This window comes from Candidatus Manganitrophaceae bacterium (assembly GCA_012960925.1).
Lineage (GTDB): Bacteria > Nitrospirota > Nitrospiria > SBBL01 > JAADHI01 > DUAG01.
The window spans coordinates 57,538-99,015 of sequence record DUAG01000043.1; the positions used below are offsets into that span (position 1 = coordinate 57,538).

At 49.9% G+C, this 41,478-nt stretch carries 42 protein-coding genes; 35 read left to right on the top strand and 7 right to left on the bottom strand.

Going from position 1 to position 41,478, the window contains the following annotated elements; genetic code table 11:
- Nucleotides 1-48 precede the first annotated feature (48 nt).
- The 8 genes from EYQ01_06495 to EYQ01_06530 all read left to right on the top strand — a co-directional run bounded on the left by EYQ01_06495 (nt 49) and on the right by EYQ01_06530 (nt 7,013).
- On the top strand, nt 49-1,725 hold the full coding sequence (locus tag EYQ01_06495; GenBank protein HIE65445.1) for a carbon starvation protein A: 1,677 nt from the start codon (nt 49-51) through the stop codon (nt 1,723-1,725).
- Nucleotides 1,726-1,983: 258 nt separating this feature from the next.
- Complete coding sequence (locus tag EYQ01_06500) at nt 1,984-2,574, top strand: CBS domain-containing protein (protein ID HIE65446.1); 591 nt, start codon at nt 1,984-1,986, stop codon at nt 2,572-2,574.
- Nucleotides 2,575-2,646: 72 nt separating this feature from the next.
- Complete coding sequence (locus EYQ01_06505) at nt 2,647-3,093, top strand: CBS domain-containing protein (GenBank protein HIE65447.1); 447 nt, start codon at nt 2,647-2,649, stop codon at nt 3,091-3,093.
- A 156-nt stretch (nt 3,094-3,249) separates the two neighbouring features.
- A complete protein-coding gene (locus EYQ01_06510) occupies nt 3,250-3,702 on the top strand; it encodes a universal stress protein (protein HIE65448.1) in 453 nt (150 codons plus the stop codon).
- Nucleotides 3,703-3,845: 143 nt separating this feature from the next.
- Entirely contained in the window at nt 3,846-4,256 is a 411-nt protein-coding gene (locus EYQ01_06515; protein HIE65449.1) for a hypothetical protein, read from the top strand.
- A gap of 27 nt (nt 4,257-4,283) precedes the next feature.
- Complete coding sequence (locus tag EYQ01_06520; protein HIE65450.1) at nt 4,284-4,811, top strand: cytochrome c; 528 nt, start codon at nt 4,284-4,286, stop codon at nt 4,809-4,811.
- Nucleotides 4,812-4,848: 37 nt separating this feature from the next.
- Entirely contained in the window at nt 4,849-5,454 is a 606-nt protein-coding gene (locus tag EYQ01_06525; GenBank protein ID HIE65451.1) for a molybdenum cofactor guanylyltransferase, read from the top strand.
- 179 nt (nt 5,455-5,633) lie between these two features.
- The gene (locus EYQ01_06530; protein HIE65452.1) at nt 5,634-7,013 is read left to right on the top strand and encodes an AAA family ATPase; all 1,380 of its coding nucleotides are present in this window, start codon (nt 5,634-5,636) and stop codon (nt 7,011-7,013) included.
- 144 nt (nt 7,014-7,157) lie between these two features.
- Here EYQ01_06530 and clpX read toward each other — a convergent pair whose 3' ends face one another.
- From clpX to tig, 3 genes are all read right to left on the bottom strand, one after another.
- Complete coding sequence (clpX, locus tag EYQ01_06535; GenBank protein HIE65453.1) at nt 7,158-8,411, bottom strand: ATP-dependent Clp protease ATP-binding subunit ClpX; 1,254 nt, start codon at nt 8,409-8,411, stop codon at nt 7,158-7,160.
- A gap of 66 nt (nt 8,412-8,477) precedes the next feature.
- Nucleotides 8,478-9,068, bottom strand: coding sequence for an ATP-dependent Clp endopeptidase proteolytic subunit ClpP (gene clpP, locus EYQ01_06540; protein HIE65454.1), 591 nt, complete (start codon nt 9,066-9,068; stop codon nt 8,478-8,480).
- Nucleotides 9,068-10,339, bottom strand: a complete 1,272-nt coding sequence (gene tig, locus EYQ01_06545) for a trigger factor (protein HIE65455.1) — start codon at nt 10,337-10,339, stop codon at nt 9,068-9,070. Before tig ends, clpP begins: the two co-directional genes overlap by 1 nt.
- A gap of 265 nt (nt 10,340-10,604) precedes the next feature.
- Between tig and EYQ01_06550 the strand changes: the two genes are divergently transcribed.
- A complete protein-coding gene (locus EYQ01_06550) occupies nt 10,605-11,639 on the top strand; it encodes a hypothetical protein (protein HIE65456.1) in 1,035 nt (344 codons plus the stop codon).
- Nucleotides 11,640-11,671: 32 nt separating this feature from the next.
- The gene (locus EYQ01_06555) at nt 11,672-12,352 is read left to right on the top strand and encodes a response regulator transcription factor (protein ID HIE65457.1); all 681 of its coding nucleotides are present in this window, start codon (nt 11,672-11,674) and stop codon (nt 12,350-12,352) included.
- An 86-nt stretch (nt 12,353-12,438) separates the two neighbouring features.
- Here the strand turns inward: EYQ01_06555 and EYQ01_06560 are convergent, their stop codons facing one another.
- On the bottom strand, nt 12,439-12,756 hold the full coding sequence (locus EYQ01_06560) for a hypothetical protein (GenBank protein HIE65458.1): 318 nt from the start codon (nt 12,754-12,756) through the stop codon (nt 12,439-12,441).
- Nucleotides 12,757-12,853: 97 nt separating this feature from the next.
- Nucleotides 12,854-13,231 carry a hypothetical protein gene (locus EYQ01_06565; GenBank protein ID HIE65459.1) on the bottom strand — a complete coding sequence of 126 codons (378 nt, stop codon included), beginning with the start codon at nt 13,229-13,231 and terminating at the stop codon, nt 12,854-12,856.
- A 123-nt stretch (nt 13,232-13,354) separates the two neighbouring features.
- Between EYQ01_06565 and EYQ01_06570 the strand changes: the two genes are divergently transcribed.
- The 22 genes from EYQ01_06570 (at nt 13,355) to EYQ01_06675 (ending at nt 36,541) form a co-directional block, all read left to right on the top strand.
- Nucleotides 13,355-14,488: an aminomethyl transferase family protein gene (locus EYQ01_06570; protein HIE65460.1), complete on the top strand. Its 1,134-nt coding sequence runs from the start codon at nt 13,355-13,357 to the stop codon at nt 14,486-14,488.
- 9 nt (nt 14,489-14,497) lie between these two features.
- Nucleotides 14,498-14,824, top strand: coding sequence for an MTH1187 family thiamine-binding protein (locus EYQ01_06575; GenBank protein ID HIE65461.1), 327 nt, complete (start codon nt 14,498-14,500; stop codon nt 14,822-14,824).
- 95 nt (nt 14,825-14,919) lie between these two features.
- On the top strand, nt 14,920-15,306 hold the full coding sequence (locus EYQ01_06580) for a hypothetical protein (GenBank protein HIE65462.1): 387 nt from the start codon (nt 14,920-14,922) through the stop codon (nt 15,304-15,306).
- Nucleotides 15,307-15,335: 29 nt separating this feature from the next.
- On the top strand, nt 15,336-15,908 hold the full coding sequence (locus EYQ01_06585; GenBank protein HIE65463.1) for a sel1 repeat family protein: 573 nt from the start codon (nt 15,336-15,338) through the stop codon (nt 15,906-15,908).
- A 434-nt stretch (nt 15,909-16,342) separates the two neighbouring features.
- A complete protein-coding gene (locus EYQ01_06590) occupies nt 16,343-17,365 on the top strand; it encodes a lytic murein transglycosylase (protein ID HIE65464.1) in 1,023 nt (340 codons plus the stop codon).
- A 222-nt stretch (nt 17,366-17,587) separates the two neighbouring features.
- Nucleotides 17,588-18,472, top strand: coding sequence for a hypothetical protein (locus EYQ01_06595; protein ID HIE65465.1), 885 nt, complete (start codon nt 17,588-17,590; stop codon nt 18,470-18,472).
- Between the two features lie 110 nt (nt 18,473-18,582).
- On the top strand, nt 18,583-19,521 hold the full coding sequence (gene mdh, locus EYQ01_06600; GenBank protein HIE65466.1) for a malate dehydrogenase: 939 nt from the start codon (nt 18,583-18,585) through the stop codon (nt 19,519-19,521).
- 270 nt (nt 19,522-19,791) lie between these two features.
- Complete coding sequence (locus EYQ01_06605; protein ID HIE65467.1) at nt 19,792-21,102, top strand: AAA family ATPase; 1,311 nt, start codon at nt 19,792-19,794, stop codon at nt 21,100-21,102.
- A gap of 248 nt (nt 21,103-21,350) precedes the next feature.
- On the top strand, nt 21,351-21,551 hold the full coding sequence (locus EYQ01_06610; protein ID HIE65468.1) for a hypothetical protein: 201 nt from the start codon (nt 21,351-21,353) through the stop codon (nt 21,549-21,551).
- Nucleotides 21,552-21,593: 42 nt separating this feature from the next.
- Entirely contained in the window at nt 21,594-22,901 is a 1,308-nt protein-coding gene (locus EYQ01_06615; protein HIE65469.1) for an NADH-quinone oxidoreductase subunit F, read from the top strand.
- Nucleotides 22,902-23,149: 248 nt separating this feature from the next.
- Entirely contained in the window at nt 23,150-23,470 is a 321-nt protein-coding gene (erpA, locus tag EYQ01_06620; GenBank protein ID HIE65470.1) for an iron-sulfur cluster insertion protein ErpA, read from the top strand.
- Nucleotides 23,471-23,606: 136 nt separating this feature from the next.
- The gene (gene thiS, locus EYQ01_06625) at nt 23,607-23,819 is read left to right on the top strand and encodes a sulfur carrier protein ThiS (GenBank protein ID HIE65471.1); all 213 of its coding nucleotides are present in this window, start codon (nt 23,607-23,609) and stop codon (nt 23,817-23,819) included.
- Nucleotides 23,809-24,588 carry a thiazole synthase gene (locus tag EYQ01_06630; protein ID HIE65472.1) on the top strand — a complete coding sequence of 260 codons (780 nt, stop codon included), beginning with the start codon at nt 23,809-23,811 and terminating at the stop codon, nt 24,586-24,588. The genes thiS and EYQ01_06630 overlap by 11 nt, the downstream gene beginning before the upstream one ends.
- A 70-nt stretch (nt 24,589-24,658) precedes the next feature.
- On the top strand, nt 24,659-25,297 hold the full coding sequence (gene thiE / locus EYQ01_06635) for a thiamine phosphate synthase (GenBank protein HIE65473.1): 639 nt from the start codon (nt 24,659-24,661) through the stop codon (nt 25,295-25,297).
- 76 nt (nt 25,298-25,373) lie between these two features.
- Nucleotides 25,374-25,901 (top strand): TlpA family protein disulfide reductase, encoded by a 528-nt coding sequence (locus EYQ01_06640; protein ID HIE65474.1) that lies wholly within the window; start codon nt 25,374-25,376, stop codon nt 25,899-25,901.
- Between the two features lie 196 nt (nt 25,902-26,097).
- The gene (locus EYQ01_06645) at nt 26,098-27,249 is read left to right on the top strand and encodes a ribonuclease D (GenBank protein HIE65475.1); all 1,152 of its coding nucleotides are present in this window, start codon (nt 26,098-26,100) and stop codon (nt 27,247-27,249) included.
- Nucleotides 27,250-27,828: 579 nt separating this feature from the next.
- A complete protein-coding gene (locus tag EYQ01_06650) occupies nt 27,829-32,775 on the top strand; it encodes a hypothetical protein (protein ID HIE65476.1) in 4,947 nt (1,648 codons plus the stop codon).
- Nucleotides 32,776-32,854: 79 nt separating this feature from the next.
- Nucleotides 32,855-33,793 (top strand): carboxypeptidase regulatory-like domain-containing protein, encoded by a 939-nt coding sequence (locus EYQ01_06655; protein HIE65477.1) that lies wholly within the window; start codon nt 32,855-32,857, stop codon nt 33,791-33,793.
- A gap of 57 nt (nt 33,794-33,850) precedes the next feature.
- Nucleotides 33,851-34,891: a carboxypeptidase regulatory-like domain-containing protein gene (locus EYQ01_06660; GenBank protein HIE65478.1), complete on the top strand. Its 1,041-nt coding sequence runs from the start codon at nt 33,851-33,853 to the stop codon at nt 34,889-34,891.
- Nucleotides 34,892-34,986: 95 nt separating this feature from the next.
- A complete protein-coding gene (locus EYQ01_06665) occupies nt 34,987-35,439 on the top strand; it encodes a hypothetical protein (GenBank protein ID HIE65479.1) in 453 nt (150 codons plus the stop codon).
- 97 nt (nt 35,440-35,536) lie between these two features.
- The gene (locus EYQ01_06670) at nt 35,537-36,109 is read left to right on the top strand and encodes a hypothetical protein (protein HIE65480.1); all 573 of its coding nucleotides are present in this window, start codon (nt 35,537-35,539) and stop codon (nt 36,107-36,109) included.
- A 231-nt stretch (nt 36,110-36,340) separates the two neighbouring features.
- Nucleotides 36,341-36,541 carry a hypothetical protein gene (locus tag EYQ01_06675; protein HIE65481.1) on the top strand — a complete coding sequence of 67 codons (201 nt, stop codon included), beginning with the start codon at nt 36,341-36,343 and terminating at the stop codon, nt 36,539-36,541.
- Nucleotides 36,542-36,560: 19 nt separating this feature from the next.
- Here the strand turns inward: EYQ01_06675 and EYQ01_06680 are convergent, their stop codons facing one another.
- Nucleotides 36,561-37,265, bottom strand: a complete 705-nt coding sequence (locus tag EYQ01_06680) for a response regulator transcription factor (protein HIE65482.1) — start codon at nt 37,263-37,265, stop codon at nt 36,561-36,563.
- Nucleotides 37,266-37,550: 285 nt separating this feature from the next.
- On the opposite strand from EYQ01_06680, the gene EYQ01_06685 reads away from it, so the two are divergent.
- A complete protein-coding gene (locus EYQ01_06685) occupies nt 37,551-38,795 on the top strand; it encodes a GHKL domain-containing protein (GenBank protein HIE65483.1) in 1,245 nt (414 codons plus the stop codon).
- Nucleotides 38,796-38,988: 193 nt separating this feature from the next.
- On the top strand, nt 38,989-39,453 hold the full coding sequence (locus EYQ01_06690) for a response regulator (protein ID HIE65484.1): 465 nt from the start codon (nt 38,989-38,991) through the stop codon (nt 39,451-39,453).
- A 137-nt stretch (nt 39,454-39,590) separates the two neighbouring features.
- Here EYQ01_06690 and EYQ01_06695 read toward each other — a convergent pair whose 3' ends face one another.
- Nucleotides 39,591-40,826, bottom strand: coding sequence for a PAS domain S-box protein (locus EYQ01_06695; protein HIE65485.1), 1,236 nt, complete (start codon nt 40,824-40,826; stop codon nt 39,591-39,593).
- A 121-nt stretch (nt 40,827-40,947) separates the two neighbouring features.
- Here EYQ01_06695 and EYQ01_06700 point away from each other — a divergent pair, with 121 nt between their 5' ends.
- Nucleotides 40,948-41,286 carry an IS30 family transposase gene (locus EYQ01_06700; protein HIE65486.1) on the top strand — a complete coding sequence of 113 codons (339 nt, stop codon included), beginning with the start codon at nt 40,948-40,950 and terminating at the stop codon, nt 41,284-41,286.
- Nucleotides 41,287-41,478: the final 192 nt, after the last annotated feature.

Here is a 41,478-nt window from a genome sequence, read left to right on the forward strand (position 1 = left end):
CGTGTGCCCTTTCTCCCCGCATCCCCAATGCAAACAGGTCGAATTTGAATGGCTGTTCTGATCGCTTTAACCGTACTGAGCCTTTTTTACTTTCTGGGTTACCGGGGCTACTCCCGTATTCTGGCAGAGAAGGTCTTCCACCTCTCAAATAAAGAGCAGACGCCGGCACACAACCCCGCCCTTCGGGATGACTACGACTACATCCCGACCAGCAAACACATCCTCTGGGGCCATCATTATACCTCGATTGCCGGAGCTGCCCCCATTATCGGGCCGGCGGTCGCCGTGATCTGGGGCTGGTTCCCCGCCCTCTTCTGGGTGGTATTTGGTACGATTTTCATCGGATCGGCACACGATTTTGGCGCCCTTGTTCTCTCGGCCCGAAATGATGGACGTACGATGGGAGACCTCGCCGCAACCATTGTCACACCGCGGGTTCGGATTCTTTTTCAGATCATTATCTATTTCCTGGTCTGGATTGTCCTGGCGGTCTTTGCCTTTGCCATCGGTGTTCTTTTCCACAAATACCAAGCCTCCGTCATCCCGGTTAATTTTGAAATTATTGTCGCCCTCATCATCGGGACTCTCTTTCACAAGAAAAAAGGCGGGATTTTTATCCCTTCTATTATTGCATTGATTTCCCTTTATGCCATGGTGGCCGTTGGGATCGCGGTCCCGGTTTCTCTGGAACCGCTTGTCGGTCCTGGAGAAAATCCGATCACCGCCTGGGCAATCATCCTCCTGATTTACGCAGCCATCGCGAGCCTCCTTCCGGTCTGGCTCCTTCTTCAGCCTCGTGATTATATCAATTCACATCAGTTGATTGTGGGGCTGGTTGCCCTAGTGCTGGGCTTGATTTTTTTAAACCCGGAAATGAATGCGCCTGCGTTCAACCTTCATCCGGTGGGAGCGCCACCCCTTTTCCCGGTCATCTTCGTCACGATTGCCTGTGGTGCGATCTCCGGATTTCACGGCCTGGTCGCAAGCGGAACAACCTCGAAACAGTTGGATAAGATGGAAGACGCCCGCTTCATCGGCTATGGTGGGATGTTGGGAGAGGGGGCGCTGGCACTCATTGCGACGCTGGCGGTCGCGGCCGGACTCCCCGACTGGTCGAGCCACTATGCCTCATGGAATGCCTCTGGGATCAATGCCATTGCCAACTTTGTGACGGGTGCGGGAACCTTTCTGGAGGCGCTGGCCCTCCCGACCGACTGGGCACAAGCGGTTGTTGCCGTCCTTGCCATTTCTTTTGCGGCAACCTCGATGGACACCGGCGCGCGGATTCAGCGGCTGGTTGTTTCCGAATTGGGAGCGGCCTTAAACATCCCGATTTTAAAAAACCGTTTTATCGCGACGCTGGTCGCGGTCGGCCCGGCAATTCCGCTTGTGATGGCCGGGCCGAAGGTCTGGGTTCCCCTCTGGCTCCTCTTCGGGACGACGAATCAACTCATCGGCGGTATGACCCTCCTGGTCCTTGTCGTCTACCTTTACCGGGCAAAGCGCCCAGTCCTCCATTTTGCCATCCCGATGGTTTTCCTGGTCACCATGACCACCGGCGCAATGGTTTACAATATTATCAGCTGGAGCAGACAACTCGGAGTGGAAGGCGCATCTTCCAATCTCCTGACGGTTTTGATTGGTTCGGCCATCCTGATCCTTGAAATCTGGATGATTGTTGAGACGGTTCTGATCCTCCGAAAACTCCGAGCTGATCGGAAATAAGACCCGCCTATATCTCGTGTGGCACACAAATACGGCATAATAAAGTGTATAAATGTGTCCACAAGGTTATACAGCTTTAGAGTGCAAATATACTCCAGGCTCAAGTCATCAAACCCCTCTCCCCGAGGGGAAGCAAAGAACAATTCCTTAATCTCTTCTTCTGAATGGTCGTACGAAGTGTCAAAAATAGTAGACAAATCCACACAATAGAACTGATTAAAGTTTTTATATTTCAATAGGTTAAGTTTGGCATGGAATATGCTCTGTTTATACCATGGTAGCGTAGACGCGGGAGATCGCTTCAAGAAGAAGCCTTGGGGCATTCAGGCGCTTGGGAACCATGGGGAACGGTGTGTCGGTGATCCGGCAAACCGGAAAGGAGAGAAATCCATGCAGAGATTGGCTTTTCGTGTCGGGGGTAAAAGCATGACGGATATGAATGCTGACCACACGATGGAAAGAAAGGTGATTTCCTACGGGAAGAATGCCTATTGCCACGAACTGGCAGAGATCTTGTTTAATAGAGGTTTTGGCAGTATCCCGATCGTTGATCATGAGCGGATCCTGATTGGGCTTGTGAGTGAATACGACATCTTGAATGCCTTGATGAAAGGGATGGATTTACGCGGGACGCTTGCGCAGGAGGTCATGACACAACCGGCAATATCGGTTCGAGAGGATACGCCGATTGCAGATGTGATCACCCTCCTTCAATCCCGACATCTCATTCGAGTCCCCGTTGTTGATCATGAAGGAAAGTTAAGCGGAATTATAGCACGTAGGGATATTCTCAAGTGCTATATCAAGTCAAGGTTTGGGCCGCTTCCCGGTTTCCGTCATAATGTTTGACCCCGGAGCGAAAGGGCTCTCCGTTCTTGTCGGGAGGTCTCAGGGAGAGATACAATTCAAAGGAGATGAGTGATGCGGCGAATAGATTTTCGTGTGGGTGGAAAAAGTATGACGGAGGTGACCGCCTCCCATGTCATGGAAAGAGATGTATTCTCCTGCGGGGGAGAGACCTCCTGTGATGACATGGCGGAAACGCTTGTTAAAGAGGGTTTCGGGAGTCTCCCGATTGTTGAGGATGATTCGACCTTGATCGGGCTTGTGAGCGAATACGACATTTTGGATGCCCTGATGAAGGGGAAATATCTACTCAAGACCCCTGCATCAGAGGTCATGACCCAACCTGTTGTATCTATTAATGAGTCAACCCCGATAAAAGAAGTGATCGCCCTCCTTCAGTCTCGTCACCTCATCCGTGTGCCCGTGGTCGACCATGAAGGGAGACTCATAGGACTTGTTGCTCGTAGGGATATTATTGGATGTTATCTAGAAACAAGCTTGGGTCCACAGCCGGTTTTTTAATAACATTTAATCGAGGAAGAAATTTGGAAAGTGGTCGCGTACCGCACAAAGGGTCACATGGGAAAAGGCCTGGAGTTCGTGATCATATAGGAAGTTGAGCGTTCACTTGAGAAGCGATAAACCTTCAGCCCGATCGAGGTTGGAGAGGAGGATCGTATGCCGATTCGAACGCTATTGGTCCCTACCGATTTTTCCGAGTTATCAAACGCGGCGGTCGACTTCGCATTTTTAATGTGCGAAGAGATGCGACCCAGTATAATCTTTCTATATATAGATGAATGGCCTGATCATTCGGACGTGGAGGCCCCCCTCCATAACGAGTATGGCATCTACAAAAAAGATGAGGCGAACGCGTTGTTAAATGACTTGGTTCAGAGGGCGGAAGATCAAGGTCTGAGGGGAAGCAAGGTCTTGGTCGACGGAATCCCGTCTGCCGAGATTATCCGAACGGCCATAGAACGAAAGGCTGACCTGATTGTGATCGGAACACATGGAAAAACCGGCCTCACGCATATCATGATTGGTCGTCAGGCCGGCCAGGTGGTCCGGGAATCCCCTTGCCCAGTCGTTACAGTGAAGAGTCCGAAGCACGAATATCCGCAGATCTGAGAAAAAAAACATCCTAGAAAAGGAGTATAATTATCTATGGAGAGCGGGGACAAGTCTCTGGAGTAAGGGGGAGCGCTATCATCAGAATGGTCCACAATCGGATTTGCTTAAGGGATTATTTAAAGATAGAGGACAAGATAAAGGTGAAAATTCGAAGAACTTTACTGGTCATGTTCATGGCAGCGGTGGTTTTTTTTACACTCCCATCTCCCTCAAGGGCAGAGGGGTCTCCGGTTGAGGTCATTATTCAAGTGGATGAAGAAGGCTTCCGCGATTCAGAGGGCAGGTCCTTCGGTAACCGCATAGAGGTTCCCGAGGGACGAGCAATAAAACTTATATTTGAACATGTGGGAAAACCGGGCGTCGAACATGCCTTTGTCCTCCTATTTGATTCTGATGAAGAAATTGAAAGTGGAACGATCTCTACTGTACATAAACGGACGCACATTGAATTTAAGACGGGCGACGCAGGTGAAACATATGACGTCTTTTGCGTTATCGTCGATTGTGATGGAATGGAACACCTTACGGATCTTGTGATCGTGGCAACCTAAGCGCCTTTTACCCCTACGAAGAGAATCATGTCAGGAAAAAATACACTCCTTGTGCTTGTCATTGCGGCAATGACATTCGTGTTAAATTCGGAGCAGATTTTTGCTGCAGGTGAGAAGGTAAAACCTTTGAAGCCGGTCCCGAAGTCCTACGCAGAAAAACACATGCCCAGGGGCTGGTGGACAGACTCGAAGATCATCAAAGAAGGGAAGGTGATCTTTGAGACGACCGTTTTGGAGTATGAGTTTAAGAGAAAGACGAGAACGGCAAAAGAGGGTTGTGCAACCTGCCACGGGATTGATCCAAAAAAAGACCGCCCGAAGAAACGGGGTTCGCCTGATTTTCGTGTCCGTGAACGGGTCAACCGCCTCTCAGACAGTTACTGGTTCTGGAGGGTTTCTGAAGGGGTGGCGAAAACCCGTATGCCGTCCTGGAAGGAGAAGCTTTCTGAAGAAGAGATCTGGAAAGTGATCGCATATCAGCACACATGGTCGCATGGAAATAAACCGGCAGTTCATGATCATGGGGAAATTGAGCATTCCGTTGAAGAAGGATAAGCTTGCAGCCCTCTAAGGGTGGGCGCGCGTGGGGGAGATGCGACAAGAGGGAACGACGGGCGTCGTGTTGGCCGGGGGGAAAGGACGCCGGATCGGGGGAGAGAAGGCCTTTGTTCGACTGGCAGGGAAGACCCTTATCCAGCGTGTTATCGATATCCTCTCCGGGGTTTTTTCCGAGGTGGTCGTCGTGGTCGATCACCTTGAGCGCTTTCGAGATCTTCCCTGCCCCTACCTGCGAGACCGACTTCCTGGCTTGGGATCGATCGGCGGAATTGAGACTGCCCTCCGGGCCACGTCGAGGGAGGCCATTTTTGTGGTGGCCTGCGACATGCCTTTTGTCAACCCCGACATCATTCGATTAATGCTCAATCACTCGGAGGGGGTTGACCTTGTGATTCCTTCCCTTTCAGATGGACTCCATCCTCTCCATGCCGTCTATGCACAAACCTGTCTACCGGCCATTGACGCACAAATCAAGTCGGGCGATTTTGGTCCGCATTCCCTCACGAAATCTGTCAGGACCGTCCTTTTTCAGAAAGAATCGTTTCTTGGACAAGATCCGCTTTTCCGCTCGGTGGTGAATATCAACACCCCCGCAGACCTTGAGTCGGCCCATCGTATTCTGAAAGAAGGACAAGGGTAAGACGGGCGCGATTGCCTCCACATCTTGATGGTTTCTGGGCGTATTTACGGGTGCCTCGGGGTTGGGTTATTGAGCTTGTGGTTGATTTTTATCAGGATTTATAATAAGATGCATCGTAGTGTGGAAAGGTAATATCTTATTAAGTTGGTTGTCCTCATGCGACTTGGAGATGTAGCACTGTGGAAGCTCCGATAGATCAACAATCCAATGCCCTTTGCGAAGCGGTTCTGAATGGGATCTCTGATCCAGTTATAGTGATCAGAGAAGACTATAGCCTTGCGTATGCAAACAAGGCGGCCCGCGATAAGCACGGGGGCGATAAGTCCGTTGATCAGAAATGTTATTCCCTTCTGCACGGGTTGAAAACTCCCTGTGATCCATGCGCATGTCTGGAGGTTTTTAAAGCAGGGAAACCCTACCGCGTGATCAGCAAAATTGCAACGGCAGATGGGCGGACCCAGGCAAAAGAGTACAGCGCCTATCCCATTTTAGGGGAAAATGGGAAGGTGTGCCGGGTGATAGAATTCGTTCACGATCTCCCCCTGATCGAGAGTCCGCCTGTTTCTGGAAATGGCACCTCTACTGTTGTGGGTGAGGAGGCGACATCATTTTGTGGGATGATTGGAAACAGCAAGAAGATGCGAGCCCTTTTTCAGTTGATTCGTCTCGTCTCTCCCAGTAATGCAACGATCCTGATCTATGGAGAAAGCGGTACGGGTAAGGAAAGGGTCGCGCGCGCTCTCCATTGGAATAGCCCGCGTCGATACCGCCCTTTTGTCGCAATCGATTGCGGTGCCCTCCCTGAAACATTGTTGGAAAGTGAACTATTTGGTCATGTCAGGGGGGCCTTCACCGGGGCGATACAGAATAAGAAAGGCCTTTTTGCAGAGGCAGAAGGCGGGACACTCTTCCTGGATGAAATAGGCGACACCAGCCTGGTTTTCCAATCAAAGCTCCTTCGTGCCTTGCAAGAAGGTGAATCGCGTCCTGTTGGCGGAAATCGAAGTTCAAAAATAAATGTCCGGATGGTGGCTGCGACAAATAAGTCGCTAAAAGAGGCGATCGCGAAAAAAACATTTCGGGAAGATCTTTACTACCGCCTGGCCGTTATGCCCATCGTGATTCCACCGCTCCGTGATCGTCTGGATGATATCCCTCTTCTTGTCGAGCATTTTATTAAAAAATATACGGAACAAAATAGGAAAGGCCCGATGTCTCTTTCCGCGGAGGCAGTCGGTCTCTTGCAGGGTATGCCATGGACAGGAAATGTCCGGGAACTGGAGAATATTATCGAGCGAGGGGTTCTTGTTTCCCCGACTTCTGAGATTACACCAGAATCACTCCTGATCGAAGAGGATGGGGGGCCTTCCCCCTATGCCCCCTCGTCCTCTCTATTTAGTTCGACCCGAGAGATGCTTTCCAAGGTCGAGAGAGAGCGGATTATTGATTCTCTTCAAAGATGTAAAGGGAATAAATCCTTGGCCGCCCGGTCCTTGGGTATTTCCCGCGCAAGTTTGTACAACAAATTGAAACGGTATCAAATCCCGGCTTCGATTTAAAGAAAAGTCATCCTGCCTGGTCCCTCCTGACGGCGTCCGTCATAAACAGATAAATAAAACATCAGATGTGCTACTTGACGAGTCTTCCTGTCCGATCCGTTTTGGGTTTTCTTTTCTTGAAGGACGTGGCGGGATTGAAGAAAGTTACGCGGATTTTATTCCTTTATCACGCTCATAGAGGAAAACCGGGTCTCCTGAACCGCTGATCACTTCCTCTGTGATAATGCATTCCTTGAGGTTTTTTATGGAAGGGAGCTCATACATGAGTTCGAGCATGACTTCTTCCAGGATAGAGCGGAGGCCTCGGGCGCCTGTTTTTTGTACGAGGGATTTTTTTGCAACGGCCGCAAGGGCGCTGTCTGTAAATTTCAACTTGACCTTCTCCAGGGAAAAAAGCTTCTCATACTGCTTGGCCAAGGCACTCTTCGGTTCCGTTAAGATACGGACCAAGGCTTTTTCATCCAGGTCTTCCAGGGTAGCTGTGACAGGGAGACGCCCAACAAATTCCGGAATCAGACCATGTTTAATCAGATCCTCCCCCTGAACCTTCCGTAAGAGTTCTCCAAGTTTACGGTCGCTTTTCAGTCTGATGTCGGCACCAAATCCCATCGTCCTCTTGTTGACGCGATGTTCTATCTGATCCTCAAGCCCGATAAAGGCTCCACCACAGATGAAAAGAATATTGGTGGTATCGACTTGAATGAATTCCTGGTGCGGATGTTTTCGGCCACCCTGTGGTGGAACATTTGCGACCGTCCCTTCAATCAGCTTGAGAAGGGCCTGTTGGACCCCCTCACCGGACACATCACGTGTAATGGAAGGCGACTCACTTTTTCGAGAGATCTTGTCAATCTCGTCAATGTAGACGATCCCCCGCTCGGCCTTATCGACATCATAATCCGCAGCCTGTAGCAATTTGAGAACGATATTTTCGACATCTTCACCGACATACCCGGCTTCTGTAAGGGTTGTGGCATCTGCGATTGTAAATGGAACATCAAGAATGCGAGCCAGGGTTTGTGCGAGGAGGGTCTTGCCGGTACCAGTCGGGCCGATAAGCAGGATGTTTCCCTTCTGGAGTTCGATATCGTCATTTCGTGCGTTGCTTGCGACACGTTTATAGTGATTATGGACTGCAACCGCGAGAATTTTTTTTGCCCGATGCTGTCCGACAACAAACTGGTCCAGGGTTTTTTTGATATCCGCCGGTTTGGGAAGGGCGGAGGAGGCTTCTTCTTTTTCTTCGTCCCACTCTTCGGCAATAATATCATTGCAAAGATCAACGCACTCGTCACAGATGTAGACCGTTGGACCGGCGATGAGCTTCTTAACCTCATCACGATTCTTACCGCAGAAGGAACAACGCAGGAGGGACTCTATCTTTTCCTTTTTTACCATTCTAAATCTTCCCCTTTATGACCCATCCAGGTTCGTGCCTGAAGCAACCGTGCTCCCCGATATTTCTCACTTACGTGCCGGAGCGCTCTCAATCACCTCATCAACGATATGATAAGTCTTCGCCTCTTCACCGGACATAAAATAATCACGTTCGGTATCTTTACGGATTTTTTCGATATCCTGACCGGAATGTTTTGCCAGGATCGCATTTAAACGCTCTCGCATCTTCAAAATTTCGCGGGCATGGATATCGATGTCCGTTGCTTGGCCCTGGAAGCCTCCCATCGGTTGATGAATCATGACACGTGCATTCGGAAGGGAATACCGCTTGCCGGTTGTCCCGGCGGCCAAGAGGAGCGCTCCCATACTTGCGGCCTGTCCGATGCAGATTGTCGACACAGGCGATTTTATATATTGTATTGTATCATAAATCGCCAGACCCGAGGTTACCATTCCCCCGGGGGAGTTAATGTAAATATTAATATCCTTCTCAGGATCTTCCGCCTCGAGAAAGAGGAGCTGCGCGATGATAAGATTGGAGACATTATCATCGATGCCTGTGCCCAGAAAAATAATCCGATCTTTGAGAAGGCGAGAGTAGATGTCATAGGCCCGCTCGCCTCGGCTAGATTGTTCGATCACCATTGGTACCAGCATTACGATTTTTCTCCTTCATCTTTAAATTGGGCAAGGGAGTAGACCTGTTTGAGCGCCTTGTCTTGTCTGATTCTTGATTTTAATCCCTCCAGGGATCCATCCTGATGAGAGATCATTTCTCTTGCTTTCTCTGGTGAGATCCTGGACGCCGTGGCGATGGACTTGATTTCGTCATCGACCTCCTGGTCCGTGACCGAGATATTTTCTTTTTCTGCGATAGCGCTCAGAATGAACTGCCCCTGAATCCGTTCCCGTGCAATGGGCTCATATTCCTTGTGGAACATTGAAACGTCCACTTTTTGCGGACCTGCCTTCTGAAGGTTTGCCAAGCTGTTGTGTATTTCTCGATCGACCATGGATGGGGGAACATCAATAGGGTGCAATTCCACCAGCTTTTTAATCAAAATACTGTTTTGATCATGTTTCTGTTGAGAGGTTTTTTGGTCCATCAATGTTTGATGGACCTTTTCCTTCAGGGTGTCAAGCGAGGAGAGCCCGACGTCTTTTGCCAGGTCATCATCTATTTTTGGGAGAACTTTCTTCTTGATCTCTTTCACCTCAATCTTGAAAGAGACGGTCTTTCCGGCAATTTCTTTTTCCTGATAATTTTCAGGAAATGGAACCGCGGCTTCAAAGCTTTTCCCCCTTTTTTTACTGAGGAGTGCGTCTTCGAATTCCGGAAGAAATGTATTTGAGCCAACCCGGAGTGTATACCCTTGAGCACTGCCGCGTGCCATCAGTTTTCCATCAACCGAACCGGCAAAATCAATCGTCACATAGTCATCTGAAACGATGGCATGGCCGTCAGAACAGGCCTCCTGATGCCCCTGTTCCTCCTGGATTCTCTCCAGGGTTTTCATGACATCCTCATCGGCTACATTTATTTTCTTTCGCGGGAGAATCAGTCCCTTGTAGTCTGACAGGTGAACGACAGGTCTGACCTCAACGGTCGCGGTAAAATGCAGGGGGGCGTTCTTCTTGGCCTCAATCTTGTCAAATGAGGGGAATTCAACCGGAGAGATGTCCAGTTCCTTGATCGCTTTCTGGTAGTAATCCGGCACCAGCTTCCGGAGAACATCTTCTTCGACCGCTGCCCCAAATTTTTTTTCGACGAGGGCCAAGGGGACCTTTCCGGGACGAAACCCCGGAATCTTCACGGTCTTTTTGAGCTTGGAATAGGCCTGTGCAAATTCACTGGCGACCACCTCTTGCGGGATCTCTATTTTAAGTATTTTTTTGACAGAAGTAATTTCCTCAACTTCAACCTTCATGAGACTCCTTATTAGAAAAATCTCCCCATTCTATATCTGGACACCCCCCTTGTCAACCATGTGGAGCCCTGAGAATGGAGCCAGGCCGAAACTTCATCCAGGAAAGTCCTCCGGCCTGATCGGTTTCACCCGAATAACGCCCTGCGCACTCCGACCGGTTGTCACGGCAGGGATTTGCGGCCCTTAATTTTTTTATTCGTAAATCTGAAATTTCTGCTATTATTTTGTCAGGTTTGGGGTCTTCTCAAAGTGGCTTGGAGGAACAATGTTGACAAAGGTGGCCATCATCGGTGCCGGGAAAGGGGGGTTATCGCTTATAGAGATTCTTTACGATGATCCGCTTGTTCAGATTGTCGGTGTTGCTGATGTGGATAAACATGCGGCCGGGATCAAACTTGCCAAAAAATTAAAGATCCCTGTCACGCAGAATTATAAAAAACTACTCCAGTCAAAAAAAGCCGATCTGGTCATCGATGTGAGTGGGAACCAGTTCGTAGAAGAAACCCTTCATGTGACCATGCCTCCCGGGACAGCCATTATCGGGGGACCTTCGGCTAAATTTATGTGGCAATTGATCGAAGAGCGCATCAAGAGCAAAGAAAAGATAGAACAACATCTTCTGGAATATCAATCGCTTTATCGTCTCTATGTGAAAGAGGTTGAGTTGGCCATCGCTGAAGAGCGCACCCGAATTGCCTGCGACATCCATGACGGCCTGGTGCAGACCCTGGTTGGACTCAGTTATCGGCTTGATTATTGCTCCGACCAAATGGAGAAGAACCGCGCGCGATCCATTGCGTCTCTTCAGGAGACAAAAAAACTGTTAAAAGAAGGTATCTCCGAGGCACGGGAAGTTATATTTAATCTGCGCCCGATCTCCATTGAACAATCCGGTCTCGTCCGTTCTTTGGAAAATTATCTAAAAACGTATCACCGGCAATATCAGATTAAGACCACCTTGAAGACGGCAGTCAACGAACGTCTGATCGCCTCCCAGACAAAAATATTTGTTTTCCGAATCATCCAGGAAGCCCTTGCGAACGTGCAAAAACATGCGCGCGCCAAGCGGGTCGATGTTAAAGTCAGTATAAAAAGTAAAACGATGCATGTTTCCATCATTGATAACGGCGTCGGGTTTGATCAGGAGAAGGTAAAACGGGATCAAAACGGACAACGCTCATTCGGCCTTCAAGCCATTACGGAACGGGCCCGGTTGTTGGGAGGCCAGGCAAAGATAACAACACGACTGGGAAAAGGGACGCGTGTTGTTATTCAGATACCTTTAGGGAAATCTGATTAGGTCGGGTAGATGTTTCAGGAGATGACCCTTCATTGAAGAAAATCAAGGTTCTCATTGCAGACGACCATCGTGTAGTTCGTGAAGGACTGGGCGCTATTCTCAAGACTAAGCGGGATATGAATGTTGTGGGAGAAGCCAAAAACGGGCTTGAAGCGGTTCAGATGGCCAAAAAACTGAAACCGGAAGTTATTCTCATGGATATCTCCATGCCCGAAATGAACGGGGTTGAGGCCACCCGCTTAATCAAGAAAGACTTTCCTCACATCGGGATTGTCGCGCTGACCATGCACGACGATGACCAGACCATATTTGAACTGGTGCGTTCCGGCATTAATGGATATCTCTTGAAAGACTCGGAGTCTGCCGATATTGTAAAGGCCATCCGTTCAATATATAAAGGAGAATCGGTTCTCCATCCGATTATCGCAAAAAAAATCCTCGAAGAGTTCACCCGGGAAAAAAGCGAGCAGAAAGAAAAGAAAATCGGCAACCGTTATAACTTGACTGAAAGAGAGATAGGCGTCTTGCAGCGGGTCTCGAGAGGGAAGACGAACAAAGAAATTGCGGTGGACCTGGGCCTAAGTGATAAAACAATCAAGAATCATGTTCGAAAAATATTTTATAAAATGAAAGTCGACGACCGAACCAAGGCGGCCATTCAGGGGATTAAGGACGGGATTATAGACCTGGATCAGGACACGGAGAGCCCCTAATGTAACACCTTGTCCTCCTGCCGCGATTGCGTAATGAGGAAGCGCCGATTCTCCTAAAAACCCTGGAAGTTTAGATCTTGAACTTGTCAGGACATCGGGTTCCTTTTGGCAAGATGGACGACGATCTCCTTTGCAATGAGCTGATCTTCGTGGGTCGTAAACGTTACAATCACGGTATCGTCCGCATGGACCTTTCTGAGTAGTTCACCCGAAGTCAAAAAATGAATCGGATGCTGGCTTTCCGCATCGATAATCACCAGAACCCCTTTGAGCGGATCGCTTGTCCTGACCACACCCATATGCTTTCCGGGACCCATACTGGAACAGGTCCAGGCACTTGGCGCCGCCGCCAATAACCCGAATACGAACACGAGCGTCCAAATCATTGCTCTCACTTTAAGCATATCCCTTCCCTCCTCGCACTATATAGGCCAGAATAAGTGATTTAAGTCCTGTGAGTCAATCCCCAGCCGATAATCACTTGTTTATGATAATGATGTCTCACTCGCCCGAAGGGGTCTGGCCCCCCTTCTTAAAGAGAGAGGCAACATAAGCACCTGTCAGTTGAAGGCTCCCCATCGCGGCCAAATACATTCCCGGTCCCAACACATATTCATTCCGGGAATAATCATAAAAAAGCATGGAAATAATTATAAAGACAATAAAACCAGTGACGTTGGTAAGCCAGGCAAAGCGGCCCCCTTTTATGATGAGATCGCCTGAAGCCGCCAGGAAGCCAATGACCCCCAGACCGAAAACCAGTTTTCCGTCAAAGGTTTCGATTCCACTTATATTCGTAACAAAAATCTTTGGCTGGATCCATTGCAGGAAACAGCTCAAGATCACAAGGACAGTATTATACCATCTGAAAAACTTCACCGCCTCCTCCTTCGATCGACGGTACGATATACCAAAAACCCAGACAAATTGCAAAACCCATTTTCCCACCAGAGTTCAGAATTCTAGATTGAGGCCCTCGAGTTTGACCCTAAAGAAATAGCCATGATATACATTGTAGCTGAATCCACTTCCAAGACGGAGCCACGCGTGATGAAAAAGTTAGGACTTTATGATGACCATCGACGGGCTGGAGCACACTTCTCCCCTTATGGCGAGTGGGAACTTCCAGAACATTATGGCGATGTAGGCAGAGAATATCGTGCTGTTCGAAATCGGGTTGGACTTACAGACCTTTCCTCCCAAGGGCACTTCCTGGTGACCGGATCGGACCGAGATTCCTTTATGCAAAACCTCATCAGTAACGACATGCTCCTCCTTTCAAAAGAACGGGGGATATATACCACCCTGTTGACGGCCAAAGGAAAGGTTTTGTCCGAGTTCCATCTGTATCCCGTATCCGATGGCTTGTTTATGGAGGTCGAATCGTCGAATTCTGAGAAGACGAAGGAGAATTTGCTGCGCTTCAAGCTGCGTTCTCAAGTCAAGATAGAAGCGCTTTCCTGGGGGAGGCTCATGGTTTCAGGCCCGCGTGCGAGGCCGCTACTCGAAACATTTTTTGGAGAGACGCTTCCATTTATGGAAGAACGATCTTTTTTTGAGAGGGCATGGGAAGGGCACTCTCTTCTCTGCATCAAGCGATCCGTCACAGGAGAAGAAGATTACCACCTTTATCTCCCTGAAGAAGGATGTGCCCTCTTATGGAAAAAACTCCTGGTTGTTGGACAGGATCTTGATGCGCTGCCCATTGGTCAGACGGCTCTGGAAATCCTTCGTATCGAAGCCGGTTTGCCTCGTTATGGTGATGAAATCGATGAAGATATACTCCCTATCGAGGCGGGTCTTCAGGAAGATGCAATCAGTTACACGAAGGGATGCTATCCCGGACAGGAGGTCGTTGCTCGGATAAAGACCTATGGTCATGTGAACAAAAACCTTTATGGACTGGTTTTGGAAGGGTCTGAGCTTCCGGAACGCAAAGGACAGATCTTCATAGGGGATAAAAAGGTGGGATGGATCACAAGCGTAACCCGGTCGCCCCTGATGGGAAAAATCATTGCCCTGTGTTATTTGCGTCAAAAGTTTGCCGTTCCGGGAACCGATCTTGAGGTGGAAGTGGGCAGTGCCCGGACAGCCGCCCAGGCGGCGCCCCTTCCTTTTAAAGGAAGCTCTGCGTAAGGAGAAACAATGACCGATCAGAAAAAAGACGATACCGTTATACTCTTGGAGTTTTCGATGTCTCCCATGACAGAGGGGGAGAGTGTGAGCAAGTACGTCTCACGGTCGCTCGAGATCATTGATCAGAGCGGTCTTGAATACCGCCTCAATCCGATGGGCACTGTTATTGAAGGACCATGGGACGAGGTGATGGGTGTTGTGAAGGCCTGTTGGGAACGGATGAAAGAAGATTGTGACCGGGTGTCCACCGTGGTGAAGATCGATTATCGGAAAGGAAAAACAGGGAGACTCGCCAGCAAGATCAAAAGTGTGGAAAAAAACTGGGGCGGAGGTTAGAGACTTAATCAGAGCTTCCTTAAAATGGGGAAGGCCTGCATTATAGCATATTTCAAGAAATGGAAGACGCCTCCGGGAGGCTTGTGGAAAAACAAATGTCGATTTTGAATGCGGGTGAAAAACCTGTCATGGCAATCTACTTAAAGATACTCGCCGTTGTCTTTCTTGCGTTGTCTGGGCTCAATTTTGCCTACTTGCTCGGGTTTGGAGATATAAGCCTAGAGAAGATGACGGTTTACTGGTTTCTGGCGAATAATGTGTATGCCCTACTCTTTGCTGTTACCGCGATTGGTCTTTGGACCTTGCGCCCCTGGGGGGTCGCTTGTTTTCTTATGGTTGTATCCTCTCAGCTTGTTTTATATTCTGTATTTCCTGAATATTTTTCAGGGCCTGGGGAAGAACAGCAATCTTTCCGAGGGATTATCAACTTCCATATCTCTATCCTGGGTATCTTTTTTGTGATCCGGATCAAGGGAAAGTAGGAACTTTTCCCTCACAAAATGGAAGGTCTATGCAAAACCTCGCCTTTTTAATATTTTTACTTTCGTTTGGCTCCTTATTTTCCTGCACTGTTCACCCTGAAATCAGAAATGGACCCCTTCTTCTTCGACTTCAAGCTGCAGAAAATGGAGATGCCGAGGCACAATATCGGCTTGGATTGATGTATTTAAATGGTGAAGGCGTCTCTCAAGATCTCAGGCAGGCGGCCAAGTGGTACCGAAAGTCGGCGGAAAATGGAAATCCTGATGCTCAGTTTGGCCTGGGTGTATTGTATTTTCACGGTCAGGGTGTGCCCAGGGATACCCGGGAGACGGCCAAGTGGTACCGCAGAGCTGCAGAACAAGGAAGTACTGATGGACAGCTTGGGCTGGGTCTGTTGTATTTTTTGGGCAAAGGCGTCCAACAAAATGATAAGGACGCGTACATCTGGTTGGATGTTGCAGCTGCGCAAGGGCACACGCAGGCCGCAGTTGTTAGAGAGATGATCGAAAAAAACCTTGATCCTGAAACGTTATCCCAAGCAAAAATCCTTTCAAAGGAATACCATATCAAGTATGTTGCACCTTTCAATGATCCATCTTGAGACCGGACTCGCAAAGGGGAATGGTCTTTCTCCGACATAAAAAGAAGAAGAAATAGACAACATATTTATGGTAGCCAGATTTAAGGAAGATCTGAATAAGTCATGACTCGCTTTTTCAGAGCCAAAATGTCCCGTTTTTGCGTTGTAAATCTTGAACACGCATAGCAAGCCTACGGAGTTAGTGGGCTACTCTCTGCAATTCGTGTCTTGAATCGGAATATTTTATCTCCTGAAAAACGTAACCCGGACTTATTAAGAGGTTCCTTAAGGACAGGTTCTTTTGACGGGTGAGATCATTGACAAAATGAGGGCCTTCCTCTAGTGTTGGAGGGTTGGGTAAATCCGACCCCGAGAGCTTGTAATTATTGCGAAGGGGGAGGGTGTGAGATCATTTTGGGATCTGTTGGAGGGGTGAGAACTTGGAAGACCGGAGGATGTTTCTCAAGCTTTTCTTACCGCGGTTTGTTGGGGTCATCGGGGCGCTTTCTCTGAGTCCCTGGTCGGCATCCTCTGTTTTTGCCGCAACGGGCGGTCGTGTCTCTTTGCAAGACCCGAAATATAAGGCGCTGATGCGCGAGCTTGCTCGCTCACACCGCTTTGATCCGGCTGACCTGGATGCTATTTTTAAGAAGGTTGTTTTTCAACATGAAATCATTAAAAAATTCAAACGGCCCGCCGAGAGGCTTCCCTATTATAAATATCAGGGCCGGTTTATTAATGACCCCCTTATTTTAAAGGGGCAGGTTTATCTTCAAAAGAATGGTCCACTCCTGCAGGCTGTCGAAGAAAAATTTCAGGTTGAGAAGGAGGTTATCTCAAGTATTCTTGGGATTGAGACAAAATTCGGACAACCGGGGATTGAACGGTACCGCGCCTTTGATATCCTGAATACCGCCTTTGCCCTTTATACAAGAAGAGAGACCTTCTACCGAAATGAGCTGATCGCGTTTCTTCTCCTTTGCAGGGAAGAGGGCATTGATCCATTTTCCGTGAAGAGTTCCTACGCCGGTGCCTTTGGTGTTCCGCAATTTATCCCCTCTAGCTTTCGGCGCTATGCCGTTGATTTTGATGGAGACGGGAAGCGGGATTTGTGGAAGTCCAAAGGGGACATCTTCGCGAGTGTGGCAAACTATTTGAAGAAATTTGGTTGGAGAAGGAATGAGCGGACGCATCTCCCTGTGCAGATCAAGGACGATTCAAAAGAGCTGCGTGCCATGGTCCGGAGGGGCATCAGAAAGACCGTTCTGGCAGGAAAGGCAAAACGGATGGGGATACGTTTTTCTGAACCCGTATCGGATGAAACAGAGGTCTCGTTTGCCTATTATGAGCCGGAGAAGGGGAAAAAGTCGCTGCTGGCCCTTCTTAATAATTTTCGGACCATCACACGGTATAATTTTTCTGTCAACTATGCCCTTGTTGTCATTCATCTCTCCAGGAGTATTTTGGGCAGGGGTTGATATGCTGCACCATGCCGGCTTGGCGATAAAGATACCGCTCTTGTCGGAGTTTGTCTTCGGGCCTATCCTCTATTATTTTCATGATCTTCCCTCCACGAAATTCCCCTTTGCGTTTTTAATTAAAGGTGGTATTGTCTCTTGATTATGGCTTCAAGCATTTGATTCGGGATGAAAACGCTTGGTGTGAGATCCCACGACGGTTCTGATGAATGAGGGTTCCACTTGAATAAGTTTTTACTGATCAGCCTGATTGGCGCTGTTTTGAGCATTCCCTCGATTGCCCGGCCTGCAACCATCGGGAACATCGCCGGGATGCAAGTCACATCGGGACGGTATTCTCTGGGGATAGAACATGACAGTGTTGCGAATCGGGATATGGCCTTTGATGAAGGGAGCGCATTCACGGTGGACTCATTTGGGATCCAACCTGCGCTCTTTCCCGACCCTCTTATCCCCGGGGGACGTATCTCTGATGTTGAGATAAAGTCGAACCGGGTTTTGTTAAGAGGAACGTGGAGTCCCATGTCGCGGCTTGATTTTTTTGTCAAGTTGGGGATTGCTGACGTTGAATTGAATTATACGATAAAAAGTCCGACCCAGACGGATAAGCATATTAAGTACGATGGCAGCATTGGAGTTGCCTATGGTGTGGGGCTCAAAGGGGAGATCACGAACTGGAGATCCTGGGCTGTTATCTCTGAGTTTCAATTCTTACGCTATGAGGTCGAGGGTGATTTTACGATTGACGGCCAGGACCTTGCGGCACTACTGTTGCCGAATCTCAACCCAATGCGGTCTGGTTCAAAAGCGGAGATCCAGGAACTCCAACTTGCGGTATATATCACAGGGAAGATTGGAATGATGACCCCCTATGGGGGCTTTAAAATTTCAGATCTCTCGATGGATGTGAATAGCGAGGTAACAGGGAGAGATGGCATTACTGGCTTCTCGACAACGGAGTCGCGCCGCGAAACGCATGAATCGCTTGATCGTGTGGGTGTTTTCCTCGGCACAGGGATTGAGATGAACGGCCCGTGGACTGCAAACATCGAATTCAGGTTCATCGATGAAACGGCGGTAAGCATTGGCATCAACCGCCGGTTTTAAGACACTTTTATCCCAAAATTAGATTAGCCTATCTTGAAACAGGGTCCTTTTTCAGGTAGAATGGGCCCTCCTGGAAATTTTATTCAACATTCAAACCCTGTTATTGAGCAATGATTAAAAAAAATAAGGTAACCATCATCGGGGCCGGACATGTTGGCGGGACAGCGGCGCAACGCTTGGCTGAGAAGGAAATGGCCGATATTGTTCTGGTGGATATTGAGTCGGATCTTCCGAAGGGGAAAATGCTTGACCTGTCGGAATCGGCCCCGATCTATGGTTATGATGTCCGCTTGGTCGGGACGGCGGGATATGAAGAGACGGCGCAATCCGACATTGTCGTAATTACCTCAGGCATTCCGAGAAAACCCGGGATGAGCCGGGATGATCTTCTGCGGGTCAATACCGGGATTGTCAAACAGGTGACGGAGGCGGTCATTCAAAAATCACCGGAGTCGATTCTCCTGGTAGTTTCTAATCCACTTGATGCGATGACTTATGCCGCTTATCGGGTGAGCGGTTTCCCACGGGAGAGGGTGATCGGCATGGCGGGGGTACTCGACTCTGCCCGGTTTCGTTCTTTTATTTCCGAGGAACTCGATGTCTCCATAGAGAATATCCAGACACTGGTTTTAGGAGGTCATGGCGACAGCATGGTCCCGCTTCCGCGTTATACCACGGTGGCAGGCATTCCCCTGGCCGAACTGATTTCTAAGGTGCGTCTTGAGGCCCTGATACAGAGAACGCGCGATGGTGGGGCTGAGATTGTGAAGCTGCTGAAGAAAGGGTCGGCCTATTATGCCCCCTCGGCGGCAATCGTCGAAATGGTGGAGTCGATCCTGAAAGACAAGAAAAAAATCCTCCCCTGCTCGGCCTTCTGTCAAGGGGAGTATAAAGTTGAGCAAGCGTTTATCGGTGTCCCGGTGAAACTGGGCCGTAAAGGGATCGAGAAGATTATTGAAATCAACTTGACGCCCGAAGAAGAAGTTTATCTGAAACAATCTGTAGAAGCAGTTCAGTCCCTCTGTAAGTTTGTCGACAAAGTCCTCTGATAAGCTCCCCGTTCGTAACTATTCAGCATGCGCATTTTTCTTCAGAGTAAAACACGAAGAGCGGCTTACCGGAGCGTATGTGTATACGCGAGGAAAGGAGCACCACAGCAACGCCTCCATGGAGGCTTAGATGGGTGTGCTGAATAGTTACGAGTTCTTCCCTTCCTCGCAAAGGGTGGCCCCAGGACATTCGTATTCTTGGTTTGGAGGGCTGTTTCCCCTTCCGCAATCTATGAGCTTAGGGATATTCGTGTAAAGGACAGGACCAGAATGAACAAGGTTGTCATTATCGGCGCAGGAAAAGGGGGAACGGCCCTGATCGAAATCCTTCACAAGGATCCCCTTGTGAAGATCATTGGCATTGCCGATACCCACCCTGAGGCTCCGGGTCTTGATCTGGCCCGCAGGCTAGGCATTCAAACTGTGACTGATTATCGTCTCCTTATGAAGAACAAGATTGATATTGTCATCGATGTGACCGGAAGCAGAGCGGTCCGGGATGCTTTGGAGGAAGAACCCAGTCATATCGAGGTCATCGGGGGGCTTTCGGCAAAATTTATGTGGCAGCTGATTGAGGAACGGATCAAGAGCAAGGTCATGAAGGAAGAGTTGCGGTCGCGGTATTCGTTCGAGAACATGGTGGGTAAGAATAGCAGTATGCTCGAGATCTATCGTCTTATTCCAAAGATTGCCAAGACCAATTCAACGGTTTTGATCGAGGGGGAAAGCGGGACAGGAAAAGAGCTGATCGCCCACTCGGTTCACCAATTCAGTTTAAGAGAGGATAAACCTTTTATCCGGGTGAACTGTGCCGCTCTGGCCGAAGGCCTTCTGGAGAGCGAACTTTTTGGCCATGTGAAGGGTGCATTTACCGGGGCCTTGACACATAAACTGGGGCGTTTCGAGTTGGCTGATGGGGGGACACTTTTTTTGGATGAGATCGGTGAGATCAGTCCTTCAACACAGGTCAAGCTTCTTCGGGTGGTCCAAGACGGAGAGATCGAAAAAGTGGGCGACTCCCGCAGGATCAAAGTCGATGTTCGCTTGATTGCCGCAACGAATAAGAACCTCCTGGAGGCGATCAAGACAAAAGAATTCCGGCAGGATCTTTATTACCGGCTCCGCGTTGTTCCGATTTCTCTTCCCCCTCTACGCGAGCGCAAGGATGATATTCCGCTGTTGGTAGACCACTTTATTCGTCGGTTCAATAAAGATATGGGAAGAAAGGTGAGCCAGATCTCACCGAAGGCAATGGTGATCCTGAAGGCCTATGATTTTCCTGGTAATATCCGTGAATTACAGAATATCATTGAGCATGCAATGGTCTTTTGCTCCGGCGATACGCTCGAGGCGGAGCATATTCAGAAAGATATTCAACCGACCGGGCGGGAGATCATCGGTCAGGTCATTGAGAAAGAAGACCCCTTGCAGGAGATGGAGCGGGAGTTGATCGTAAACGCACTGGGTCAGACGGGCTGGAACTATAAAAAAACGGCAGAGAAACTGAGGATGAGCCGAACCACTCTTTGGAGAAAGATGAAAGAGTATTCTCTGTCGAAGCCTAAAATAGTTTCAAATTAGAACATGTTTTATTTTGAAACGTTATCTATTTAACTCATTGTATTTACTTGACAATGTTTAGAAAGTAAACTAATTCGTTCCATATTGAAACAATAGGGTAAATGATACTTTTATAGTAACTCATTGATTTATTTGAATTACTATAAAATAATAAAAATGGCATTCATATTGCATCTCTTATTTAACCCTTGGTAAAATATGATCTACATCAATCTTTTTAGAGCCAGGGGTTACGAAGGAGGTTAGATATGAATTGCCCAAGATGTCACGGAAGAATGGCCCCGGAAACATTTCAGGATTTACATGATGATACCGGTCGTCTTTGCTTCTCCGGATATCGCTGTATGGCCTGTGGAGAAATTCTGGATCCGGTCATTATGTCGAACCGGGAGAATCGGCCACACATGCAGGCGAGAAACCGAAACCTGATGTCCGCTTCAAGACGATAATATTCTTTTTCGCCCGCCAATAAGCTGTGCCGAAGGGAGTTGATGATGAACGTCCAGCGTATTCTAACGGGGAAAGACATTCCCCTGGATCTTCTCTCAACGGTCAAACCGATACATTACGAAGCATACCGTGAAGAAGGGGGCTATGCCGCTTTGAAGAAGGCGGTCGAGGTCATCGGTCCGTCTGGAATTCTGGAGGAATTAAAAAAGTCGGGTTTGCGTGGTCGGGGTGGGGCGGGTTTTCCGACATGGAAGAAATGGGATCTGGTCCTTCACCATAAAGCGAAACAAAAATATTTATGTTGTAACGCGGCAGAGGACGAACCGGGTACACTGAAAGACCGTTATCTACTCAGGTCGAATCCACATCAACTGATTGAGGGCGTCATTCTCACCGCTTATGCCATCGGTGCAAATGTGGCTTATCTTTACATCAACGGTCGTTATGAAGAAGAACTCCAATTTATGGAAGCGGCTCTGGCGGAGGCAAAAGAGCACGGCCACTGGGGAAGGGCTTTTGAAAAGTCCGGGTTTTGTGTTCAGCTAAAGATATGTCAAAGTCCGGGCACGTATGTTGCGGGTGAAGAGACGGCGCTACTGGAGGTGATTGAAGGAAAAGTGGCAGCGCCCCGACAAAAACCACCTTATTATCCCACGATGCACGGACTGTTTGGGAAGCCGACCGTTGTCAATAACGCAGAGACTCTTTCAAATATCCCTCATATTGTTCTGAGGGGCGGAGACTGGTTTCAGGCCGTCGGCGCTCCGGCTTCTCCGGGGTCGATGATTTTTACCCTGACGGGTGAAGTGAACTGCCCCGGTCTGTATGAATTACCAATGGGGTCTTCGCTGATAGAACTCATTGAGGTGAAAGGGGGCGGCATCAAAGGCGGAAAAAGTCTCAAGGCGCTCTTTCCGGGAGGCCCCTCCAATACGATTATTTCTGCTGATCAAGTAGATGTGGCGCTTGATTTTGATTCACTGAAAGCGATTGGTTCCGGCCTGGGGACGGGAGCGGTCATCGTGATGTCGGAAGAGACCTGTATGGTGCGTTCCGCCTTGGAAGTGGCAAAGTTTTTTGCCGCAGAGAGTTGCGGCCAGTGTCCCCCCTGTATGCTTGGAACGGCACAACTTTCTGAAATCCTGGAGAGGATCGAATCTGGCCGGGGTGATGAAAGAGACCTCCAACAGGTAGAGCAGATCTGCGGGATGATTAAGGGAAGAGGGCAATGCTATCTTCTGACCGGGGCTTCAATCGCAGTCGAGAGTATTTTTGAGAAATTTCGACATGAATATGAGCTTCATGTTTCGGAATCGCGGTGTCCCGCTGCCTCGCAGGCCACGCTTTAGCCCAAATCCCGAAATTTCGGAATTTGAAACCGCCGATTCGCCTGAAATACTGCGTTATCGGCCAAGGGACTCCTCACCGTACGGGTGAGTACGCCTCGGTCGCCGCCGTTGGCCTCTGGCCTTGTCTTTCAGGCGACTTGACGGTTTACCCAAGATCAAACCGCTGATCTTGGGATTAGTACGTAGGGCGCATAAATTTGTTATACTGACCTAGTGACGGGTCAGAAAGAAAGAGGAGAAAATAAAAAATGATTCATCTCACTGAAAAAGCGAGCGAAAAAGTCAAAGAGTTGATGGCCTCTGAGAAGAAAGAAGGGTATGGATTAAGGGTTTATGTCGAGGGGGGCGGCTGTTCTGGCTTTCAGTATGGAATGGCCTTTGAAGAGAATTCGAGCGACGAAGATGATGTTCTGGAGATGTTTGGAGTTAAAATTATGATTGATCCCTACAGTGCGCCGATGTTAAACGGGACAGAGATTGATTACAATGACAGTTTGCAGGGGGCTGGATTTGACATCAAGAACCCTAATGCGAAGTCGACCTGTGGTTGTGGTCAGTCCTTCAGTTGATATAACCATTAGTACACCCATCTTTCTCTCCATATCTGCGTTACCGTGGTGCTCGACCTACATATGAGCATACAGCTCGGTTCTACGCTCCTCGTGCACTGCCCTGGAGGCTTATCTGGCCATGCTGAATAGTTACATCAAGGTCACGGTAAACGGTACAGACCGAGAGGTGCCCACCGATACCAATGTGACTCAATTACTGGCCTGCCTGAAGATCCTTCCTGAACGTATTACTGTTGAGATTAATCTTGATGTCATTCGCCGGGAGGCGTATGATCACTCCCACTTAGAGGATGGGGATCTGATAGAAATCATCAGTTTTTTTGGAGGAGGAGCAGATGTCGGCTGAAGGACCCTTAAAAGTGAGCGATATTACATTTCGCTCACGCTTGATCGTTGGAACAGGAAAATATGCCTCTTTTGAAGAGACTAAAAAAGCGGTAGAGGCCTCAGGCGCCGATTGTGTTACCGTCGCGGTTCGGAGGGTGAACATCCTGAACCGTACTGAGGAGAACCTGCTCGACTACATCGATCCAACGATTTACAAGATCCTTCCGAATACGGCCGGATGTTATACTGCCGAAGAGGCGATTCGAACGGCGCGTCTGGCTCGATCGTCCGGTATCTCAGATATGATCAAATTAGAGGTCATCGGCGATCAGAAGAACTTGTTCCCGGATAATGAGGCCCTTCTAGAGGCAACCCGCATCCTTGTAAAGGAAGGGTTTATCGTACTCCCTTATACCAATGATGATCCGATTATGGCCAAGAAACTTGAGGACGCGGGGGCAGCCGTCGTCATGCCGCTGGCCGCGCCAATCGGGTCCGGACTTGGAATTCGGAATCCATACAATCTCAGGATTATCATGGAGAATGCCTCCGTCCCGATCATTGTTGATGCCGGGGTTGGAACCGCATCAGACGCGGCCATTGCGATGGAATTAGGGTGTGACGGAATTCTCATGAATACGGCTATTGCAGGGGCAAAGAACCCGATTCAGATGGCGGAAGCCATGAACCTCAGTGTTCGTGCAGGGCGATTGGCCTATCTTGCCGGGCGGATCCCGAGAAAACTTTATGCCCAGGCAAGCAGCCCGATTGAAGGCATGATTGAGTAATAGTCGTTCGGTCTCCGGATAGAGCCGTCCTTTCCTGTTTTCTCTCACTCCTATCATCCAGTGAGAAGGTATGCCGCAGGTCGATTTCACTCTTTACCTCATTACAGATCAATCCCAAACGTGTGGGCGTTCTCTTTGCGAAGTAATCCGACAGGCGGGTCAAGGCGGGATTCAAACGGTACAGCTTCGCGAGAAGGATCTTCCTCTGCGTGCCCTGCTTCAACTCGCTTCCGAAATAATATCAATCACAAGAGAATTTGGCATGAAGTTGTTGATCAATGACAGGGTCGATGTCTGTCTAGCGATTGATGCGGATGGGGTTCACCTTCCCTCTTCCGGGTTTCCGATTGATGCGGCCAGAAAAATACTAGGGATGGATAAATGGATCGGTGTTTCCTGCCATTCCGTTGATGAGGTTCATCAGGCCGAAAAGGAGGGAGCTGATTTCGCGGTACTCGGACCGGTCTACGATACCCCCTCAAAACGCCCCTATGGGTCACCCTTTGGCTTGGAAGCTTTTCGGGAAGCGAAGAGAAGGGCTTCAATTCCTCTCTTTGCCATCGGTGGGGTCGATGCAGCGAGGTTGGAAGAGGTCTTTTCGGCGGGTGCCGATGGGGTCGCCATGATTTCCGGGATTGTTGCTGCTGAGGATATCTCCGAGAGATGCCGGGGGCTCTTAAATGAAATTAATCACCTTCGGAATCGTTAGCCGATTTGGGAGCAAGTCAACCCGAACGAATTTTCATCTGCGGTCTTAAAGAGAGTCTTGCGATGACGGGAACGGTATGATAAACAGGAGGAGGGGAACTATGAAAAAGGCATTGCTCATCACGATCTTACTTCTTTCCACTGTCGTCCCATTTGGTGCGATCCAGGCGGATGAAACCCGCCAGAAGGCCCCTCCCTTTGAACTCGTCTCACTGAAAGGGGAGACGATCACCCAGGAGAACCTGATCGGCAAAGCGACACTCGTTGTCTTTTGGGCCTCGTGGTGCGGTACTTGTCAGAATGAACTCCCAAAGATTGCCCGCCTTTTAAAGAAGCTTGGGGGTAAGCCCTTCCAGGTCTTTGCGATCGGATTTAAGGATACACGCAAGAATATCAGGGGCTACGTTGCATCGCACCAAGAGGCCTTTCCCTACTCAGTTTTTTATGATACGAGAAATCAGGTTTCAAGGCGGTTTGGCGCGCGTGTCACCCCGACCCTTTTCCTCTTTGACAAGAAAGGGGAACTGGTCGTCCCCTTCCAGGGAGGGGGATTGTTGGATCATCCTCAATTCGAAAAAGTACTCCAGGATATTCTAAAAGCATAGAAAAAGAGCCCAAGATCAGCGATTGATTTTGGGGCAAACAGTCAAGTCGCCTGAAAGACAAGGCCAGAGGCCATAAGGACGATCGAAGCGTACTCATCCGTACGGTGAGGGGTCCGTTGGCCGATAACGCAGTCATTTTAGGCGACTTGGCGGTTTCTAATTCCGCAATCAGGGAATTAGGGAAAGAGGGTGTCGCTTGGAATATATTACAAGCCCTGATGCGCGGGATACAGCCATAGCGGTCTTGAAGGGCTGTTCCGTGATTGGGGTGGACACGGAGGGAGATTCACTCTTCAGCTACCAGGAAAAGGTCAGCCTGATCCAGATTTCAGGTGGAGATCACCATTACGTTTTTGACCCGCTCCTCCTCGATTCCGTCCTCCCCCTGGCCTCTATTCTGGAAGATCGATCGATCCTGAAGATACTGCATGGGGCCGATTACGATCTGGTTTCGATGAAGCGTGATTTTCACTTTAAGATCGGACCGATCTTCGACACCACGCTTGCCGCACGTGCCGTTGGCATCGAGAAGTTTTCTCTGCAGGATCTGGTCATGCGGTATTTTCAGGAGACTCTTTCCAAAAAATACCAGAAGGCCGACTGGTCACATCGCCCCATTCCAAGAGAACAGTTGGATTACGCGTTCAGGGATACTCTTTTTCTGGTCCCCCTCTATCAGATTTTAAAAAAGGAAGTAGAAGAAAAAGGGAGAGAGGATCAAATTGCGGAAGAATGTCGGCTGTTGGAGGAGATTAAATGGAATGGAAAATCCTTTGAGCCCAACGATTATCTCCGGATCAAAGGCGCAAGGCCCCTTCCCCCACAATCGCAGCGGGTACTCAGGGAGCTGGTGGTTGTTCGGGACCGTCTGGCGAAGGAACGGAATCGTCCTCCCTTCAAGGTCATTGCAAACTGGGAGCTTTTGATGGTTGCGAAGAACCCTCCTCAGGACGAAGCCGCTCTGGATCGCTTGTTTCCAAGAGAAAGTGCGAGTATCCGAAGGAATAAATCACTTTGGTTGGAGGCGGTTACAAAAGGTCTGACGACGGAGATGCCTCTCCCTGGGAGAGAGAGACGCTCAGCGGGACAGCTCTCGTTGACGCGCGATGAGGAAAAACTCCTGGTTGGACTCAAGGCCTGGCGGAACAAACAGGCTGCAGTTGAAGGTGTAGAACCCTCAATGGTGATCTCCTCCAGTACCCTTAAGGTGATCGCAAGGGAAAAGCCGAGCACCACCGGAGCACTTGATCCCATTCTGCCGCTTCGGAAATGGCAGGCCCAGCGTTATGGGAGCTTGCTGATCCAGGAGATTTCCCGCCTCCTTCCCCCCTCGGCGATTTCAGAATGAGAAAGGACTGACTTTTTTTAGAAATTTTAAAACCATTTTTCTACTCCGTTCGCATTGGAACGATCCCCCTGGCGGACTCCTGAGCCAATCTCCGCAGGTAATCTGCCTGCCAGTCCCCTCATTCTCGATACTTGAGAAATCTTTCCCGCAACAAAGCGCCGTACGTCGGCTTGCTGACCTGTCTAAGCAATAGTGTCTATTGTCTGTCTAAGTGCTTAGACACGTAGACACTATTCTCCTTATTTTAAGGCAAGGAAATTCCCCTCCTTAATTAATGCAATAAAATAAATAAAAACAGGGTGTTATTAGTGCTTCATCTGAGCCCGAGAGATAGCTGAAACAGTCTGGCATGTCTTTTGCTTTATCGGATCTATGCGTACAACTCTTCAGGGTAACACCAGACTATTTTGAGGGCAGATTCAATCATACCTTTTATATCGAAAAGAGAAAGAGAGATTATTCCGAAATGACTGGACTTCGGCGGTTAAACTTTATCAACAAGAGTTCGCTCGGTAACGCCATGGTTCAGACTCATGTCACACAAATCTTGAAAACCACCGTAAAAAAGGGGAGATGTAAATGGACAGAGCAGGAAGAAAAATACTGAGAGGATTGTTTGCGCTCTTGCTGGTCTTTTCCACCCAGGGATTGGCTTCGGGCGGGAATGATCACGATCATTCAAAGGATTCAGAGCCACAGAAGGTCGCCTCTGCAGACTGGAAGGCGAAGCTCAAGGCGCAGCTTCTAAGGGAAGAGAAGGAGCAGGGGCAGGAAGGCCGGAAGTCGAAGGTGGATGCGGCGATGGGGACCCTGATGAACGAGATCATGGGACATCAAGAGAAAACGGGAAATACGGGTCCGTTTGGCGAGGTTACCGCAATGATGCAGATGGACCGGAGCTGGTTTCTCGGGCCCTCAGGTGCCTCAGAGACCGTTACCGGGGGAGGACATTGCCCGAGTAACGCCCCGGTGAAGAAGCTGGACATCACGGCGATCAATGTCGAAATCACACTGAATCAGTGGCTGGATTTTCACCCTGGTTATATGTATGTCCTGACTGAGAACGTGAAGGGTGTCCGTGAGGAAGAACGGACAAACAACAAGGCAAGAAAGGCCAAGGGCTATGATCCTGGCGCGGTGACACTGGGACTTCAGACCGACCTGATCCAACCGCTGGTCATTCGCGGAAATCAGGGAGACTGCATGCTCATCACCCTCCGGAACGAGGTGGAGGAGGAGGATGTGGGTCTTCATATTCATGGATCAAGCACGGTGATCAATAAGACCGGCCAGCCGGCAACTTCGATCAATCCTGATTCGAACATCTCGCCGGGCAACAGCGTTGTCCTGGAATGGTACATCCAGCCGGACCATCAGGAAGGGGGACACGTCTTCCATAGCCACGCGGGTCGTGAACCGGGGAGCCTTGGTCTGATCGGTGCGTTCATTGTTGAGCCGATAGGGGCCATCTACCTGGACCCTATCACGGGAAAACCGGCCAAGAGCGGCTGGCAGATGATGATCGCCTATGACGATAAGATCGAGCCGGTTGCAAAGGACTTCCGTGAGTTCACGCTGATCTATCACGAGGTGGGGGACGAATCGTTCCGACCGCTGAACCGGGACGGCGAGATGATCCCGCAGCGCGATCCGAACACCGATGCCTACCGTCCCTCGGCGCGTGCGATCAACTTTCGCAGCGAGCCTTTCGGGATCAACAACCTGGCGGTACAAGAAAAGTATTTCCACATGGAAGATGAATCGATGGCCTACAGCTCTTATACCTTCGGAGATGTGCCGACAACAATTCCTCGGTCCTACATGGGAGATCCGGCGAAGTTTCGTCTGATCCACGGCGGCGGCGAGGTCTTCCACTCCCACCATCCGCATGGCGGATCAATCCGATGGCTGCGTCAACCGAAGGCGGACGGGAAGGGCGAAGAACTTCTCACGACCTCCTGGGACAACCCGGTGAAGTTTCCGGTCATACGGACGATCTCCGACCGTGTTGATGTGGAAGTGATCGGACCGTCTGAGTCGGTGGATCTTCAGACCGAGTGCGGTTCGGGTCTTTGCCAGCAATTGGCAGGAGATTTCCTCTTCCATTGTCATGTCGCCCATCACTATGTTGCGGGAATGTGGGGCTACTGGAGGGTGTATAACACGATTCAATCCGGGGACTATCCCTTTGTCAGCACGGACGCGATGGTGCCGCTGAAAGAGCTCCCGGACAGAGCAGGCCGCATGAAAAAAGGGGTAAGTTCAAAAAAACTGGTTGGAAAGACAATGAACTGGTTTGACAAGAAGTGGAACATTACAAAGAAAACCTCTGACTGGTCGAAGCCGATTCCAGACGTCTCCATCAAGGACTGGGTGAAGATGATGTTGCCGCCCGCGGGCGAGCCGGGTCACACCTCTGACGAGAAGGGCCAGATTCTGGCTTATGATGCGACCGTGTGGGACTGGACCTGGAAGGGCCTTACGGCAATGAGTGAGAAGGGGGAGACGGGGCAGTTTGATACCCCGAAGCACAAATCGCCCTTACCTGGAAAACGGGCACCGATCCTGTTTGACCCGAATACGGGAAAGACGTCATGGCCGCACTTCAGGCCGCATTTTGGGAAGCGCGTGCCGTTTGCGCGACATCATGGGGGATCTCCGTGGTTGGAGCCGATCCATATGGACAAGAACAACAATACGCCGGCGACCGATCCGGGGAGCATCGGGGCCCCGGGTGAGGAGACGACCCTTCCTCCGGAACCGGGCGAACAGGGCCGTTGGTCTCTCTGTCCTGAAGGCGCGGGGCGGAAGCAGTATACGATCCACTTTATCCAGACACCGATCACCATGAACGATGCGATCGGGAAGGACAAACGTGTGATTGATAAGGACGGTACGATCTACGTCTTGCACGAAGATGTTGCGAAGGTCCGGGCGAACTCTGATCTGGCCCGACCCCTGGCCTATCGGATCAATATCTACGACTGTCTGGATGTAATTCTGAAGAGCGAATGGGTGGACAACAACCCGACGAACTTCCAGATGTCGAAGATCAACATCCACACGCATTTCATTCAGTTTGACAACCAGGCGTCTGACGGCGTAATCAGCGGATTCTCGTATGATCAGTCGGTGCGGCCCTTCACGATGTTGGGTAAAAAAGAGCATCGCGGGCTGCCGGCCCCGATGAATGCCCTGCAGGTTGAAGATACGGCGGCGGGTGCGATTTCCATGAAGATCAAGATGGGAGAGCATGCTACGCCCTTCCATGTGGACACCGATCTGATGTTCGGAATGCATCAGGTGGAGACTTCTGAGATACGTTGGGTGCGAAACATTGAGCATGATGCGGCGACCGGGGTGGATACCCTTACCTTCAGCGAGCCTCTGAAGCATGCCCATAAGAAGGACGAGATCGTCTCGACGGAATGGGTGCGCTATCGTCTCTGGGCGGACGCGGATGTGGGGACGGTCTTCTGGCATGACCATGCCCTGGGCGGAACCACCTGGCCGCATGGTGCCGTGGGTGCCTTTATTGTCGAGCCAGTCGGCTCGACCTATCATGACCCGGTCACCGGGGACTTGATCAGAAGCGGTCCCATTGCGGATATCCGCACCATGGAGCCGATTGGATTTGGCCAGAGCGGGAGCTTCCGTGAGGTGGCCATGTTCCTTCACGACACTGTTCCATTCACCGCGCAGGTGGTGACCGAGGGAAATCCTCCGGGACAGTCGAAGCGGGCGGCGATCGATGCCGGTCAGGTTCTCTTCTTCCAGATGCCGTATGACCTTGATTATACGGCGGTGCCGATGCTCAATGGCGGGACGCATACCACGGGGGGAGGCATCTTCTTTAAGACCGAATCGATTGCAAAGCGGCTGAAGCATGTCAAGGACCCGTCCCTGGTCTTCTCGTCCCGGGCGCATAAAAAGGACCCCGGTACAAATCTGATCAGGGCCTACCTGGGCGATACGGTTACCTTCCGGATGCTGCATGTGATGATGAATGAGACGCATGTCTGGCGACTGGCGGGACATCCCTTCCGGACGGAGCGCTATGCAGGGAATGCCGAGTTCAAGAATGCTTATCATATCGGGATCGCCGAGCGCTATGACTTCGTCGTGACGGCGGGGAGCGCGCAGAAGATGGCGGGGGACTACCTTTACTACAACGCGCGTCCTTCCCACCTTGCCGAAGGGAGCTGGGGGATCTTCAGGGTCCTGGACGAGAAGGTGAAAGACCTGCAGGTGCTTCCGGGACATGAGGTGATTCCGAGGTCGGCCAAGACCCTTTGTCCCTCGGACGCGCCGGTGAAGCGCTTCAACGTCGTGGCGACCGATCATGCCTTGAAATTCAATCCGAATGCACCGGATGTGATCGAGGTGGATTTTGATCGGAAGCTTCTGGTGGCAAACCCGAAGGGGAAGATCTTTATACTGGAAGGCGAGATGAAGAAGATTGCGGCGGGTGCGCAGCCCCATCCCCTGACGCTTCATGTGAATTCCGGGGATTGTATCAAGATCAGGCTCAAGAATAATCTGAAAGGGCTTCGCGCTTCATTCTCCGCGGATGGTCTTGCCTTTGATCCGAACGATTCACATGGCGTGGATGTCGGATATAACAAAGGGAATCAGACGGTGGCTCCGGGAAAGACCCGGACCTACACCTTCTATGCGCCGCCGGAGTTTGGTGAGTTCTCGACCATCGTCTGGGATTGGGGGAATTTCATGAACAGTACCCGGGACGGCCTCTTCGGAGGGATCATCGTTGGACCACGAGGATCGAAGTATCGTGATTCGGTGACTGGCGAGGATGTCACGATGAAGAATTCCTGGGCGGTGGATGTGATCCTGGATCGGAGCAATCCGAAGAACGCCGGACGGTCCGACTACCGGGACGTCTCGCTCTATTTCCAGGATGAAGACAACATCATCGGGACGGCATTTATGCCCTACATCCAGCAGATTGCGGGCCTGGCGGGCGTGAATTACCGGAGTGAGCCCTGGATGTATCGGGAGGAGAACGGCTGTGAGCTTGGAACCATGTTCCAGCCCTGCGTTGCCGGAACGACCGAGCTTGCGACCCCGACGATCCTCGCGCATGCGGGTGATCCGGTTCGTATCCATGTCTTCGGGGCCTTTAACGAGCAGAACCAGATGTTTGCGGTCGAGAACCACCAATGGCCGCTGGATCTGGGCATGGCGAGAGCAGGACAGGCTGCGGATCTGATGCCGGCCGAAGAGTTCGGGTCCTCCGAACATATGGATGTCTTCCTTCGCTCAGCAGGCGGTCCGACAAGGCTGCCGGGGATCTATCTCTGGCAGACCCATCGTCTCCCGTACACGGCAGCCGGACTCTGGGGTTACTTCAAGGTGCTTCCTACCGGGAGCCGTGCGATTCTTCCGCTGAACTCGGGCGGAGGGGCCAGCAACGGAAGAACTGCGGAACTTGAGCAGGAGGCGCCTGAGGTGATCTCCGGGCTGGGAGATGAAACACCTGGTCCACTCTCGATGCTCGAGAAGTAATCGTGTCAGCAGAGGCAATATGGGCGGGGCAGAGGAATAATCACCTCTGCCCCGCCCTTTTTTTGAGGAGGAGGGGAACGTGAAATATCTTCAAATCTTTGGTCTGAGCATTGTATTCATGGCCATTCAGGGGATGCTCTGGCAATCCGTCGCCGATGCCTACGAAGTGATTGATGTGAGCAATGGTGGATCGATATCAGGCAAGATTACGATGGAGGGCAAGCTGCCGGAGGCAAGGGTTTTTTCCCTTGTCCTTTATCCGTTTGGGGAGTTTTGTAAGAAGATTTCGGATGGGAAGGGGCATGTCCGGCTCAAGGATTATATTGTGCAGAAAGACGGAGGATTATGGGAAGCGGTCGTTTCCGTGGACAGGGTTCAGAAAGGGAAGGCCTACACGCCGAAGGTGGCGGAATTTGTGGCGGTTGACTGCATGTTTCATCCGGCTGATGTGGCGGACAGTGAGATGTTCATGTTTGATAAAGAAACAGGGGTTATGCGCCACGAGCACCCAAATGTCGCGATTATTTATAATAACGAGCGGATGAACATGATCAACCGGGATCCTGTGATTCACAACATCCAGGTCTTTCAGAATGAGCGGGGGAATATTATTTTAAACACCCCGCTACCGGTCTCGGACAAAATGCGGGGAGGCGTCCTGCACTATCGGAAGGGAAAGCATATTTCTCAGATGATCTGTGGGATGCATGAATTCATGCAAAGCTGGGGGTTTGTGGTGAACAACCCCTACAATGCGAAAACGGCGAAGGATGGGACCTACACGATCGAAGGGCTGCCACCTGGGACATATACAGTCAGTATCTGGCATCCGCATTATGAGGTTTACAAGAGGGAAGTAACAATTCACGCGAAGAAGACGACGCGGCTCGACTTTGTATTTGACGCGACGATCATCACGCCCCCGGGATATGAGACGCAGAAGCAGTTCCGGACCGATACGGGAATCCGGGAAAAGGAAAAACTACACGAAGGGGAAGAACGTATCATTATGGATTAAGGAACCTTTAAGTGGTTCAGACCTCTTTCCCCTGAATGTATTTCGATCAGCGAAGCAATGAGCGCATTGAGGGGGAAGCTCCATCCGGCTTTGCCGGTGGAGGGGGCGACGCAAGCCCCTATATCAGAAAGGCGAGGAATGATGAAAGTGGTAAAGAAATATATTCTGTTGTTCCTGTCCCTAATTATTTTGTGTTTGGGCCAGTCGGTCGCCTCGGCATATGAAGAGATTACCGTCATCTCCGGGGGGACCCTCGAGGGTCAGGTCTTTTTAACCGGCACGCCGCCTCCCGCACGGATCTTTCATCTCATCTTTTCCCCCAATATAGAATTTTGCCGGGATATATCGGACGGGAAAGGAAATCGTTTATTGCAGGAATTTCATGTGTCTTCTGATGGAGGATTTCAGGACGTTGTTGTTGCCCTGGTGGGTGTCAAAAAAGGGAAGCCCTTTGACTATACACCAATTATCTGGATAGAAAACTGTCAGATCAAGCCCTTTGTCACCCCGGTTCGAAACAATCACCCCATCACGATTTCAAGTGTTGATCCGATCACGCATGATATTCAGGCCTATACCCTGAAGGATGAATATACCTTTGCGATGTTTAACAAACCGATGCCTGCGAGGGCAAGTGTGACGAAGGAGATAGTCTTTCGCAAGGGGCATTACATCTTTCGAACACAATGCGGAGTCCATGATTATATGCAGTCGTGGGGGATGGCGGTCGGAAACCCTTATTTTGCAGTGACTGACCGGGAAGGCAGGTTCATCATATCCGACATCCCACCCGGGACGTATTATCTGGTGGCCTGGCATCCGCACATGGAGGTCCAGGCGCGAGAGGTGACGATATCGGCCAATGGGCGGGTTTCAGCAGATTTTTCGTTTGATGCCAACGAGGTGCATATCCCCCTGCACGATCTACAACTGAACTACCGGCTGGGGACATGGCTGGAGCCCCGGCACCTGGTGCCGCCGAAGGTGAAGCTCCAGGTCCTTCAAGAGGAGTTAATCGATGTCAATAGTTTTCGCAGGGGGGAGAGCGTGCATGAAGACAATCATGGCACACTTCTGATGAACTTTCGTAACAAGTGAGATCCCACCCTTTCCGGGCCAATTTGTTGGGAGTGGCAATATAGACTCTCATTCTAGGGATAGATGTTTCTATCATAAAGGTAGAGGGGACTTGAATGATCATCATATGGGTCCATATCATTGCAGCCATGTTCTGGATCGGCGGGATGCTTTTCTTTGCCCTGGTGTTCATCCCCTCGGTAAAGGATGTTCTGTCCAGTACACAAAAAACAGCCTTGATCAGCCGGGTTGGAAAACGCTTTCGTACAGGTGGATGGATCGCACTTGGGGTTCTTTTTATCACCGGACTGCTTCGTCTCCATTTCAATGGATTATCACTCTCCGAGTATGGGAGAGCGCTATGGATCAAGCTATTCCTCGTTTTCCTGATGGTTTCGTTGTCTTTTCTGCATGATGTGATACTGGGACCAAGATCCATCCGGATCAGTCAAACAACAACGGGTCCACATCGACTCCAGATTATTGTGAGATGGATGGCGAGGTTTAATTTGTTGGTGGGATTGCTTGTTGTCCTTGCGGCTGTGTATCTGGTGCATGATGTTTTATAGTTACCCTGAGGATTATCTGAAAGTGGCATAAAGGTCACTCTGGCTTTAAATTTGACAGCTGAGTTTAGCAGGCAGGAGAACCCGCAGAGAAAGGACAATGGACCGGATAAGGCATAACGATGATGAGGTAGAGGTCAATAATGACCCGATTCAATATTTAAAGCGTGAACATGAGGACACACTCCGGAGATTGGAATCAGCAAAACGCGCCCTTCAATCACTTCGATGTCTTCCTGGAAATATCGTTCCACACCAGAGGGAGGCTGAGGAAAACTGGATAAAAGTTTTTGTGGTTTCACTGGTGAGCCGGATTCGACTCCATTTTCAAAAGGAAGAAGAAGGTCTTTTTCCGATCCTGGCAGAGTATATTGGAAAAGAGCATGGGCCGATAGAGGTGATGCTCCATGAACACGAAATTTTGAGGTTGACCTTTCATGACTGGGAAGAACTTCTTGTACAGTTCTGCAAGGTGAACAAAGGAGGTAAGAAAGATGCCCTCAACGCCGTCATTTCCACCGGAGACGAGGCACTTCGACTCTTCCGTCTACACAGCAGTAAAGAAAATAAGATCCTTTTCGAAATCTGTGAAGCCTCGTTGTCGGATGAAGAGAAAAACATAGTGGCGGAAAGGATCGAGGACATTGGCCTCGGTCGCTCTGGAAAGACTTAATTAGATCTTCCTTAATCTCTTTTCCCTTTAACACCCCCCGGAATTTAAAAATCCTTATTCATCCCTTCAAAATACCCCTTTTGGGGGATTGCACCTTCTATCGTATTCACGCAGAATATAGGCTGTTATAAAAAGCAAGCTCGGATGCGGATGGCTGATATGGTCGGAAGATGTTCCGGGTGCGTTCTCCCGCAACCCAGGCAGCCTGGGGAATTATGTAAAGGGGGCCCAATGAAATGTCAGCGATGTCAGGGAATGATGATAGAAGAACGGATATTTACACAGCAGGGGGGATCTCGAATTTCCCGTTGCCTTCTCTGCGGGGATATTATTGACACGAGAGTTATCTTCAACAGAGACCGATACTCAATCCATTTTCATGAGGCCGAGCGTGAGGAATCCTACCAGGATCGGCTTCGCTTGTCTGCCTGAAAATTGTAACGATTCAGTATTAAGGTTGTACGACGGCTTTGGTCAGTAACTTTGAGAAAAGCGTCGTACGGTTGTGGACCTGCATTTTTTCGTAGATGTTTTTGAGATGAACTTTGACGGTCAGCTTGCTGATGAAGAGTTTCTCCGCAATTTCCTTATTGGTGTGCCCTCGGCAGAGCCATCTGACCACATCAACTTCCCTCCTTGAAAGGCCAAATCCATCTTCAATGATGACCCTGTCGAGGAGGTGTTCGCTCCCTCCGGCCTGAAGAACCAAGTGGGACTGAAGAGAGACGGCTCTTTTTTCCAGAGCGAGGCGGATGGTTTCGATCAATTTGGAAAGGTCGCCTGATTTTTGAATATAGTCGAAGGCCCCTTCCATTCGGAGCGATTGTACGGCGGTTTTCAGAGAGGCGTGGCTGGTCAACATGATCGCGACAATGTCCGGGTCAATCTGTTTCGCGGTTTTCAAGACCTCGATTCCATTGATTTTGGGGAGGTGGATATCGAGAATCAAGACCCCACACCGAGATGCGTCCCTGCGGAGAAAGTCGATTGCTTCCTGTCCGTCTCTGGCGAGATGAAGTGGATTGGTGAGTTCTCCTTTTTGGAGCGCCCTGCGAAATATTTCAATGTCGGAGAGGTTGTCTTCAACCAGGAGAATCGGAATGGATGATCTGCTGATATGCATTTGCATATATGACAAGCCTCCCCCCTTTCTCATTCCGCGGTTGCGGAATGAGAAACCGCCGATTCGTCTGAAATACTGCGTTATCGGCCAAAGGTCTCCTCACCGTACAGGTAAGTACGATTCGGTCGCTCTTATGGCCTCTGGCCTTGCCTTCTCAGGCGACTTGACGGTTTTCCCAGGATCAATCTCTGATCCTGGGGCATTCCCTAAAATGATAAAAGGGATTATAATAGCTTGCTTTGAATCTGTCAAAAGGGGGTTGCATTTGAAGTGAATTGGCGGGTCACCTGAGTGTGCCGGTATCCGAAACGGAGGGAGATGGTTCCAGAGCAGGATTTGATGAAAGAATTGGGGATCGATATGGAGGAGATCCGGAAACGGATGTCTTTTATCGACCTTTCCAAAAAGGAGATTCAACTTCTATCCGGGATGCAGGACTTTGCGAGAGGACATGCAGACCAGATTGTCGCGGGTTTTTATCAGCACCTCCTTGCTTTCAAAGAGACCCGGTCCCTCCTTAAAGACCAGAGCACAGTCGATCGGCTCTTGAAGTCACAGAAGGACTATCTTCTTGAGATCTTCAGTGGAAAATTTGACAAGGCCTATTTTGAACGGCGGCTCCAGACGGGGGCGGTGCACCACCGGATTGGACTGGAACCGAAGTGGTATATTTCGACCTATTCTTTTTATGAAAACCTCCTCTCTCGTTTAATCGCAACGGCGTATCAGGGTGAGCCCGACAGGGGCATGTGCCGTGATCTTGCCGTGCGGAAGATTTTTCGTATCGATATGGTTCTTGCCCTCGAATTCTATTTTCACAGCTACACCCTTGAGATGAAGACCCGGCTTGATGAGAAGATCAAAGAGATGGATGATTTCACACGTATGGTCTCGCATGATTTGAAAGAACCGCTTCGCGGGATTGAAGCCTTTTCCAGTTTTCTCCTGGAAGACTATACCGATATACTCGATGAGAAAGGGAAGCGATACCTGAACTTCCTTAAGGAATCCGCTGTCCGCATGAAGGAGTTGATTCATGACCTTCTCACCCTCGTTTCCCTCTCCCGAAAAGGTCCAAATTTTGAGAATGTTGATTTGAATGCACTTCTGGCGGAGGTCAAACACGACCTGGAATTTTCAATACAACAAAAGGGAGCGAAGGTTCAATGGGTATCTTCTTTGCCGATACTTTATTGTGACCCAATCCAGGTTGGCGAGGTGTTCAAAAATCTCCTCTCAAACGCGATCAAATTCAATACAAATACATCCCCTTGCGTGGAGATTTCAGTTCGGGAGGAAAAGGTTTCTTATCTTTTTTCATTCAAAGACAACGGGATCGGAATTGATCCGCGTTACATCGAACAGATCTTTCGTCCTTTTGAGCGCCTTCATCCTCAGGATGAGTTTGAAGGGACCGGAGTCGGACTGGCCATCTGCAAGAAGGTCATTGAAGGTTACGGGGGCAGGATCTGGATTGAATCAAAAGAAGGAGAAGGGAGTACTTTTTTCTTCACCCTTCCCAAAAAACCGAAAAACGCAGGAATGAACACGCACAAGAGATGAAGGCCGGATGAAAAGGGAGGTCGTAACTATTCAGAAAACCCATCTTTGGCTTCGCGAGACCCATCCCTCCATGGCGGCGTTGCTGTGGCGCTCGAATCCTCACGTAGTGACACATACTTTTAGGCTCTGCGCTCCTCGCGCCTTGCCCTGAAGCAAAATATAGGCATGCTGAATATTACGAGGGATAATGCATATGAATGACATCCAGGCGCTACGGATCCTTCTCGTAGAGGACAACCTGCACGATATTGAGATTGCTCGTCGTGCATTTTCCAAGGGCCATATCAGGAATGAACTCTTCATCGTTCGGGATGGGGAGAAGGCGCTCGATTACCTTTATCGCCAGGGTGTGTACCACATTCGGGAGATGGCTCCCCGTCCCGGGATGATTCTTCTTGATTTAAACCTCCCGAAGGTGAGCGGTTGGGAGGTGCTGAAGCAGATAAAGCAGGATAGGGGACTCAAGTCGATCCCGGTGGTTGTCTTAACGGTCTCGAACCGGGAAGAAGATATTCATCTTTGTTATAATCTTGGGGTCAATACCTATATCCAGAAACCGGTTGAATTTGTTGAGTTCTTGCGGGTGATCAATACGATACAGGAATATTGGGGCCTGGCGGCCCTTCTTCCCCCTGTTCCCCATAGAGGGGGCTTCTAAAATCAGCACACCCATCTAAGACTCTGTGGATGTGGTGCTTATCCTTACGTATGGACAATAGGTTGCGGTTCTGAGCTTCTCGCACCTCATCCTGAAGGCTTATCCAGGCATGCTGATGGGGGCGGCTTGCTCGCTTTCTACACGAGGCCGTCCTGTTTTGCCGGAAGTCGGATGGAAAAAGTGGTTCCCTGTCCAACGGAGCTTGCGATCATGATTTGCCCTCCGTGATTTCGGATCGTCCCCAAGGCGACGGCAAGCCCGAGTCCTGTTCCCTTTCCGACAGGTTTGGTGGTAAAGAAAGGATCAAATATTTTATCAAGGTGGGTCGGATCAATCCCGCTTCCGGAATCCTTTAAAAGAATCTGGACCATTTGATTCCCACGAGATAACTTCCCATCTCGGGGAGACCCTCTCTGTTCAATTCGAATTAAATGTGTGGTGACTTGAATCCTGCCTTCCCCTTCGATAGCGTCAATCGCGTTCAGGAAGAGATTGACCATCACTTGTAGAATCTGATCGCCGTCCGCATGAAGATCAGGAAGGTGGGGATCCAGGTCGGTGTGAATCGAGATGCCCTTTGCTTTGGCGTGTTGTTCGATAAGATCAATTCCTTTATTGATGACCCGGTTGATGTCTAGGCGCTTCTTCTCAATCGGCTCTCCGCGGGCAAACGTCAAGAGATGCTGGATCAGACGGGTCATACGGTCAATCTGTTCAATGATAATCATCAAGCCCTTGGCCGTCTTTTCTTCCTTCGTATGCCTTAACAGAGATTCGGCACGTCCGAGAATGACATTCATCGGGGTACCAACTTCATGGGCCAGTCCTGAGGCAAGGGTTCCCATGGCGGCCATTTTCTCTGTTTGGAGCAGGGCCTGTTCCAGTTGTATTTTCTCGGTGATATCTGTCACGATGGAAATGCCGAATGTAACATCCCCTTCTTTTCCACGAACAGGAAGGGATGAAATGGAGAGATGGCGTTCCTGTCCAAGTTCGGAAGCAATTTCTCCCTCAATATCGGCGATGCCTTTGCCTTCAAATACGGTTTGAATGATTTCCAAAATTTTCTCAGGATTGCTCCCTTTTATGATTACCTTTAAAATATTGTTCTCTTTCATCTCTTCATCGGGGATGTTAAGGAGGTCTGAAAAGGCTTTGTTCCAAAGGAGTATCTTTCCTTGTTTGTTGAAGGTAAAGAGAGGGATGGAGGTGTCCTCGAATATAGAGATGAAACCAAGCTCGTAGGCTTCCAGACGGATTTTTTTCTCTGCCAATTCCTCCTGTAGTTTACGGATTTGTTCGTACAGTTGGTGTCTTGATTCGTTGTTTTTTTTTCGGGAATTTCCGGAGGAATCCGCGCTGGATCGTTTCATCTTTGCCTCTTGAAGTACTGAACCGTGAATTCAACTTGTAAGTGCAACTCTTTCAGTGGGGTTAGAGGGCAAGCTGCGGTAGTATCGTGGTTTTTCTCACCGCCAAGCGAGAGGAGCACAAATGCGCTACACGCAGCTTACCCAAGGAGAACGATACCAGATTTATATCCTTAAGCAAACAGGCCATAATCAGAGAGAGATGGCAGACACTCTGGAACGAGACAAATCGACGATCAGCCGGGAGATCCGACGTAACAGAGGGCTTCGAGTATATCGACCGAAGCAGGCCCACGCGTTTGTTGTGGCGAGGCGTCATATGAAGGTGCGGCCTCGTATTGACAGCCAACTCTGGTCGCACATCGAGACTCTCATTCGTCAGGAGTGGAGTCCCGAACAGATCGCCAGCCGGCTTGAGATGGAACAAAGAGGTCGTATCAGCCATGAGTGGATCTACCAGTAAGTTTATGCAGACAAACGTTCAGGCGGTGACCTGTACCGTTCTCTGCGTTGCCAAAAGGTCCGGCGTAAGCGCTATGGCTACTATGACCGCCGCGGCAGCATTCCGAACCAAGTTTCGATCGACGATCGCCCCGCGATTGTCAATGCCCGGAAACGCTTCGGTGACTGGGAAGGGGATACCGTCATCGGCAAG

Excerpts from the sequence above, each read along its gene's own strand:
- EYQ01_06495 (HIE65445.1), top strand. The coding sequence starts at position 49 with ATGGCTGTTCTGATCGCTTTAACCGTACTGAGCCTTTTTTACTTTCTG.
- EYQ01_06500 (HIE65446.1), top strand. The coding sequence starts at position 1,984 with ATGCTCTGTTTATACCATGGTAGCGTAGACGCGGGAGATCGCTTCAAG.
- EYQ01_06505 (HIE65447.1), top strand. The coding sequence starts at position 2,647 with ATGCGGCGAATAGATTTTCGTGTGGGTGGAAAAAGTATGACGGAGGTG.
- EYQ01_06510 (HIE65448.1), top strand. The coding sequence starts at position 3,250 with ATGCCGATTCGAACGCTATTGGTCCCTACCGATTTTTCCGAGTTATCA.
- EYQ01_06520 (HIE65450.1), top strand. The coding sequence starts at position 4,284 with ATGTCAGGAAAAAATACACTCCTTGTGCTTGTCATTGCGGCAATGACA.
- EYQ01_06525 (HIE65451.1), top strand. The coding sequence starts at position 4,849 with ATGCGACAAGAGGGAACGACGGGCGTCGTGTTGGCCGGGGGGAAAGGA.
- clpX (HIE65453.1), bottom strand. The coding sequence starts at position 8,411 with ATGGTAAAAAAGGAAAAGATAGAGTCCCTCCTGCGTTGTTCCTTCTGC.
- clpP (HIE65454.1), bottom strand. The coding sequence starts at position 9,068 with ATGCTGGTACCAATGGTGATCGAACAATCTAGCCGAGGCGAGCGGGCC.
- tig (HIE65455.1), bottom strand. The coding sequence starts at position 10,339 with ATGAAGGTTGAAGTTGAGGAAATTACTTCTGTCAAAAAAATACTTAAA.
- EYQ01_06550 (HIE65456.1), top strand. The coding sequence starts at position 10,605 with ATGTTGACAAAGGTGGCCATCATCGGTGCCGGGAAAGGGGGGTTATCG.
- EYQ01_06560 (HIE65458.1), bottom strand. The coding sequence starts at position 12,756 with ATGCTTAAAGTGAGAGCAATGATTTGGACGCTCGTGTTCGTATTCGGG.
- EYQ01_06570 (HIE65460.1), top strand. The coding sequence starts at position 13,355 with ATGATATACATTGTAGCTGAATCCACTTCCAAGACGGAGCCACGCGTG.
- EYQ01_06575 (HIE65461.1), top strand. The coding sequence starts at position 14,498 with ATGACCGATCAGAAAAAAGACGATACCGTTATACTCTTGGAGTTTTCG.
- EYQ01_06580 (HIE65462.1), top strand. The coding sequence starts at position 14,920 with ATGTCGATTTTGAATGCGGGTGAAAAACCTGTCATGGCAATCTACTTA.
- EYQ01_06585 (HIE65463.1), top strand. The coding sequence starts at position 15,336 with ATGCAAAACCTCGCCTTTTTAATATTTTTACTTTCGTTTGGCTCCTTA.
- EYQ01_06590 (HIE65464.1), top strand. The coding sequence starts at position 16,343 with ATGTTTCTCAAGCTTTTCTTACCGCGGTTTGTTGGGGTCATCGGGGCG.
- mdh (HIE65466.1), top strand. The coding sequence starts at position 18,583 with ATGATTAAAAAAAATAAGGTAACCATCATCGGGGCCGGACATGTTGGC.
- EYQ01_06605 (HIE65467.1), top strand. The coding sequence starts at position 19,792 with ATGAACAAGGTTGTCATTATCGGCGCAGGAAAAGGGGGAACGGCCCTG.
- EYQ01_06610 (HIE65468.1), top strand. The coding sequence starts at position 21,351 with ATGAATTGCCCAAGATGTCACGGAAGAATGGCCCCGGAAACATTTCAG.
- EYQ01_06615 (HIE65469.1), top strand. The coding sequence starts at position 21,594 with ATGATGAACGTCCAGCGTATTCTAACGGGGAAAGACATTCCCCTGGAT.
- erpA (HIE65470.1), top strand. The coding sequence starts at position 23,150 with ATGATTCATCTCACTGAAAAAGCGAGCGAAAAAGTCAAAGAGTTGATG.
- EYQ01_06630 (HIE65472.1), top strand. The coding sequence starts at position 23,809 with ATGTCGGCTGAAGGACCCTTAAAAGTGAGCGATATTACATTTCGCTCA.
- thiE (HIE65473.1), top strand. The coding sequence starts at position 24,659 with ATGCCGCAGGTCGATTTCACTCTTTACCTCATTACAGATCAATCCCAA.
- EYQ01_06640 (HIE65474.1), top strand. The coding sequence starts at position 25,374 with ATGATAAACAGGAGGAGGGGAACTATGAAAAAGGCATTGCTCATCACG.
- EYQ01_06650 (HIE65476.1), top strand. The coding sequence starts at position 27,829 with ATGGACAGAGCAGGAAGAAAAATACTGAGAGGATTGTTTGCGCTCTTG.
- EYQ01_06660 (HIE65478.1), top strand. The coding sequence starts at position 33,851 with ATGAGCGCATTGAGGGGGAAGCTCCATCCGGCTTTGCCGGTGGAGGGG.
- EYQ01_06665 (HIE65479.1), top strand. The coding sequence starts at position 34,987 with ATGATCATCATATGGGTCCATATCATTGCAGCCATGTTCTGGATCGGC.
- EYQ01_06670 (HIE65480.1), top strand. The coding sequence starts at position 35,537 with ATGGACCGGATAAGGCATAACGATGATGAGGTAGAGGTCAATAATGAC.
- EYQ01_06675 (HIE65481.1), top strand. The coding sequence starts at position 36,341 with ATGAAATGTCAGCGATGTCAGGGAATGATGATAGAAGAACGGATATTT.
- EYQ01_06680 (HIE65482.1), bottom strand. The coding sequence starts at position 37,265 with ATGAGAAAGGGGGGAGGCTTGTCATATATGCAAATGCATATCAGCAGA.
- EYQ01_06685 (HIE65483.1), top strand. The coding sequence starts at position 37,551 with ATGGTTCCAGAGCAGGATTTGATGAAAGAATTGGGGATCGATATGGAG.
- EYQ01_06690 (HIE65484.1), top strand. The coding sequence starts at position 38,989 with ATGAATGACATCCAGGCGCTACGGATCCTTCTCGTAGAGGACAACCTG.
- EYQ01_06695 (HIE65485.1), bottom strand. The coding sequence starts at position 40,826 with ATGAAACGATCCAGCGCGGATTCCTCCGGAAATTCCCGAAAAAAAAAC.
- EYQ01_06700 (HIE65486.1), top strand. The coding sequence starts at position 40,948 with ATGCGCTACACGCAGCTTACCCAAGGAGAACGATACCAGATTTATATC.